General features: G+C 41.0%; 58 protein-coding genes (2 of these 58 cut by a window edge). 6 read left to right on the top strand and 52 right to left on the bottom strand.

Annotation, left to right across the window (positions count from 1 at the left end; genetic code table 11):
• From QM419_RS05605 to QM419_RS05700, 20 genes are all read right to left on the bottom strand, one after another.
• Positions 1-896, bottom strand: the 5' portion of a protein-coding gene (locus tag QM419_RS05605) for a substrate-binding domain-containing protein (RefSeq protein WP_414259547.1). The gene continues 88 nt to the left of window position 1, outside the view; 896 of the gene's 984 nt are visible here — the first part of the coding sequence; its start codon is at positions 894-896; its stop codon lies beyond the left edge, outside the window.
• 185 nt (positions 897-1,081) lie between these two features.
• Positions 1,082-1,477, bottom strand: a complete 396-nt coding sequence (locus QM419_RS05610; protein WP_414278166.1) for a single-stranded DNA-binding protein — start codon at positions 1,475-1,477, stop codon at positions 1,082-1,084.
• A 75-nt stretch (positions 1,478-1,552) separates the two neighbouring features.
• Entirely contained in the window at positions 1,553-2,314 is a 762-nt protein-coding gene (locus QM419_RS05615; protein ID WP_414278167.1) for an SDR family NAD(P)-dependent oxidoreductase, read from the bottom strand.
• A 41-nt stretch (positions 2,315-2,355) separates the two neighbouring features.
• Positions 2,356-2,982 carry a YtpR family tRNA-binding protein gene (gene ytpR, locus QM419_RS05620; RefSeq protein WP_414278168.1) on the bottom strand — a complete coding sequence of 209 codons (627 nt, stop codon included), beginning with the start codon at positions 2,980-2,982 and terminating at the stop codon, positions 2,356-2,358.
• A gap of 9 nt (positions 2,983-2,991) precedes the next feature.
• Positions 2,992-3,309, bottom strand: coding sequence for a thioredoxin family protein (locus QM419_RS05625; RefSeq protein ID WP_414278169.1), 318 nt, complete (start codon positions 3,307-3,309; stop codon positions 2,992-2,994).
• On the bottom strand, positions 3,306-3,596 hold the full coding sequence (locus tag QM419_RS05630) for a DUF4651 domain-containing protein (protein ID WP_024053819.1): 291 nt from the start codon (positions 3,594-3,596) through the stop codon (positions 3,306-3,308). Before QM419_RS05630 ends, QM419_RS05625 begins: the two co-directional genes overlap by 4 nt.
• Positions 3,597-3,671: 75 nt before the next feature.
• On the bottom strand, positions 3,672-3,926 hold the full coding sequence (locus tag QM419_RS05635; RefSeq protein ID WP_414278170.1) for a DUF1912 family protein: 255 nt from the start codon (positions 3,924-3,926) through the stop codon (positions 3,672-3,674).
• 9 nt (positions 3,927-3,935) lie between these two features.
• Entirely contained in the window at positions 3,936-5,270 is a 1,335-nt protein-coding gene (locus QM419_RS05640; RefSeq protein ID WP_414278171.1) for a DUF438 domain-containing protein, read from the bottom strand.
• Positions 5,270-5,503, bottom strand: a complete 234-nt coding sequence (locus tag QM419_RS05645; RefSeq protein ID WP_000368732.1) for a DUF1858 domain-containing protein — start codon at positions 5,501-5,503, stop codon at positions 5,270-5,272. The genes QM419_RS05640 and QM419_RS05645 overlap by 1 nt, the downstream gene beginning before the upstream one ends.
• Positions 5,504-5,605: 102 nt before the next feature.
• The gene (locus QM419_RS05650) at positions 5,606-6,385 is read right to left on the bottom strand and encodes a hypothetical protein (protein WP_414278172.1); all 780 of its coding nucleotides are present in this window, start codon (positions 6,383-6,385) and stop codon (positions 5,606-5,608) included.
• Between the two features lie 146 nt (positions 6,386-6,531).
• Positions 6,532-6,882, bottom strand: a complete 351-nt coding sequence (rbfA, locus tag QM419_RS05655; RefSeq protein WP_414278173.1) for a 30S ribosome-binding factor RbfA — start codon at positions 6,880-6,882, stop codon at positions 6,532-6,534.
• A 249-nt stretch (positions 6,883-7,131) separates the two neighbouring features.
• Entirely contained in the window at positions 7,132-9,873 is a 2,742-nt protein-coding gene (infB, locus tag QM419_RS05660; protein ID WP_414278174.1) for a translation initiation factor IF-2, read from the bottom strand.
• Positions 9,874-9,889: 16 nt separating this feature from the next.
• A complete protein-coding gene (locus tag QM419_RS05665; protein ID WP_178895425.1) occupies positions 9,890-10,189 on the bottom strand; it encodes a YlxQ-related RNA-binding protein in 300 nt (99 codons plus the stop codon).
• Positions 10,182-10,475, bottom strand: coding sequence for an RNase P modulator RnpM (rnpM, locus tag QM419_RS05670; protein ID WP_006144965.1), 294 nt, complete (start codon positions 10,473-10,475; stop codon positions 10,182-10,184). Before rnpM ends, QM419_RS05665 begins: the two co-directional genes overlap by 8 nt.
• 21 nt (positions 10,476-10,496) lie before the next feature.
• Positions 10,497-11,633, bottom strand: a complete 1,137-nt coding sequence (gene nusA, locus QM419_RS05675) for a transcription termination factor NusA (RefSeq protein WP_006144963.1) — start codon at positions 11,631-11,633, stop codon at positions 10,497-10,499.
• A 42-nt stretch (positions 11,634-11,675) separates the two neighbouring features.
• The gene (gene rimP, locus QM419_RS05680) at positions 11,676-12,155 is read right to left on the bottom strand and encodes a ribosome maturation factor RimP (RefSeq protein WP_004251813.1); all 480 of its coding nucleotides are present in this window, start codon (positions 12,153-12,155) and stop codon (positions 11,676-11,678) included.
• Positions 12,156-12,283: 128 nt separating this feature from the next.
• A complete protein-coding gene (trmB, locus tag QM419_RS05685) occupies positions 12,284-12,919 on the bottom strand; it encodes a tRNA (guanosine(46)-N7)-methyltransferase TrmB (protein ID WP_414278175.1) in 636 nt (211 codons plus the stop codon).
• Positions 12,916-13,710, bottom strand: coding sequence for a cell cycle regulator CcrZ (gene ccrZ, locus QM419_RS05690; RefSeq protein ID WP_414278176.1), 795 nt, complete (start codon positions 13,708-13,710; stop codon positions 12,916-12,918). The genes trmB and ccrZ overlap by 4 nt, the downstream gene beginning before the upstream one ends.
• A gap of 47 nt (positions 13,711-13,757) precedes the next feature.
• Positions 13,758-14,807, bottom strand: a complete 1,050-nt coding sequence (locus QM419_RS05695) for an ABC transporter permease (protein ID WP_414278177.1) — start codon at positions 14,805-14,807, stop codon at positions 13,758-13,760.
• The gene (locus QM419_RS05700; RefSeq protein ID WP_414278178.1) at positions 14,804-15,535 is read right to left on the bottom strand and encodes an ABC transporter ATP-binding protein; all 732 of its coding nucleotides are present in this window, start codon (positions 15,533-15,535) and stop codon (positions 14,804-14,806) included. Before QM419_RS05700 ends, QM419_RS05695 begins: the two co-directional genes overlap by 4 nt.
• A 67-nt stretch (positions 15,536-15,602) precedes the next feature.
• Between QM419_RS05700 and QM419_RS05705 the strand changes: the two genes are divergently transcribed.
• The 3 genes from QM419_RS05705 (at position 15,603) to QM419_RS05715 (ending at position 17,035) form a co-directional block, all read left to right on the top strand.
• A complete protein-coding gene (locus tag QM419_RS05705; RefSeq protein ID WP_214262388.1) occupies positions 15,603-16,013 on the top strand; it encodes an HIT family protein in 411 nt (136 codons plus the stop codon).
• A gap of 9 nt (positions 16,014-16,022) precedes the next feature.
• Positions 16,023-16,310: a hypothetical protein gene (locus QM419_RS05710; RefSeq protein WP_414278179.1), complete on the top strand. Its 288-nt coding sequence runs from the start codon at positions 16,023-16,025 to the stop codon at positions 16,308-16,310.
• Between the two features lie 83 nt (positions 16,311-16,393).
• Positions 16,394-17,035 carry a hypothetical protein gene (locus QM419_RS05715; protein WP_414278180.1) on the top strand — a complete coding sequence of 214 codons (642 nt, stop codon included), beginning with the start codon at positions 16,394-16,396 and terminating at the stop codon, positions 17,033-17,035.
• A gap of 77 nt (positions 17,036-17,112) precedes the next feature.
• Here QM419_RS05715 and dnaJ read toward each other — a convergent pair whose 3' ends face one another.
• The 23 genes from dnaJ to QM419_RS05830 all read right to left on the bottom strand — a co-directional run bounded on the left by dnaJ (position 17,113) and on the right by QM419_RS05830 (position 41,813).
• Positions 17,113-18,249 carry a molecular chaperone DnaJ gene (gene dnaJ, locus QM419_RS05720; protein WP_414278181.1) on the bottom strand — a complete coding sequence of 379 codons (1,137 nt, stop codon included), beginning with the start codon at positions 18,247-18,249 and terminating at the stop codon, positions 17,113-17,115.
• A gap of 158 nt (positions 18,250-18,407) precedes the next feature.
• Positions 18,408-19,040, bottom strand: a complete 633-nt coding sequence (locus tag QM419_RS05725) for a DJ-1/PfpI family protein (RefSeq protein ID WP_414278182.1) — start codon at positions 19,038-19,040, stop codon at positions 18,408-18,410.
• A gap of 191 nt (positions 19,041-19,231) precedes the next feature.
• Positions 19,232-21,055 (bottom strand): molecular chaperone DnaK, encoded by a 1,824-nt coding sequence (gene dnaK / locus QM419_RS05730; RefSeq protein ID WP_414278183.1) that lies wholly within the window; start codon positions 21,053-21,055, stop codon positions 19,232-19,234.
• Between the two features lie 255 nt (positions 21,056-21,310).
• Positions 21,311-21,826 (bottom strand): nucleotide exchange factor GrpE, encoded by a 516-nt coding sequence (gene grpE / locus QM419_RS05735; RefSeq protein WP_368909481.1) that lies wholly within the window; start codon positions 21,824-21,826, stop codon positions 21,311-21,313.
• Positions 21,827-21,852: 26 nt separating this feature from the next.
• Entirely contained in the window at positions 21,853-22,887 is a 1,035-nt protein-coding gene (gene hrcA, locus QM419_RS05740; protein ID WP_049508275.1) for a heat-inducible transcriptional repressor HrcA, read from the bottom strand.
• 162 nt (positions 22,888-23,049) lie between these two features.
• Positions 23,050-23,562, bottom strand: a complete 513-nt coding sequence (locus QM419_RS05745) for a DUF2812 domain-containing protein (protein WP_414259562.1) — start codon at positions 23,560-23,562, stop codon at positions 23,050-23,052.
• A gap of 21 nt (positions 23,563-23,583) precedes the next feature.
• Positions 23,584-24,159 carry a DUF2812 domain-containing protein gene (locus QM419_RS05750; protein WP_414259563.1) on the bottom strand — a complete coding sequence of 192 codons (576 nt, stop codon included), beginning with the start codon at positions 24,157-24,159 and terminating at the stop codon, positions 23,584-23,586.
• Positions 24,159-24,479: a PadR family transcriptional regulator gene (locus QM419_RS05755; protein WP_414259564.1), complete on the bottom strand. Its 321-nt coding sequence runs from the start codon at positions 24,477-24,479 to the stop codon at positions 24,159-24,161. Before QM419_RS05755 ends, QM419_RS05750 begins: the two co-directional genes overlap by 1 nt.
• A gap of 119 nt (positions 24,480-24,598) precedes the next feature.
• Entirely contained in the window at positions 24,599-25,945 is a 1,347-nt protein-coding gene (gene glnA / locus QM419_RS05760) for a type I glutamate--ammonia ligase (protein ID WP_414259565.1), read from the bottom strand.
• A gap of 35 nt (positions 25,946-25,980) precedes the next feature.
• Positions 25,981-26,337, bottom strand: a complete 357-nt coding sequence (gene glnR / locus QM419_RS05765) for a transcriptional repressor GlnR (RefSeq protein WP_000659542.1) — start codon at positions 26,335-26,337, stop codon at positions 25,981-25,983.
• A gap of 82 nt (positions 26,338-26,419) precedes the next feature.
• Complete coding sequence (locus QM419_RS05770; RefSeq protein WP_414254317.1) at positions 26,420-26,941, bottom strand: FUSC family protein; 522 nt, start codon at positions 26,939-26,941, stop codon at positions 26,420-26,422.
• Positions 26,942-27,071: 130 nt separating this feature from the next.
• On the bottom strand, positions 27,072-28,052 hold the full coding sequence (gene mraY / locus QM419_RS05775; protein WP_414278184.1) for a phospho-N-acetylmuramoyl-pentapeptide-transferase: 981 nt from the start codon (positions 28,050-28,052) through the stop codon (positions 27,072-27,074).
• Position 28,053: 1 nt separating this feature from the next.
• A complete protein-coding gene (pbp2X, locus tag QM419_RS05780; protein ID WP_414278185.1) occupies positions 28,054-30,309 on the bottom strand; it encodes a penicillin-binding protein PBP2X in 2,256 nt (751 codons plus the stop codon).
• 3 nt (positions 30,310-30,312) lie between these two features.
• The gene (gene ftsL, locus QM419_RS05785) at positions 30,313-30,630 is read right to left on the bottom strand and encodes a cell division protein FtsL (protein WP_000229661.1); all 318 of its coding nucleotides are present in this window, start codon (positions 30,628-30,630) and stop codon (positions 30,313-30,315) included.
• 9 nt (positions 30,631-30,639) lie between these two features.
• The gene (gene rsmH, locus QM419_RS05790; protein ID WP_414278186.1) at positions 30,640-31,590 is read right to left on the bottom strand and encodes a 16S rRNA (cytosine(1402)-N(4))-methyltransferase RsmH; all 951 of its coding nucleotides are present in this window, start codon (positions 31,588-31,590) and stop codon (positions 30,640-30,642) included.
• Positions 31,591-31,658: 68 nt separating this feature from the next.
• A complete protein-coding gene (uvrC, locus tag QM419_RS05795; RefSeq protein ID WP_414278187.1) occupies positions 31,659-33,485 on the bottom strand; it encodes an excinuclease ABC subunit UvrC in 1,827 nt (608 codons plus the stop codon).
• Between the two features lie 68 nt (positions 33,486-33,553).
• Positions 33,554-34,255 carry a matrixin family metalloprotease gene (locus QM419_RS05800; RefSeq protein WP_414278188.1) on the bottom strand — a complete coding sequence of 234 codons (702 nt, stop codon included), beginning with the start codon at positions 34,253-34,255 and terminating at the stop codon, positions 33,554-33,556.
• Positions 34,256-34,361: 106 nt separating this feature from the next.
• A complete protein-coding gene (locus tag QM419_RS05805; RefSeq protein WP_414278189.1) occupies positions 34,362-35,141 on the bottom strand; it encodes an alpha/beta hydrolase in 780 nt (259 codons plus the stop codon).
• 68 nt (positions 35,142-35,209) lie between these two features.
• Positions 35,210-36,871, bottom strand: a complete 1,662-nt coding sequence (locus QM419_RS05810; protein WP_373075032.1) for a ribonuclease J — start codon at positions 36,869-36,871, stop codon at positions 35,210-35,212.
• 324 nt (positions 36,872-37,195) lie between these two features.
• Positions 37,196-37,858, bottom strand: a complete 663-nt coding sequence (locus tag QM419_RS05815; protein WP_414259573.1) for a COG3942 and LysM peptidoglycan-binding domain-containing protein — start codon at positions 37,856-37,858, stop codon at positions 37,196-37,198.
• A 190-nt stretch (positions 37,859-38,048) separates the two neighbouring features.
• Positions 38,049-40,268, bottom strand: coding sequence for a single-stranded-DNA-specific exonuclease RecJ (gene recJ, locus QM419_RS05820; protein ID WP_414278190.1), 2,220 nt, complete (start codon positions 40,266-40,268; stop codon positions 38,049-38,051).
• Positions 40,269-40,465: 197 nt separating this feature from the next.
• Positions 40,466-40,903, bottom strand: a complete 438-nt coding sequence (locus tag QM419_RS05825; protein ID WP_414254308.1) for an Rrf2 family transcriptional regulator — start codon at positions 40,901-40,903, stop codon at positions 40,466-40,468.
• A 70-nt stretch (positions 40,904-40,973) separates the two neighbouring features.
• Complete coding sequence (locus QM419_RS05830; protein WP_414259575.1) at positions 40,974-41,813, bottom strand: metallophosphoesterase family protein; 840 nt, start codon at positions 41,811-41,813, stop codon at positions 40,974-40,976.
• Positions 41,814-41,957: 144 nt separating this feature from the next.
• Between QM419_RS05830 and QM419_RS05835 the strand changes: the two genes are divergently transcribed.
• Entirely contained in the window at positions 41,958-42,410 is a 453-nt protein-coding gene (locus QM419_RS05835; protein ID WP_414254306.1) for a universal stress protein, read from the top strand.
• 29 nt (positions 42,411-42,439) lie between these two features.
• Here QM419_RS05835 and QM419_RS05840 read toward each other — a convergent pair whose 3' ends face one another.
• Positions 42,440-43,831 (bottom strand): Cof-type HAD-IIB family hydrolase, encoded by a 1,392-nt coding sequence (locus QM419_RS05840; RefSeq protein WP_414278191.1) that lies wholly within the window; start codon positions 43,829-43,831, stop codon positions 42,440-42,442.
• Between the two features lie 65 nt (positions 43,832-43,896).
• On the opposite strand from QM419_RS05840, the gene QM419_RS05845 reads away from it, so the two are divergent.
• Positions 43,897-44,859, top strand: a complete 963-nt coding sequence (locus QM419_RS05845) for an asparaginase (protein ID WP_414278192.1) — start codon at positions 43,897-43,899, stop codon at positions 44,857-44,859.
• A gap of 40 nt (positions 44,860-44,899) precedes the next feature.
• Here QM419_RS05845 and ccpA read toward each other — a convergent pair whose 3' ends face one another.
• Entirely contained in the window at positions 44,900-45,907 is a 1,008-nt protein-coding gene (gene ccpA, locus QM419_RS05850; protein ID WP_414278193.1) for a catabolite control protein A, read from the bottom strand.
• 204 nt (positions 45,908-46,111) lie between these two features.
• Between ccpA and QM419_RS05855 the strand changes: the two genes are divergently transcribed.
• A complete protein-coding gene (locus QM419_RS05855; protein ID WP_004251754.1) occupies positions 46,112-46,429 on the top strand; it encodes a DUF960 domain-containing protein in 318 nt (105 codons plus the stop codon).
• A gap of 34 nt (positions 46,430-46,463) precedes the next feature.
• Here QM419_RS05855 and QM419_RS05860 read toward each other — a convergent pair whose 3' ends face one another.
• The 7 genes from QM419_RS05860 to QM419_RS05890 all read right to left on the bottom strand — a co-directional run.
• A complete protein-coding gene (locus QM419_RS05860) occupies positions 46,464-47,747 on the bottom strand; it encodes a DUF308 domain-containing protein (RefSeq protein WP_414259579.1) in 1,284 nt (427 codons plus the stop codon).
• Positions 47,731-48,561, bottom strand: a complete 831-nt coding sequence (gene folK, locus QM419_RS05865) for a 2-amino-4-hydroxy-6-hydroxymethyldihydropteridine diphosphokinase (protein ID WP_414278194.1) — start codon at positions 48,559-48,561, stop codon at positions 47,731-47,733. The genes QM419_RS05860 and folK overlap by 17 nt, the downstream gene beginning before the upstream one ends.
• A gap of 38 nt (positions 48,562-48,599) precedes the next feature.
• Positions 48,600-49,154 carry a GTP cyclohydrolase I FolE gene (folE, locus tag QM419_RS05870; RefSeq protein ID WP_414278195.1) on the bottom strand — a complete coding sequence of 185 codons (555 nt, stop codon included), beginning with the start codon at positions 49,152-49,154 and terminating at the stop codon, positions 48,600-48,602.
• A gap of 3 nt (positions 49,155-49,157) precedes the next feature.
• Entirely contained in the window at positions 49,158-50,456 is a 1,299-nt protein-coding gene (locus tag QM419_RS05875) for a bifunctional folylpolyglutamate synthase/dihydrofolate synthase (protein ID WP_414278196.1), read from the bottom strand.
• Position 50,457: 1 nt separating this feature from the next.
• Positions 50,458-51,402, bottom strand: a complete 945-nt coding sequence (gene folP / locus QM419_RS05880) for a dihydropteroate synthase (protein ID WP_414278197.1) — start codon at positions 51,400-51,402, stop codon at positions 50,458-50,460.
• 150 nt (positions 51,403-51,552) lie between these two features.
• Complete coding sequence (locus QM419_RS05885) at positions 51,553-52,752, bottom strand: phosphoglycerate kinase (RefSeq protein WP_045614609.1); 1,200 nt, start codon at positions 52,750-52,752, stop codon at positions 51,553-51,555.
• A gap of 201 nt (positions 52,753-52,953) precedes the next feature.
• A protein-coding gene (locus QM419_RS05890) for an endo-beta-N-acetylglucosaminidase (RefSeq protein WP_414278198.1) crosses the window boundary here: on the bottom strand, positions 52,954-57,671 show its 3' portion. Its footprint extends 283 nt past the window's final position; only the last 4,718 of its 5,001 coding nucleotides appear in the window; its start codon lies off the right edge, out of view; the stop codon is at positions 52,954-52,956.

Consider the following 57,671-nt stretch of genomic DNA (forward strand, 5'->3'; position numbering starts at 1 on the left):
CCTTCAGAAATATCTTGGATAACTTCCATAACACGGTCTCCCATCTTCAAGGGAGATTGAGCAACGGTTCCCACTACATCATCTGTCGAATGCAACAAGGATTTCATATCTGGTGAGCCATCGATTCCATAAATTGCAATGGACTGGCTATTTCCTTGCTCCTTAATTGCAGCTAAAGCTCCTATAGCCGAGCGGTCATTTAAGGCAACCAAGGTATCAATTTCAACCCCTGATTGTAAAAAATTCTGGACAGCCGGCATGGCGATCTCCGTTTGCCCCTTGGTTTCTAGTTCCGATACAATCTGATAAGAACTGTGCCCCTCTATAGTGTCTTTAAACCCCTGAATCCGCATATCTGCTGAAACAGTCCCCTTATGCTCCAAAAGGAGGACCCGAGCGCTAGAGGAACGTTTCATCAGCTCTTTAGCAATCAATACTCCCGCTTGGTAGTTATCAGATACAATACTTGCATCGGGCTTAAAATTTTTCAGTTGGGTATCGACTGCAATGATTTTAATTCCTTGTTTTCTAGCTTTTTCAAGAGCAGTTAAAATGGACTGACTATCCCCCTTGACCGGATTGATCACAATCACATCAACTTTTTGAGCACAAAAATCATCAATCTGCTGGCTCTGCCTTTCTTCATCCAATTCTGGATCTCGGACGCAAACAAGAGCTCCTCTTTCATCGGAAATTCGACTAATTTCCGAATGAATACTTTTATAGAACTCATTGTTCATGGTCATATAGGTTACACCAATTTTAGTCTGATCCTTGATGCCACTTGTTTGACAACGGCCAAAAATCCAAAAGAGAATACAGACCACTGGAATCATCAGTAATATACGCTTTATCAGCCATTTCAACAATTCTTTTTTCTCTTTATTTCCCTTCAAATTTTATTCCTTTTCTGAAAATTTTGAATATATATTACTTTATTCTACTACTTTTTCAAAAAAAGTGCTTGATTTTATTGTACAAGTACATTTATTTGACCTATCTTAAGAAGTAATTTCCGAACAATATAACTAGAAAAATAGAAAAAGCCGGTCTATTGACGAACCAGCTTTCTTTATTATTACTAGAAGGGAAGTTCCTCCTCTTCCAAAACCAGATCTGCTAAGTCTTGACCTGCATTGTTTTCACGCATAGCACGTTGAGCACGACTTTCCAAAAGTTGGAAGCCTGTGGCGAGAACTTCGGTCACATAGTTGGTCTGACCATTCTTCTCAAACTTACGGGTACGGAGCTCCCCATCTACAGAAATGAGACTGCCTTTAGTCGCGTAGCTAGCCAAGGTTTCAGCCAGTTTGCCCCAGACAACAATATTGATGAAGTCAGCTTCACGTTCCCCATTTTGGTCCTTGAAACGACGGTTAATAGCAATAGTCGCACGAGCCACTGACTTGTCATTGTTGGTTTTGTGCAATTCTGGTGTTGCAACGATTCTTCCAATAAGAACAACTTTATTATACATTTTTCATCCTCCTACTTATCTATTCGAAGGAAAAGAAAAAAAGTTACAACATTTGTAACTTTTTTTAAAATAATATTAATCTCTGTGAATTGTAAACCCAGTAGCTTGTTGATTAGCCATGATTGTCATATCTGTGATTTGTACACGACGTGGTTGACTGGTCACATAAACTACTGCATCAGCGATATCTTGCGCTTGCAAGGCCTCAAGCCCCTGGTAAACAGTCGCAGCCCGTGCTTCATCTCTATGAAAACGTACCTTAGAAAAATCCGTCTCTACAATTCCAGGTTGAATAGTGGTCACCTTGATATCTGTAGCAATGGTGTCAATCCGAATCCCATCTGAAAATGTTTTGACTGCAGCCTTGGTTGCTGAATAGACTGCTGCACCCGCATAGGCATAAATACCTGCGGTTGAACCCATATTAATGATATGGCCTTGATTTGTAGTCACCATGGAAGGCAAGAGGCGACGCGTAACCGCCATTAAGCCCTTGACATTGGTATCCAGCATGGTCAACATATCCAACTCATCATAGTCCTGATATGGAGCTAAACCTAAAGCAAGTCCAGCGTTATTAACTAAAACATCAATCGAACCTACTGCTTCAAGAATATCTGAACAAACCGTTTTAACCATTGTCATATCGGTTACATCTAGCGGAAAGATCCAGACTTTTTGATTTGGAAAGGCTTCTGTGAACTCAGCTTGGAGAGCTTGGAGTCTTTCTGTTCGACGCCCTGTGAGTACAACATTCTCACCTTTCTCTAGATATGCACGCGCAATAGCTTCACCAATACCTGACGTTGCACCTGTAATGACTACATTTTTTGCCATCTTATTTTCCTCAAGCGAACAGCATAGATAACTGTTACGGATTAAGCTGTCCAATGTTTAGCTGGATTGAACGGAGTCCCAACAATTTGGTCGTCTGCCAATTCAATGACACCACGTTTTTGTGGAGCATTTGGTAAGGCAAGTTCACGAGGACTACACATCATCCCAAAACTCTTTTCTCCACGAAGTTCCCCTGGAAAAATGAGATTGCCTTTTGGCATCATGGCTCCAGGAAGAGCTACAATGGTTTTCAAGCCGACACGCGCATTGGGAGCACCCGCAACGATTTGTACTGTTTTATCATTTCCAACAGCAACTTGGCAGATATTCAAGTGATCACTATCTGGATGCGCAACCATTTCTACAATCTCACCAACCACAAATTTTGGTTCCTTGTCATTGATGATTTCTTCCGTAAACCCTTGAGCCTGTAGTTCTTGATTCAAACGAGCCACTTGGTCGTCTGTTAGAAATACTTGGCCACGATTCTCAATCTCAAATAAGCTAGAAACTTCAAAAATATTCCAAGCGACAGTTTCACCAGTTTCTTTTAGAAAAACACGCGCAATATTGCCTTTACGCTCAGCATCTAGCTTGGCGTCACCACTGTTTTTCACGATGACCATAAAGACATCGCCTACATATTCTTTATTATATGTAAAAATCATTCTTTTCTCCTATTTCAAACCTGCTAAAAAGTCATTGATTTGCTCCTTGGTTTTACGGTCACGATTGACAAAACGCCCAATCTCCATGTCCTTATCTAATACAACAAGACTAGGAATTCCGTAAACATCCCAAAGTTTAGCAAGTTCCATGTACTCATCTCGGTCTACTCGTATAAAGGTAAACTCTGGATTTGATTCTTCAATCTCTGGCAAGACAGGATAGATAAAACGACAATCGCCACACCAATCCGCAACAAAAAGGAAGACCTTCTTGCCATCCTGCTCTACTAGATTTGCTAATTCTTCTATATTTTTAGGAGAAATCATAAGACTTCCTCCTCGTAGATGAGATCTTCATCTTCATAGACAAAGGTATAGTGACGACCATCTTCAAAAATGACACCACCAACAAGACGTTCTAGGCTACTTTCGTATACTTGGACATAGAGAGTCCCAATCTCACCCATTTCTGAGAAATAGTCACGCACAATAGCAGTCAACTCTTCCTGTGTTTTCATGAGTTTGTGATCATCGGCTACTTTCTTAGCTCCAAAGGCAAGTGCTCCAAGCCCTGCCACGACTAAACCTGTTTTAATAATATTTTTCGTTTTCATGCTAACATTGTAACACAAAAAGGCTCAAGGAACAATGAAAAAGGGAGTCCTACTCCCCTTTCTAATTTCTAAACATTAATAATTTCTCTCGCCAAACAAACCTTCCGGTAAATCATGGAATCCCTTGCCTGTCTTGAAGTTTTCAAATTTACCTAGTAAGAACTGGTAGGCGTCCAAGCGACTTTCGTAGCGAATCATGGCATTTTTAGCGCGCTCATCTTGATCTTCTTCATAGACCTTTTGACTTTCCTTGTGTGCCATATCGTTAATCATGATTTGGGTATTAACCCAGGCTTCGAATTCCTTCATAAATTCTTGCTCGTAACTCATTTTTTCTCCTTATTCTATTCCTCGATAGTAGTCTGTATCAATCTCACGGTAGGGTTGGATGTCCTGAACATACTCCAAGACTCCTTGAAACTCTCCGTCTTCATCGTGTACCGCAGCATAAGTGATATGGACAAACTTGCCCCGTGACTCCGACTTGAACCACATCTCGTACTTGTCCTTTTTTCCTTCACGAAGACCTTTCATAATGGTTTTTACCTTATCAAGGTACTTGGGTGGGTGACAAAGCTCAACATTACGTCCTACTTGAGACGGTGTCCGCTTGAAAATCATCTCATCCGCTGGTGTATTGTCATTATAATACTGGAAGATATCATCCTTATTGACAAAGGTAATCTCCATAGGCAGATGATTGAGGATAAGATTGGCTTGTTCAACTGAAAGATAGCCATTTCCAAAAGCCTGTTGGCTATTGCGATCCAGCACTACTTCCTTTTTCTTAGGTGTAAAGGTAATAGTAAACTGCCCTTCTGGCGTATCAATCACTTGCTGAACTTGTCCATCTACAGTTTCTGGCTGAGTTGGTTCTTCTACACTTTTTTCCTCAACAAAACTTTGACGTTCTGGAACCCATTTCTCAGACGGACGGATAATGGCATATCCATAGGCGTCACTTTCCTCAGCAATCTGAATCCAGTCATCCTGAGTAAAGGATTCAAGCAGAATCATGAGAAGGATTGATTCTTCCTTAAAAATCATACTTTCAAACTCTGTCGCAAAAGCTTCAAAAGCTTCCTTTACGGTGGAAATTGGTACTTCTGGGAGCGACTTGGTTGTCGCTAAAGCTGTTTGAAAGAGTTCCCTAATCTGATCATCAACTCCCCACATGACTTTGGGAGGTGAATCATGTCCATAACGTTCCATGATAGGAAAAAAGAGCTCTTCCTTGCGCTGGTAGTGGATATCAAATTGCCCAACAAGCCCCATCTGACGTACCAACCCTTTGCGCATCTCAACCAGCATTTCCTCATCGTCCACAGACTCATAAGTCGAGAGCAATCTACGGACCCGAATCAAGGCAGCACGGAGTGCTAGATTTTCATCCTTAAAGACTCGCACAGGGTGACCAGGATGCTCGGCATCCTCAACTTCTACGCCCTTAACAGCATTTTTAAAAAGATTGGCATGCACATCACAGAGTTCCATGACATCTTCAAAGGTTACGCCTGAGTCAGAGTTCATCAACTCGTGCTCCATAAGGGAAATCTCAATAGCAGATACACCTGTAAAGGTTGCATCAAAACGCTCCTGAACGGATTCAGGAGAGGCTCCATTATGCAATTCTAATAAAATATCCCGAAGGACATGAATTCGTTCATCTGCCATTAGTCTAATCCAATCACTTCGTAACCATTTGCTTCCAGTGTGCGTACAATCTTGTCCATAGGAGTTCCTTCGAGCTTAGATCCCTGTTTGAGCGATACTTTGCGACCGACTGTATTGCGCATCAAGGGATTTGCAAGAGGCTTAAAACCGAGTTCTACTAGGATATCTAAAACTTCTGGATGCTTGTCCACCACTTCCGCAACAGGAATTGATACATCGATTATATTGTCCATGAGAACCTCCATGAGTCTATTTCTAATCATTTAACTATTTTTATTATACCACAAGGACTAGGATAAAAAAACTAGCAGTACAAGTCTGCTAGTTTCTTCATATCAGTCAGCTTCGATCACCTCAGCCTCTTTTCGAATAATTGCCATATCATTTTGATATTGCACTTCAGAATAATTCACTAATTTGGATAATTCTTTTTGCAATCTTTCACCCATGGGTTTCATAGTCGCATAGGTTAATCCCCCTGAAATAACCCCACCTAGAATAGGAATCGCTTTTCCCATTCCCTTTGCCAAGCCTCTCCTTGTAAGAGTAACCCCAAAAATTTTCATAACCTTTTTTAAAATAGGGTACCAACCAGCCTTGCCTACGGCTTTCTGAGGCACTGTGGTCATTACATGTTTAGCGACTGTAACACCACCAGAACGAAGCAAGGCACCCGCTCCGTTTACCCCAAGCATGACCCCTAAATAAAGTAATAGTGTGTTTTTAGCTTCTTCACTTAAGTCATTTCTTGATGCCCAAAGATCATTAAATCCATAAATATATCCCAATTCTTGGGCTAATTTCAAGGAAAAAGCATAAAACTGAGCTACATCCGTTGGAATAGTAAGCGCCATTAGAATACCTCCAGGTAGACCTGCTAGAACAGATGTTCCACTTGCTCGTAAAACATTATCCTTTATGCAGGACCTGGCTACCCTATCTAAGGTTTCCTGGGGTAATAATGAAGGAGGACCTTGTTCTAACAATTTGGCAATATCCTTCTTATCTAATTCTTTAGAAAACTTCTCAACTAAAAATTTTTCTCTATTTACTTTCACGACAGGAAGATTTACAACTTGTTGTAAAACTTTTATAGCTATATCTTGTTTAGCCATCTATATCTCCATTTTTCATTCAAGTCCAGCTTTATCATATCATACTCTTAGAGATTAATACATTTTTTTAACCGACTTTTAAGAAGGGCAATTAGTTAATCTATCGTCATGTTTAAAGTAACAAAAAAGAGGGTTTCCCCTCTTTCTTAGTTCTTATCCAGATTGCGTAACATTTCGTCAATCTTGTTTCCATACTCGATGGATTCGTCTTTGACGAAGGTCAAGTCTGGAATTTTATACAATTTCAAATTGTGACCAAGCTCACGTTTGATAGTACCAGTTGCTTTTTCAAGTCCGACTTGAGCTTTCTGATTATCTGAGGCAAGGTTACTCAAAATAGTGTAGTAGACCTTAGCAACAGACAAGTCACCTAGCATCTGAACATCTGTGATGGTCACACCTTGGACACGGGGATCACGGACTTTCTTTTGCAAAATCTCATTGACTTCGCGCTTGATTTCCATGCCCACACGATCCGTACGGAAATGATTTGCCATGCTATTCCTTTCTCTCTATTGAACCAAAAGCTAGGCCAGCAGACCTAGCTTTTTCTAAACTTATTGATTTTCAATTCAAATTGGAACGAAGTTCAATTTGAACTCATCGGCTTCTTTCGCCGTGGTGAAAGTGATTGAGCTGATAATTCAGTTCAATCACTGGGAATTTTTGAGACTCTAGGCTCAAAAATAAGCAATGAAACATCGGTTTGCTTGCGTCCCTCACCACCTAAGAAAGGAGCAAAAATCTTATCTCTTGATTTCTTCCATGACATAGGCCTCAATCACATCATCCATCTTGATATCGTTGTAGCCATCAATCATGAGACCACCTTCACGGCCGTTTGTAACTTCTTTGACGTCATCTTTATAGTGTTTCAAACTTGCAAGTTCACCATCGTAAATAACGACACCGTCACGAATAACACGGACTTTAGAGTCACGGGTAACTTTACCGCTAGTAACCATAAATCCACCGATTGTTCCCACTTTAGACACTTTGAAGGTTTCACGGATAATTGCTTCACCGATAACTTTTTCTTCAAATTCTGGATCAAGCATACCTTTCATGGCTTCTTCCATCTCTTCGATAACCTTGTAGATGATGCTGTGGAGACGGATTTCTACATCGTCTGCTTCTGCTTGTTGACGAGCTTGTGGTGTAGGACGTACGTTGAAACCAATGATAAAGGCATTTGAAGCTTCAGCAAGAGTAACGTCAGATTCGTTGATGGCACCAACTGCTGAGTGGACGATGGTAACTTTTACACCTTCCACATCAATCTTTTGAAGGGAAGCAGCAAGGGCTTCAACTGAACCTTGAACGTCGGCTTTGATGATGACGTTAACAGACTTAAGTTCACCAGCTTTAAGAGTGTCAAAAAGATTTTCTAGGCTGACACGTTGTGTAGCTTGACGTTGCTTCATAAGAGCACGTTTAGCACGTTCTTCACCAGCTGCACGAGCAGATTTTTCATCTTCGTATACAGCAAAGTGATCACCCGCCATAGGTGCTTCATTCAAACCTGTAATAGATACTGGTGTTGATGGTCCTGCAACCTTAACACGACGTCCAAGGTCATTGGTCATGGCACGGACACGTCCGAAAGTATTACCAACAACGATTGGGTCTTGAACGTTCAAAGTACCTTGTTGAACAAGGAGGGTTGCAACCGCACCTTTTCCTTTATCCAAACGGGCTTCGATAACGGTACCGATGGCGCGAACGGTTGGGTCTGCTTTGAGTTCTTGGATTTCAGCCACAAGAAGAACAGTCTCCAAGAGTTCATCGATATTTTGGTTGAATTTAGCTGAGATCTCTACAAACTCAGAATCTCCACCCCAAGCTGTTGACATAACACCGTGTTCAGCCAATTCACCGATAACGCGCTCTGGGTTTGCACCTGGTTTATCAATCTTGTTAATAGCAACGATAATTGGAACATTAGCTGCTTTTGAGTGGTTAATGGCTTCGATAGTCTGAGGCATAACCCCGTCATCTGCCGCTACAACTAGGATAGTAATATCGGTAACAGAAGCACCACGTGCACGCATGGAAGTAAAGGCCGCGTGTCCTGGTGTATCAAGGAAGGTAATCTTCTTACCATTTTCCTCAATCTGATAGGCACCGATATGCTGAGTGATACCCCCAGCTTCTCCTGTCGCAACACGTGAATTACGTAGAGTATCCAAAAGGGTTGTTTTACCATGGTCAACGTGTCCCATGATTGTTACAACTGGTGGACGTTCAACCAACTCATCCTCATTCAGATAATCATCTTCTACGAAGAAACGTTCGATATCGGCATTGTCCACTTCAACCTTTTGTTTAGCTTCAATTCCGTAATCAACCATAAGGAGTTCAATTGTTTCACCATCCAGAGATTGGTTTTGAGTGGCCATAACGCCCATCATAAATAGTTTCTTAACAATCTCAGCTGGTTCACGTTTGATACGTTTTGCGATTTCCGCAACAGTCATACCATCTGTATATTCAAATTCTGTTGGCAATTCATGGAATTTACGCTCTGTAACAGGTTTTGGAGTCTGGTTACGGTTGTTTTGCTTGTTGCCTTTTTTATTTTTCTTATTGTTATTCCAGTTACTATTTCTTTGATTTCTCACTTGATTCTGACTACTTCGATTCTTTTGTTGTTTTCTAGGACCATCTTCTTCACGATCGTAATCATCACGATCTTTGTCTGGTCGGGCTTGTTTTTTACGACGTGTATCCACTACAGGCTCTTTGACTACAGGAGCTACTTCAACCACTTGCTGAGTTTGTTCAGCTAGCTTAGCAGCTTCTTCAAAGATTTCCTCTGGTTCTTTGCGTTTATTAGCTTGAGCCAAGGCTTCTTTGGCAACTTGAGACTGTTTGAAGCGTTCCTCACTTGAGCGTGCGTATTCTGCATTTTGCTCAGCCTTCAGAGCTGCTGCTCGAGCTTTAAAGTCAATACGAGGACCAGCTTGGTTTGGACGATTATCAGTTTGTTGACGATAATCATTGCCACGATTTCCTTGGCCTTGTGGTTTCTTCCCTTGGTCGTTAAAACGGCGATTGTCACGGTTTCCTTGACCAGGTTTCCCACCATTACGGTTATCGTTCTTTTGACGATTACCGTTTTGTTGTTGATCGCGGTTGTTACCCTTATTTTGCTTGCGTCGTTCTGCTTGCTCTTTGGCACGCGCTTCACGTTCCGCCTTAAAGTTTCGACTCTGTGGTCTTGCAGCTACAACTTTTTCTTCCTTTGGAGTTGCTGGCGTTTCAGATTTCTTTTCCACCTTCGCTTCACTTGCTTTTGGTGCTACAGGTTTTGCTTCTGCTTTAGGGGCAGCAGGCTTAAAGCTAGCAACGATTTTTTCAGCAGCATCAGCTTCAACGCTTGACGAGTGGCTCTTCACCTCCAAGCCCAACTCTTTTGCACGCGCTACAACTTCCTTACTTTCTTTTCCAAGTTCTTTTGCGATTTCGTACAATCTTTTCTTAGACAAATCATGTCCTCCTCTTCTATTCCATAAGAGACCTCATTTTCTTTGTAAATCCAGCATCTGTCACAGCTAAAACCTTTCTTGATTTCCCAACTGCTATGCTTAATTCCAGTGTTGAAAACACGGTTACAACTTCTACTTGATAATAGTGACTTTTATCTTGAATCTTCTTGGTCAGGTTGGGGGCAGCATCATGCGCTAGAAATACCAGCTTGGCTTTCTGTTCCTGAATGGCTTTGACAACCATTTCTTCACCCGAGATAATTTTCCCTGCTCGTTGAGCAAGTCCCAAGAGATTACTTACTTTTTGTTTATTCAAGTCCTAACTCTCTTCTTTTCACTTTGTGATCAACATAAGCAATCAACTCGTCATAAAAACTTTCTTCAACTTCCATGTTAAAGCTACGGTTAAAGACTTTTTTCTTTTTAGCCTCTAGGGCTTCTGCATTGTCTAGCTTGATATAAGCGCCACGGCCATTAGCCTTGCCTGTCGGGTCGATAAAGACCTCTCCTTCTTTGTTCTTGACAATACGGAGTAAATCTCGCTTATCAATTACTTCGTTGGAAACAACAGACTTGCGCAAAGGGATTTTTCTTGTTTTCATCTTTCCCTCCTCTTGCAGCTTTTATTCTTCAGTCAATTCGTCTGTGTCAGCGAAATCAACTTGACCTGCTTCTTCCATAGCTTCAAATTCACTTGCAGACTTGATATCGATACGGTATCCAGTCAAGTGAGCCGCCAAGCGAACGTTTTGTCCACGACGACCGATTGCAAGTGATAGTTTGTTATCTGGCACAACGACCAAGGCACGTTTGCTGTCATTTTCATCAAAGATAACTTGGTCAACTTCGGCAGGAGCAATGGCATTGTAGATAAATTCAGCTGGATCTGCTACCCACTCGATAACATCGATATTTTCTTCTACAGGTACCATGCGGTCGCTCTTAGCATCGTAACGAGCTGGGTGGAATTTGCTAGTGATTTTCTTGATGTTTGCACCACCGCGTCCAACGATTGTTCCGATAGCGTCAACGTTAGGATTGTGGCTACGAACCGCAACTTTCGTGCGATCACCTGCTTCACGGGCTACGCTCATGATTTCAACGGTTCCGTCGTAAACTTCTGGAATTTCTTGTTCCATCAAACGTTTGATCATTTCTGGATGGCTACGACTTACAAAGACGTTAACTCCACGAGGGTTGTCTTCCACTTTGTAGACATAAACTTCGATACGATCGTGGGAAGCAAACACTTCTCCAGGAATTTGGTCTTGTTTTGACAATTGAGCTTCGATGCTTCCAAGGTTGACGTAAATGAAGCGGTTGTCAAAACGTTCAACTGTACCTGACATGATTTCTTGTTCATGCTCTTTGTAAGTATTGTAGGTAATGGCACGTGTTTGCTTACGCATTTTCTCCATGATGGTTTGTTTTGCAGATTGGGCTGCTACACGACCAAACTCTCCTGGTGCTTCTTCAAATTTGATTTTATCACCAAGCTCATAGGCTGAATTAATGGCAAGGGCATCTTTTAAACTGATTTCCAAACGGCTATCAAATACTTCATCAACAACTTCACGGACAGTATAGACAGTAAAGTCACCTGTTTTTTCGTTGAAGTCAATAGCTACGCTATCTGATTGACCATAGCGTCTACGGTAAGCAGAACGAAGTGATTCTACCACTGCGTCGATGATATCTTCTTTCTTGATTCCCTTGTCTTCTTCCAAAATGCGGAAGGCCTCTAGCATTTCTTTACTCATGTTCTTTTTACTTTTGAATTCTCAAAAGCTATCCTTTCTTTTCTATAATTTTACTGCTAAACGTGCTTTTGATACCAAGTTATATGGAATTTGGACTGTTTTCTTGCGCGTTTTATCCATATATTCCATAGTCAACTCATCCTCTTCAAAGGACAACAAGGTTCCTTCAAAAACCTTTTGCTTGTCGATGGCTTGATAGAGCCCGACATGGATGTATTTCCCAACCGCTCCAGCGACTGCTTCCTTAGTTTTCAAAGGACGCTCCAATCCTGGACTGGTAATTTCTAGGAAATATTGTTCTGGGAAGGGATCAGGCTTGATGGTATCAAGAACAGGACTGATAATTTCAGTCAAGTCTGCCGTATCATTCAAGGTGATTCCTTCAGGCTTGTCTACAAAAATACTAAGAATCATGTCACTGCCAATCTTTCCGTACTCAATATCTACGAGTTCAAAAGGAGCTTCAATAACAGGTTCTACGACTTCTCTGACTAATTCAACGATCGTTGCGATTGCGTCCACCTCCTCATAAGCAAGAGGCGAAGATGTCTCCCCGCCTCTCTTTCTTATATTCTTGTTATCAAGTATAGCACTTTTTAGTACTAATGTAAAGCATAAGCACTCAAACAGCTTGATTTCAAGCTTTTTTCTTAAAATTCTGCCTCAACTCGATAGATGACTTGACCTTTGCTTGAGAACTTTTGCTCATACTCAGTCATGACATTTCCTTCAAAATCGCTGGCATGTAAATCAAGCCAAACACCATTTAGCTTCATACCATATTGTGAAAAGCTCACTAAACTATATTCAAACAAGCCACGATTATCTGTCTTGAAATGAATTTCACCATGTTCAGGCAAGATTCGCTTAAAGGTATCCAAGAAGCTCTTGTAGGTCAAACGACGTTTCTCATGACGTTTTTTAGGCCATGGATCCGAGAAATTCAAATACAAGCGGTCGATTTCGCCATCTTCAAAATAATTGGTCAATTCTGAACCATCAACCCATAGAAGTTTGATATTTGGAACTCCAACTTCTAGCACCTTGTCCAAGGCATAGCTTAATACAGATTTCTGAATATCAATCCCGATATAGTTGATATCCGGATTTTGTTTGGCCATTCCTGTTACAAAAGCACCTTTGCCGCTACCCACCTCTACATGGATTGGATTGTCATTGCCAAACAAATCTCGCCACTTACCTTTATCCTCTGTGGGATTTAAAACAACGTACTGCGGATTAGCCTCTAGCAGTTCTGTTGCACCTTTACGATTTCTAACTCTCATTTTTTCTTTCCATACTTATCTCGGAAGCTACGCAAAGCATAGATTTCCCGATTTACATTATCCAAATCTTGATTTTCATAGTATTTAGTAATGAGGCTCAAAAATGACAGTTGAGCGTACCAATATAACTTATTCAAAACAGTTTGATTATACTTATAGCCATAATTAGTTAGCCACTCTTGCCATTGATACTCTGGAATATAGTGACAGAGCAGATAGGCCACATCAAACATACGATCAGTCAAGCGAACGGAATCCCAATCTACTAAATAAATCAAGCCACTCTCTGTCTCAAACCAGTTGCTATGACGGACATCCCCATGGACTATAGTTGCATAATCTTCTCTAAAGCCAGGAAGATTTTCACGCAAGTCACCTAGAACCATACGTAGATACTGATTATTTTTCAAAGCATCCGGAGCCTTGTTTACCCATGACTGAAGTAAATCCGAAGGTGTTTCCATTGCATATCCCAAGCGTGTCAACTGGGTCATTAAGGGACGTGAACGATGTAAACGTGTCAAAATATCGATAATTTGTTTACGGTTCATATCTCCTGGCGTCAAAATGTTTCCTGTCAACCACTCCTGAGCGGACATATCACGGCCGTCTGGTAAACGACGGCTCCAGAGCAATTGTGGTGCAATTTGCTCTCTAGCTAAACCAGGTAGGATTGGAGAAGTATTCATTTTTATAAAAACACGTTTTCCATCAGGATAACTTCCCATATAAGCTTTCCCGCTCTTCCCAGATATCGGGGTTAGCGTTAGCTCAATATCACCCAAGTCCATTTTTTTCCTCCGAATAAAGTTTCCTTATTATTCTACTAATTTTTATGCTATTCGTCAACCAATCTTCTCAGTTGATATGGCAAATAAAGATATTGCAATACAAGGCCTGCTCCCACAAGGACTAAAACTAGAATTTTGTCCTTGAAAACAAGCAATCCTAAGAGACTTTCCAAGGCTAGGACAAACATGCCAATCACTCTCAAGATTTCCTTCAAACCTCTCTCTTTTTGCCCCTTTCCTACTGGAAATAGCTGCGTCAGATATTGATAGTCAAAGGCATGATAGAGGGCTAGAAGCTGGAATAACAAAAGGTAATTGAATAAAATTACAATTGCAACTGCAATCCAGGATTGCTCAATAAAGACGAGAGCTGATAAGGATAGGATTAGCAGTCGCAGACTAAGGGCGAATAAATCTCCATTTCTCAGATAGGAGCGAAGATAAAGATTCTGCCAGATTTTCCCCGGTACTTTCTGAACTCCTTTGAGAATAAAGTCCAGATAAGCTCGACGCTTAACACTGTTTGAAATTCCCTTAACCTGGGTAAAGAGGGCAAAAAACCGAAGCAAGAACTGCTTGCGTTTGCTTTCCTGGGCAATGACAAAATCCCAATCAAGTCCATTTGCAAGAATAAATTTGCTGGATTTCCGACGAAAAATCACGTATTTTGCGATTCCCAAGACAAGGAGATAGACTCCAAAAATCGGCAAACCAAGACCCATGGCTAGAAATAAAGGGGCAAAAAGGAGTAAAAAGAGAGTCTGTACACTGACCCAAAAGATGAAAGAGACCAGACTTTGCTTCTGGATGTGTTCTCTCACTTCTTCTTCAGCAACTAAAAGAAATAGTTTGTCAGGTGCTTCTAGATAGGTCGCAATACCACCCCAAAGCAAAAGTAAAATAGATATAATCCCAATCAAAATTAGGATTGGGAAATAATTCTCAGGAAAGTGTTGGAGCAACTGGTTGTACTGGTAGGCCAAAAATCCTAACAACACCAACAAAAATAAGACAAAATGATCATTGAGCACATAACGAAGGTAGCCCAAGCATTCCTTGCGAAATTCCTGCTTTCGTTTTAAAAACAAGTCCTTCATAGCTCCTCCTCTTTGGTCAGAGCCAAATAGATATCATTGAGGCTTGCTTCTGGCATGGCAAAAGCTTCTCGAAGTTGTTGTAGATTTCCTTGAGCCCTCACTTGACCTTTATGGAGAATGACAAAAGAGTCACACATTTTTTCAGCTGAATCAAGGACATGGGTACTCATGAGGATGGACTTTCCTTTTTTCTTTTCCGCTTCTAGAAGTTGAATCAAGTCTGAAATCGCCAAGGGATCAAGACCAAGAAAAGGTTCGTCTACGATAAAGAGACTTGGATCAACGACAAAGGCACAGATAATCATAACCTTTTGTTTCATCCCTTTGGAAAAATGAACCGGAAACCAGTCTAATTTTTGATCCAAACGAAACATTTTTAAAAGGGGCTCTACACGTTCAAAAGCGATACTCTGTTCAACACCATAAGCCATAGCGACTGTCTCAATATGTTCTCTGAGAGTCAATTCCTCGTACAAGCTAGGAGTTTCAGGAATATAGCCAATCTTCTTGCGATAGCTCGTAGCATCCTCACGTAGAGTTAAACCATCAATTTTAATCTCCCCACTGTAGGGTGTCAAGAGGCCAATAATCTCATTGATAGTAGTTGATTTACCTGCACCATTCAAACCAATCAAACCAACCAACTGTCCACTCTCTACTGTAAAAGATACATCCTTCAAGACAGGTACATGAACATAGCCTCCTGTCAGGTTTTTAATTTCTAACATATTTTCTCCGAATCTGGTATAATGTAGCTATATTATATCAAAATTCAATACACTAGAGGTGGTTTTTATGTCAGATTGTATTTTTTGTAAGATTTTAGCAGGAGAAATACCTGCAGCCAAGGTTTATGAGGATGAACAAGTTCTTGCCTTTCTTGATATTTCACAAGTAACCCCTGGTCATACCCTAGTCGTACCCAAAGAACACCATCGCAATCTTTTAGAAATGGATGCGGCGAGCGCTAGTCAACTCTTCGCTAAGGTTCCATTGGTCGCACAAAAAGTCATGACCGCTACTAAAGCCAAGGGTATGAATATCATCGCCAACTGCGAAGAAGTAGCTGGACAAACCGTTTTTCATACCCATGTCCACCTTGTTCCTCGTTATAGTGCAGATGATGACCTAAAAATTGACTTTATCGCACATGAACCTGACTTTGACAAGCTTGCTCAAGTCGCTGAAACTATCAAAAACGCTTAAGGAGTTCCTATGAAACTATCAAATCTACTACTTTTTGCTGGATCTGCAGTCGGATCTTACCTCCTCGTTAAAAATCGTGAAGTTATCACTGAAGAAGTTTTAGATACAACTGATCGCGTTGAAGCAATCAAGAGTGATTTGGATGTTATCCAAAATAGCCTTCAAATTATCAATCAACAAAAAGAAGTCATCAAGGAATACCAAGAAGACCTCACTTACAAATTTAAAGTCTTAGAAAAAGACCTCCAAGCAAGACTTGCTGTGATAAAAGAACTACGAGAAACTGAAGAAAACTAAAAAAGAAAGCATCCAACTTTCCTTATATCCCCTTAAATCCATCTTGGATTACCAGCTCCTAACAGAAAAGGGAGGGACTAAAATTGAAACTGTTTTTAAAAGTCATCTTGATTATTTCTGGTTGCATCTGTCTTCTTGCAACCCTAGCATTTCTACTAGTGGCCAATCTTTTCAAGGCTTCATCAAGTGACATCCGAGAGGGGAATGAAGCTTTAAAACAAATCTTTATCTCTCTTAACATGCCTCCTAAAAAAGTAGAATCAGATGGACACTATGAATTCGAGGGTGGAGGCTTAAATTTTTATGTGACTTTCTCAGATGAGGTCATCAATAGCCACCCTGTCCTGAAAGAAAGTCCAAACCTCACTAAAAACCGACTCAAAGTCTATGTCCTACAGACAGGAGATATTTCTTACTATAAAGTAGGGGATAACTTGTTCAATCACGGTTTATTGCAATTTTTAGAGAAGGAAAGTAGGAATTATTTACAGGAAATCGGAAAGAAACCAAATCCTAATTACTCAATTCTATATTGGAAGGATCAGGAGAGCCTAAAAAAGGGTGTCGCATTCTATGAAAAAGCTTTGACCTTGGTAGATATTCAGGATAATTCGGCGATTAAGCATATTGATACTGTCACCGTGAAACCTGGTAAAGAAGCGGAACTCAAGCAACTCATCCAGAAAATGGATGAAGCTGGCTTGCTCACTCAAAAGTATAAATAGTAGACTAACTGGAAAATGATTTTCTGAAGCTAAATTTTTCAAGACAACACAAAAAGAGCCAATCGGCTCTTTTTGCTTTATTCTCCTTCAAAGGCATCTTTTATATGGTCAAAGAAGCCTTTTTTCTTTGGGTTGACTTTCAAGTCACCTGCAGCTGCGAATTCTTTCAAGGCTGCTTTTTGTCGTTCATTCAAACCTGTCGGAGTCACGACATTAACAGTGACGTATTGGTCACCAACAGCACCACCACGTAGGCTCGGAGCTCCCTTGCCACGTAGGCGGAATCGTTTACCGGTTTGAGTTCCCTCTGGGATCACCAATTCAACATCACCGTGAACGGTTGGGATATCGACAGTATCACCGAGAGTTGCTTGGACGATATTGAGGTTTAACTTGTAGAAAATAGTTGTTCCTTCACGTTCAAATTTGTCGCTCGGCTCAACATTAACAACAACATACAAGTCACCGTATGGTCCGCCGTTAAATCCAGCTTCCCCTTGACCTGCTAGACGAATTTGTTGACCTGTTTCGACACCAGCTGGAATTTTCACATGGACACTGTGGGCTTGTTTTTCATGACCTGTTCCATGACAAGTTGTACATGGATCTTTGATTTCTTTTCCGCGACCATGACAGACATCACAGGTTACTTGGCGACGCATCATACCAAGCGGTGTTTGAGTATCGACGTTGATAACACCAGAACCGTGACAGCGTCCACAAGTAACTGGACTTGTTCCAGGCTTGGCACCTGATCCGTTACAAGTACGACAGCTTGATTCACGATTGTATTTGACTTCTTTTTCAGTACCAAAGATGGCTTCTTCAAAAGTCAAATTGACGCGATACTGGAGATCATCACCTTGACGAGGAGCGTTTGGATTGCGAGAAGAACCGCCTCCTCCGAAAAAACTTGAGAAGATATCTTCAAAACCGCCAAAACCACCTGCACCATCGAAACCACCAAAACCGCCTGCACCACCAAAGCCAGCATTGGCTCCAGCCGCACCATATTGGTCGTAAGCAGCACGTTTTTGTTCGTCACTCAAAGTCTCATAAGCTTCTTGAACTTCCTTGTACTTTTCCTCAGCACCAGGCTCCTTGTTGATATCTGGGTGATATTTTTTAGATAATTTCCGATAGGCTTTCTTGATCTCGTCCTGAGATGCATTCTTTGAAACGCCCAAACGGTCATAAAATTCAGTATTGTTCATAATTCAAGATACAAAGGGCGTTAAACGGACACAGCCAAAATAGGAGTTTTGACGACGGACGCTTGCGTCCTAGAAAAAACTATCTTTTTGGCACCGTCCGTAGCCCGTGTTCAGTTGCGAACACTCTTTGTTCCTTTCTATAATTTTCATGTACATCTTTAGAGGGTGTTTTCTATACTCTGCTTCACTTGATCAAACTCTTGGTCTAATAGAGTAAATATCAAATCCTCTGTTGCATACTCGTTCTTTTCTTTAAAATAGTTGTCCGTATTCTCTGCCAATCCTAAACTTAGAATCACTTTTCTTGCGAACTCTTGATGTGCAAAACCGATAGCCGTAATGATTTGTTTATCTTGCACAAGAACTTTCGGTTGGAAATTTTCACGTGGAAGAAATTCAAAATAGTCAAAGAAGTTTTGCCAAATTCCACCTGTAAATTTCGTATCGTTCAATAGACCTGCTTTCGCCAATAAAAGCGGCGCTGAAGAAATGGCTGATATTAAGATATCTCGCTCACCAAGGTCCCTCAAAAACGAAATCAATTTCTCATTCTGTAGGGCAGGTCCTATGTTGACCATTCCTGGCAAAATCACACAAGAATATTCTTCTATGCGGATTTGATCTAGTGTTTTCGTTGGTTGACAGGGCAAGCCATCCTCAGAGACCACTATCGAATGGTCTGAAGCGACATAATCAATCGTGATATCAAAAGACAAAGCTAAAGTACTCGTTAAAGCGGTTATTTCATAAAGAGAAAAATTAGGATAAATGATACAAAGTACTTTTTTCATACGCAACATCCTCTATTTTACCGAAAAACAGAGGCTGGGTTGCAACCTCTGGATTTCTTACTATCATTTAGTTGTTAAGCTGAATTGAGCACGCCCTAACCTCTTGGTGAAAAAGATAAATCTTCCTAGAAACTAAAGTTTCTGCGTCAGATTTCCTATTTTCACTGTGAGATTTTAACGGGCTTTGCATCTTACTTTTCCGTAAACTCTCCGTCTACGACGTCATCGCCTGCGTTTCCTGTTGCTTGTGCGCCTTCTGCTCCTGCTTGGGCTTGTTGTGCTGCTGCAGCTTGTTCGTAGAGTTTAACAGCAAGCCCTTGAGCTTTTTCGTTCAAGGCTTCAAGTTTTGCTTTCATTTCGTCCAAGTTGTTGTCTTCTTGGGCTTTCTTAAGGTCATCAAGGGCAGCTTGAGCAGCGTCGCGTTCTGCGTCAAAGCCTTTGCCTTCAGTTTCTTTGATTGTCTTTTCAGTCGCAAAGATAGCTTGGTCTACTTCGTTACGAAGATCCACTTCTTCTTTACGTTTCTTATCTGCTTCAGCGTTTGCTTCTGCATCTTTCATCATGCGGTCGATTTCTTCGTCTGTCAAACCTGAGTTTGATTGAATAACGATTGTTTGTTCTTTTTGAGTTCCAAGGTCTTTCGCTTTAACAGATACGATACCGTTCTTGTCGATGTCGAATGTTACTTCGATTTGTGGGATACCACGAGGTGCAGCTGGGATATCAGTCAATTGGAAACGTCCAAGAGTCTTGTTATCTGCCGCCATTGGGCGTTCACCTTGAAGAACGTGGATATCAACGGCTGGTTGGTTGTCTGCTGCAGTTGAGAAGACTTGTGATTTAGATGTTGGAATAGTTGTGTTGCGGTCGATGAGTTTTGTGAAGACTCCACCCATTGTTTCGATACCAAGTGACAATGGTGTTACGTCAAGAAGGACAACGTCTTTGACATCACCAGTGATGACACCGCCTTGGATCGCAGCACCCATAGCAACAACTTCATCAGGGTTCACTGATTTGTTTGGTTCTTTACCAGTTTCAGCCTTAACAGCTTCCACAACGGCAGGGATACGAGTTGAACCACCGACAAGGATCACTTCGTCAATGTCTGACAAGCTCAAACCTGCATCTGAAAGGGCTTGACGAACTGGAGTTTTAGTACGTTCTACGAGGTCACGAGTCAAGTCGTCAAATTTAGCACGAGTCAAAGTCATTTCCAAGTGAAGAGGTCCAGCTTCACCAGCAGTGATAAATGGCAAGCTGATTTGTGTTGAAGTCACACCAGAAAGATCTTTCTTAGCTTTTTCTGCTGCATCTTTCAAACGTTGAAGAGCCATCTTGTCGTTTGACAAGTCGATACCATTTTCTTTCTTGAATTCTGCTACTAAGTAGTCGATGATTTTTTGGTCAAAGTCGTCACCACCGAGTTTGTTATCCCCTGCAGTTGCCAATACATCAAAGACACCATCACCGAGTTCAAGGATAGATACGTCGAATGTACCACCACCAAGGTCGAATACCAAGATTTTTTCTTCTTTGTCAGTCTTGTCCAAACCGTAAGCAAGAGCTGCTGCAGTTGGTTCGTTGACGATACGTTCTACTTCAAGACCAGCGATTTTACCAGCGTCTTTAGTTGCTTGACGTTGTGCATCGTTGAAGTAAGCTGGAACTGTGATAACAGCCTTGGTTACTTTTTCACCAAGGTAGTCTTCCGCGTAACCTTTCAAGTATTGAAGGATCATCGCTGAGATTTCTTGTGGTGTGTATTCTTTACCGTTAGCAGAAACTTTTTCAGAAGTACCCATCTTAGATTTGATAGAGATCACTGTATCTGGGTTTGTTACTGCTTGACGTTTTGCAGCGTCACCAACGATGATTTCACCATTTTTGAAAGAAACTACAGATGGAGTTGTACGGTTTCCTTCTGGGTTTGCGATAATTTTGCTTTCAGTTCCTTCAAGAACTGCTACTGCTGAGTTTGTTGTACCTAAGTCAATACCGATAATTTTAGACATGTGTTTTTCTCCTTAAATTTTATACTCTTTTTTTCTTTTTGATACTCTTCTTAGGTGGCGACGCTGTCAGAGCTTGACTTCGTCAATCTCTTTGACTAAACTTTGAGCCTAAGGTCTCAAAGTTTGCGAAGATACCGCCACGGCGAAGAGTATCGCCTTTGGTTCGCTTCGCTCACTATTGGTAAAGCCGAACCATTTCTTATCTTTCTTTCATAGTTTAGTGTCGTTTCGGACAAGGTTTTTAAGTTCTCTAGCCTAGTTATACACGACTACCATAGCCGGTCTTAGGATGCGGTCATGGAGTTTGTATCCTTTTTGGAAGACTTGTGCGATGGTGTCTGCTGGATGCTCATCATCAGCTGGAACTGTTTGAATAGCCATATGGTAGTTATGGTCAAATTCTCCATCTGCTGGAATTTCTTCAATTCCTTCTTCTTTCAGAGCATGTACCAAACTTTCTTGCACCATCTCCAAGCCCTTTTTCACATCATCCGTCAAACCTTCAACAGCAAGGGCACGTTCTAGGTTATCCAGTGATGGTAAGATTGCTTTTGCCAAATCTTGGCTGCGATAGCGTTGCAAGAGTTGGCGTTCTTCGTTGGCACGTCGCTGAATGTTTTGCATTTCTGCATGAGCACGAAGGTATTTGTTTTCAAACTCTTCGGCACGTTCATTTGCCAAGTCCAATTCAGACTTCTCAGGAGTTGTTTCTTCTACTGATTCAACAACTTCCTCTTCTTTTACTTCTTCATTTTTTATATCTTGGGCCATCTTCGCCTCCTTTAATGATTTCAATCTCAATTCACTTCATAGTGATTGCTGCTGAGATAGCGGTAAAAATCCGTCAACTTCATAGTCAAAACTCGATTGACAACATTAAGTTGGTTGACTAATTGTTGATAATCCAGATTAACCGGACCTATAATCGCAAGAATTCCAAATCCACGATAGGGAATCAGGAACTTACTGCTAATCACTGCTAAGTCAGCAAGACAAGATTCTTGGCTATCCGCAACTCGGACACTTTGCATCTGGTCTCCAATCAAATTCTCTCGAATTTCCAAAGCTACCTTTTGTGGCTGGTCAAAAAATTGATAGGCCGCTAAATTAGCGAAATTCAAAAGATTGACTTTCCCAGAAACCACGATATTTTCATTGAACATTTCTTTGAAGATATGTTCAACGAGGTCCATGACGTTATCCGTTGTTGTAAAGTAACGTTGGATAATCTGCGGAATCTCTGTCCGAATCTTGTAGTGAATATCCAAAACAGTTTGATCCAGGAAACGCTCTTGAATCATGGTCTTGAGGCGATTTAAATCCTCCTGCAAGAAATTTCTCGGAATCAAAAACTGACTGGTAACTGTTCTAGACTCATCAAGCGTAAAAACTGCCAGAGCTGTATGTTGTCCGAGGACAACAATATCAAAAGCTGTCAGCTTCTGCCTACTTGGTTCGACATCCAGTGCTACAACCGTACAACCACTCAAGTCTGACAAGATTTTAGTTGCCTCTTGAAGGATATCTTCAAGCTTGAAGAACTCCTGATCAAATGCTTTTACAATCTCATAAACTTGATTCTCGGCTAAACGGTCGAAAGACAAGGAGTGTTTGACATAGTATTGAAAACCAGCCACACTCGGCATCCGACCACTGGAAGTATGTGCCTTTTCAAGTAAACCTTGCTTTTCTAGAGCTGCCATATCATTTCGAATGGTAGCACTACTAGAGTTGATAGACTCTTGCAAGGCTTTGGATCCAACAGGTTCGTGCGTTTTGGTAAAGATGTCAATAATCAGATTTAAAATATTCTGCTGACGTTCCGTAACCATCTCGTCACTCCTCTCTGATAGATCTTTTTTAGCACTCGACGCATCCAAGTGCTAACTTATGATTCTATTATACACCCTTAGAAAATAATGTCAAGATAAAAACTCAAAAAATTAGCACTCTTTTATCAAGAGTGCTAAAAATCGGTCTAAGGGCCTAGAAAATTATCTTACATTCTCAAGATATTTCTTTTTAAGTCTGTAAAAACTATAGATTAGGTAAGAAATCATAAGGGCATAAAGGGCAAAAATAAGGAAGAAAGACTGAGAGAGATTTTCGCGAAACAAGCTCATACAAATAACTAGACCGCCAGAGATAGAAACTGTAGCTGTACGAAGTCCAGATTTCACACCATCCCATCTAAGACGATTGTCCATGAAAGATTGATCATTTAAATCTACATCACAAGTTGCTTTTCGAAAAACAGAATAAGAACAATTTTCCACAAATTCCCATTCTCTATCCTTAATACTTTGTAAATCTACCTCATTTTTTCTAAGGTAGCTAGTATTCCACACACGGTAAATCACATCATCTGGTCGGCATTGTTCAAAATAGAAAAAACCAAAACGATTCGATTTAAATTTCCAACCTTTCAAATGCATCTCATGCAAATAATCTTCTACCCTATCCAAATCAAAAATGGTAAACATTCGAAATTGTACTTTGCTATTCATTGTCTAACCTCCAAAATCATTTTATTTATCAGATAATTCTTTCCACTTTTGAAACAATCTCCAAAAAATATAAGAAATCTGAATCGCGAAAACTATCAATAAAGTACAGTCTATGATAACAATCAAAAACATTCCCCAACTGAAATAACTTCTTCCACTGAGTAACTTTGAGAAAACCGGTAGTAGCGCTGAAAAGAGAAGCAAAACAGGAAGCATCCGCATTGTTAAAATCTTCTTGACCATTGCTAACTTCCCGGCCGCGTCATTATAAATTTCAAACTCAGCATCCGACTCAACTCCAGAATAAGGTTTTCTAAAATAGGAAAAACTATTAAAGTTTGTAATGTGCTCCCAGCCACAATCTTTAAACAGTTGTAAATAGGAAGCTCTCTCTGACTTTTTCATAGGATAAAAGTCCAACTGATAAACCACCTGCTCCGGTTGGCACTTTTCAAAAGTATACTTAACCGCAACTACTAAGTTAGAATAACTTACTTCCTTAAGTTTCCAGCCCTGAGCATGCATTTCTCCGAGATAGAGAGCCTCTCTATCATAATCCGCAATGGTAGCAATTCTATAAACAACTTTCTTTTCCATCAAAGCTCCTCCTGACTATTTCTGTAGAGTCGTTCAATACGTTTCAACTCAATGTCTAAAACTTTTCGGCCCAAGTCTGTTATCTGATAGATTTTTCGTTTTTCCTCTTCTCGGACAAAGGAAATCAAACCATCCTTTTCCATCTTTGACAGGGTTCCATACATGGTTCCAGGACTAATTGAAACCTGTGAATCTGTCATCTCTTTAACCTTTTGTGTAATACCATAACCATGGTTCTCCTTTTGCAGACAGAATAGAATATAAAAACCCGTTTCAGTCATGGGAAGGTAGACCCGCCTAATCTTATCTGTTAATTCCATTTAACCAGACCTCCTATTTGGTTCGATACATCGCACTTCGTTATATAAAATATATCACAGCTCGATATAAATTGCAAGAAAAAAAGATTGTCCTCACGGACAATCTTTCTGATTTATCATTAGTAAAGATCTAGGTAGTTGTCAATTTCCCATTGTGAAACAAAGGTTGCATAGCTCGCCCACTCGATGCGTTTAGCTTCAAGGAAGCTAGTGTAGATGTGTTCACCTAGAGCTGCTTTAACCACTTCGTCTTCTGTCATAGCTTTCAATGCGTTGTGAAGAGTTGATGGAAGGTCAGTAATGCCAGCCTCTTTACGCTCTTCTGCAGTCATAATGTAGATATTTTCTTCGATTGGAGCTGGTGCTTCGATTTTGTTTTCAATACCGTGCAAACCAACTTCCAAAAGAACAGCCATAGCGATATATGGGTTTGCCATTGGGTCAACTGAGCGCAATTCCAAACGAGTTCCCATTCCACGAGTAGCAGGAACGCGCACCAACGGGGAACGGTTACGACCAGCCCAAGCGATGTAAACAGGCGCTTCATACCCTGGAACCAAACGTTTGTAAGAATTTACTGTCGGGTTCATGATAGCTGTGTAGTTGTAGGCGTGCTTGATCAAACCACCAAGGAAATAATAGGCTGTTTCTGACAATTGCATTCCTTTTGGATCATTTGGATCAAAGAAAGCGTTGTTCCCTTCATCATCAAACAAGGACATATTGCAGTGCATTCCTGAACCAGCGATACCAAATTTAGGTTTAGCCATAAAGGTTGCATACAAACCATGTTTACGCGCAATTGTCTTTACAACGAGTTTAAAGATTTGAATCTTATCACAAGCACGAAGAACTTCATCGTATTTAAAGTCAATCTCATGTTGACCTACGGCCACTTCGTGGTGACTTGCTTCCACTTCAAATCCCATTTTGGTCAAGACGTTAACAATCTCACGACGAGTGTTATCAGCAAGGTCTGTAGGCGCCAAATCAAAGTAACCACCCTTGTCATTTACCTCAAGAGTTGGGTCTCCATTCTCATCAAGCTTAAATAGGAAGAATTCTGGTTCTGGACCAAGGTTGAAAGATTTGAATCCTACTTTTTCCATGTGATGAAGAGCTCGTTTAAGGTTGCTTCGAGGATCTCCAGCAAATGGCTCTCCTTCTGTTGTATAGACATCACAGATCAATCCTGCGACACTACCGTTCTCATCTCCCCAAGGGAAGACAGTCCATGTGTCTAGGTCAGGGTACAAGTACATATCTGATTCATTGATACGAACAAACCCTTCAATAGAAGATCCATCAAACATAGCCTTGTTTGACAAGACCTTGTCTAGTTGTTCATCTGTAGCAGGAATTTCGACGTTTTTCATTGTTCCCAAAATATCTGAAAACATAAGACGGATAAAGGTTACATTTTTTTCCTTAACTTCACGACGAATATCTGCAGCTGTGATTGGCATGGTTTTTCTCCTTATATATGACGACTAGCGGTTGCCTAACCGCGACCAAAAGGTGATTGTTGAGAAGCAAAGCGACTTTGTTGAAGAACCTCATTCCGAAGGGCCCGACGCACCTCAGTTTGACTGACTGGTTTTTTAGCTTTCGCCTCACGTTCGGCATATTTTTTCTTGATAGCAGCAATGTTCAGACCTTCAGAGATATAATCCTTAATCTCAAGCAACCGATCCATATCATTTAAAGAATACATCCGGCGATTTCCTTCGTTGCGATCAGGTTTTATCAACTCCTGATCTTCATAATAACGAATTTGACGCGCCGAGAGATCGGTCAGCTTCATAACACTACCAATGGGGAAAACTGCCATATTGCGACGAAATTCTTTTTCCTTCATGTGCACTTCCTCTTCTTTCTGTCTATTATAGTCTAAAAAAAATCAATCGTCAATTGTTAATGTTATATCTTGTGACATTATTTTATTTTTTCTGTATGAAACTCCGCAAGCGATCAATATCATAATTTACTAGAATTGCTACAAAAACACCCATAAAAGTCTCAAAAACTCGAGCAAAAACGTACAAAACAGTCTCTCCGCTCGGAATTGATAGGGTAATAATCAGCATGGCTGCAACTCCACCAATAACTCCCGCCTTATTGTTCATGGCAACGTTTGTCATAATGGTTAACATGGTACATATCGGAACCACAAGGAGAGTTACCCAAAAGGCTCCATGAAAAAAGTTGTTCAAGAGAAAGAAAATCAGAGCATAAAAACCACCGATACTATTCCCTAAGATACGTGATGTCCCAAAATGGACACTCTTATCAAAGTCTTCTCTCAAACTAAAAACGGCTGTAAGAGCTCCAATCTGAAGTCCCTTCCATCCAAAAAAACCAAAAATCATGAGGACCAAAAAAACAGCGATTCCTGTTTTAAAGGTACGCATCCCTAACTTAAACTTAGATTTATCAAATGTATACTTTTTAAAATAACTCATTATTTCATCTTTCTTTTTTCCATTTTATCATAATTTTACTTTTTTGAGAAAAGGATTCGTCAAATGAAGAAAATAAGAACTAAAAAGAGAAGGGAATAAACCCTTCTCTTTTTCAATTCGATATTCTATTTTAGAATAAATACATAAAAGCCAAGGTTACGAGACTAGCAACCAAGCCAACTCCCCAGAAGAAGAAATCAACCTTCCACTCACTCCAAGGCTGACCTTTACCTGAAAAGCCACCCAATTCAAAATGGTGGTGAACCGGTGTCATACGGAAGATACGTTTTCCTCCAGTCAACTTAAAGTAGGCAACTTGCATCATGACAGATGTTGTTTCAAAAACATATACTATCCCAATCAAAAGCAAGGTCCATTCTTGGTGCAGCGCCATAGAAATAGCGGCCAACATTCCTCCAAGAGCAAGACTTCCGACATCTCCCATGAAAACTTTAGCAGGCTTATGGTTAAAGACAAAGAAACCAAGAAGACCACCAATCATGGCAAGAATCACTAGGAGGATATCCAACTGGTTTTGTACATAAGCAATGACTCCATAGGCAGACAGACTAATCACTACTGAGATACTTGCCAAGCCATCGATTCCGTCAGTCAAGTTAACAGCATTTGAAAAACCAACTAGCCAGAAGAGAGCAAAGAAAATGTAAAGAACGCCTAGGTGCAATGGATACCCAAATACATTTAAGACATCCCCTCCTCTTTCATAAAAGAGATAGAAGATAACTCCTCCTACTAACTGAAGCAAGAACTTTTGTTTAGGATTAAGTCCTTCATTGATTTTACGGAAAACCTTGAGGAAATCATCTAAGAAGCCAACCAAACCATACAAGACAAGGATAAAGAGGATCATTCCGACATTGTTGGTTAGTTGATTAGTCAAAAGTGCAAGAACTAAACTAACTAAAACACTTGTGATGAGAAAGACAATTCCTCCCATTGTTGGCGTCCCAGCTTTTGCTTGGTGTTGTTTCACATCCTCATGCATCTGTTGACCAGTAATCTGTGCTTTACGATAAAAACGGATAAAAGCTGGAATTCCTACCACTGTAAGAACAAAAGTAAGGATCCCAGGAAAGATAGAAACTAGCATTCTAATCTCCTAATGTTATTTTTATTTTCTGTAAATCTTTTAAAGCTGTATTAGAACGAACACTTTGTTTTTTAACAATTTCTCCTGTACCTTCAAATTCAACTTCAAGATTCAACCATTTAGCAAAGGTTTCAACATTTTTCTTAGACCAGCCATATAAGTCAGGCATCTCTTCTACCTTGTCTGAAAGGAGTAAGATTTGCTCATTAGCGTCTAGATTTGTTCCTTCTGCCACTGAACTGTCCTTGATTTTTGTTCCTGAACCGATAACGATTGGTTGAACAAGATTGCGTCTCAGTTCCTCTGCCATATCTCCCGGACTATAGTCCTTGGTCGCTGGCATTGCATAACTAGTTGTTGTCGTAACTTGATCCAGATTTTTAGCTGTAGACTGAAGATTAAGAGATTCTTTCATAGCAGAAGCTCGTTCAAGAATAGGATTAGCAAATTCTCCAAACCAAGGGGTAGAAAAGTGTTCTGGCTGTTGAACTGTTACGTAAAGAATAAAATCAGGATTTTCAGAAGGATGCATGGTTACTACAGAAAAGATATAATTGGTTTTCCCAACTAAATATCCTCCGTTTTGCTCATCGGCAATTTGAGCTGTTCCAGATTTGACAGAAACAGTCTGACCAGGTACAGTAACGATTGGTTTACCGGTAAGTTTATTGTACATTGTACCATAAACAGGATCTGTACCAACCAAAATCATATTTTCTCGAGTCAGACTAGCCGCTTCTTTAGAAACAGGATTCCCTACAACCTCCCTCTGCGATTTACGAACAGTCTGATCATTTGGATCATAGAGGGCACTAATAAACTTCGGCTCTAGCATGACCCCATCATTAGCGATTGCTGTAAAGGCACGAAGCATCTGGGTCTGAGTAACAGAAATCCCTTGACCAAAAGAACTCATGGCAATAGTAACGATATTGTCTTCAGGCAATTGTCCGGCATATTCATCACTCATCCCAAAACGAGTAGGAACACCAAATTTGAAACGACTGAGATAGTCTAACCAAGTGGCATCCCCCATTTTTTGCTGGAGCAAGGTCATACCGACATTACTCGAGTGATCAAAACCTTGTGAGTATGTCATTATACTTCCAGCTGATAAGCCATCATTCACATCCCAGTCCTTAATAGTTGCATCTGCTATTTTTAATTCGCTACTATTAAAGTATTCTCCACCAGGGAAGGTGTTGTTATCTATAGCTGCTGCTAAGGTCATGACCTTCATGGTTGAACCTGGTTCATAGTTACTTTGGTAAAGGATATCACGCCAGACAAAGTCCTCTGTAATCCCTTCTTTGGTATCAGCATCAAAGGTCGGTCTTTGAGTCGTGGCCAGAATTTCTCCTGTCTTGGCACTAACCAAGGTCGCAGTCATATACTTGCCTTTTAGTTTTCCTTGGAAGGCATCCATTTGACTTTCCATAAAGGACTGCAAAGGACTAGATAGGGTCGTATAGACGTCTTTCCCGTTTACGGTCTGTTGGGTGACTTGTTCTGTACCAGGAACAATATTACCTAGACGGTCTTTTTCGTATGTAATAATACCATCTGTCCCTGCCAATAAACTATTTAAGGAACTCTCGACACCAGACGTCCCAATGAGACTCTTTGAACCATCCTCATTTTCGTGCAACTGCGCTAGTCCGATGAAAGATGAAGCAAATTTCCCATTAGGATAGCTTCGATTTGGGCTTGTTGTAAAATCAACTCCCTCAACCTTAGCTGTTTCCAAATCCTTTTTTATGGACATCATATTGGCATAGGTAATACCATTTCCCTTTACACCGAAGGAAACTTGCTTAAGATTAGGTTGAGAAAGTTGTTCCTTGACGTAGGACTCATCCATATCTAGATATTTATGGAAGATTTCTGCAACCTTGCTATACTGAGACTCTTCTACATAGAGAATTTTCCCATTTGCAGATTTATATTCCTTATCGATAATGGCATAAATGTTGTAGGATGTTGCATCCTCAGCGATTGGTGTACCATTACGGTCATAGATAGTTCCTCGTTTTGCAGGAACTGTCCGAGTTGTTTGGTGGACCCTGCTTGCTTCCTTAACTAGGTCAACACCAAATTTTGAGCCTGTACCAATAATTACCGCAAAGTTAACCAAAAAAACAGCAAAGAGAAAGACGGCCAAGAGACTAAGGCTCTTCCCAACTCGTCTGCGGTTTTCAAGGGGAGATTTGCGATTCTTAATGGCAAAGTGTACTATTTTTTCTTTCCAGGTTTTCATATACTACTCCGCCGATCGGATATTTTCATTATTCAGTTGCAGTTCTTGCGAATCCGCAATTCCTGTCAGACGCTCTGAACGGATCAATTCATTGACTTCTTGCTTAGCATCATCCAGCTCTGTCTTCTTTTCTTCAATCTGAGCATTAACAGTCGTTAGTTCACTCTGGACTTGCAAGAGCTTGGTCTGCATATAAACCACACTGATGGCTAAGACAAGGGCTGTAATGGCAATCGAAAGGTAAAAAGCCTTCTCAACACGTGAAAATCTCTTGATACGAGCTTGCAGTAATTGGCTCGTCGTTTCTCTTTTTTCTACCATTTTATCCCCTTACTTATGAATTTTTCGAGCTACTCGTAGCTTGGCTGAGTGAGAACGATTATTGGCCTCCAACTCCTCCTTGCTTGGTAAAATCGGTTTGCGAGAGACTAATTCCATCTTGGGCTTAAGATCATCTGGGATGAAAGGCAAGCCTTTTGGCACTTCCACTGTTGAAGCTTCCTTGAACAATTGCTTGGTCAAGCGATCTTCCAGCGAATGAAAGGTAATGACTGAGATTCTTCCATCCACTGCTAGTAATTCCATAGCTTGTTGGATGGACTCATCTGCAGCCCCAAGTTCATCATTGACCTCAATACGGATGGCTTGGAAAATTTGCTTAGCCGGATGACCTTTTTTCTTGAGTTCCTTGGCAGGCTTAGCAGACTTGATAATCTCGGCCAATTCTGTCGTTGTCTCAATCGGCTTCAACTCACGCGCCTGTTCAATCTTCCGAGCGATCTGTTTGGAGAATTTGTCTTCTCCATATTTGAAAAAGATTCTTACCAAGTCATGATAGTCATAATGGTTCACTACCTCATAAGCTGTCAAACTAGCCTCTTGGTTCATCCGCATGTCCAGTGGCGCATCCTTCTTATAAGAAAAACCTCGCTCACGCTGATCCAATTGCGGGCTCGAAACTCCCAAATCATAACAAATGCCATCAATTTCTTCTACACCTGCTTCCTGCAAACGTGCCTGCAAATGACGGAAGTTGTCCTTGATGAAGGTGACCATTCCTTTTTCGATATAAGGAGCCAGACGTTCTTGGGCATTGTCAATGGCATTCTGGTCCTGGTCAAAGGCATAGAGATGCCCCTTTTCACTTAATTTACTTAATAAATACTCGCTATGGCCTGCTCCTCCCAAGGTCGCATCAACGTAAATACCATCAGGTTTTACATCTAGCATATCAATGGTCTCATGGAGCATGACCGTTACATGATGAAATTCTTTTGTCATATCTTATCTATTTTACCACAAATCCGACTAGCTTGCACTCACTAAAGCTAAAACATTCCACTGTTGCTTTATTCCTTATACTCGACAGGCTTCTCAGCTACTTGAGCTAGCCCTGAGTCTACTTCTGGATTCAGGTGATGATGAACTGCCTCTGCCACTGCTCTTGGTATACCAACAGCGACAATCTCATCCACACTGGCTTCCTTGATTTTTGTCAGAGATTTGAAATATTTCATCAAATTCTGCTTGCGTTTTGGACCCAAACCTTCAATTCCATCCAATTGAGAGGAGAAGGAATTTTTAGAACGTAGTTGTCGGTGGAAGGTAATGGCAAAACGGTGGACTTCATCCTGAATGCGTTGCAGGAGGAAAAATTCTTGAGAATTGCGAGACAACTCTACCACCTCAAGTGGGTCTCCAAAAAGCAATTCATGGGTTTGGTGCTTGTCATTCTTTTGCAGGCCTGCGATCGGAATATCTAACCCCAACTCTTCTTGAATGACCTGTTTAGCGATATTGACCTGACCTTGTCCCCCATCAATGACAATCAAATCTGGCGGTGTCAAACCGTCACGTTGGACGCGTCCATAGCGTCTGCGAATAACCTCTCGCATACTTGCATAGTCATCTGGTCCGACCACAGTCTTGATTTTATACTTACGGTAATCCTTCTTGCTCGGTTTTCCGTTGACAAAAACAACCATAGCAGAGACAGGACTAGTCCCCATAATATTAGAGTTATCAAAAGACTCGATACGGACTGGGGTTGGAATTTGTAAGAGTCGTCCCAAGTTTTCAATGGCTCCTTGAGTCTTCTCAACTGATTTTTCTAGCAGGTTAAATTTCTGCTCTAGACTGACACGAGCATTTTTGATAGCTAGATTGACCAGTTGCTTCTTCTCCCCACGTTGAGGCTTGAGAACCTTGGTATCCACCAAAGCCTTGATAGCTTCTTCGTCAATATCTTGAGGAATCAGAATTTCATTGGGGACCAAGTGAGATTTTTCTTGATAAAACTGTCCCACATAGGTCAAGAAATCCTCGTCTGGATCGTTGTAGTATGGAAAGAGATTGACGTCGCGTTCAATTAGTTTACCTTGACGGACAAAGAAAACCTGAACGCACATCCAACCTTTTTCTACATAGTAGCCAAATACATCACGATTTTGAAGATCTTTTGCCATGACTCGTTGCTTAGTTCGAAGGGTGCCAATGGCCTGAATCAAATCACGGTATTCCGCTGCACGTTCAAACTCCATACTTTGGGCTGCCACTGCCATTTTACCCTTGAGATCATCGATGATTTTGTCATCCTGTCCTTTTAGGAAGTCAGAAACCTCCTGAGCCATAGACTTGAAATAGGCCTCATCTTTCTGACAGATGGTGTGGGCCATACATTGCCCGATGTGGTAGTAAAAACAGACTTTAGAGGGCGAGTTGGTACACTTGCGAAAAGGGAAAATCCGATCCAATAGCCGTTTGATTTCATTGGCTGCCCCCACATCCGGATAGGGACCAAAGTAGAGTCCTCCGTCCTTCTTGACCTGACGGGTGATAATCAAGCGAGGATAGCGCTCATTTGTGATTTTGATAAAAGGATAGGACTTATCATCCTTGAGCATAATATTGTACTTAGGCTTGTTTTCCTTGATTAGGTTGATCTCCAAAAGAAGGGCTTCAATATTGGACTCCGTAACGATAAACTCAAAATCTACAATCTCAGATACCAGGGCTTCTGTCTTGGTATCATGACTTCCACGGAAATAGGACCGTACACGATTACGCAAATTTTTAGCCTTCCCCACATAGATGATAGTGCCATTCTTGTCTTTGTGGATGTAACACCCTGGGCTAGTTGGCAAGAGCCCCAGTTTTGATTTGATCAAGTTATTCATAGTTCCATTATAGCAAAAACTCCTTACCATTGCTGACATCAAGAAGTCCTATTTGAGCTTGAAAAGACTTATTCTCCAGATCCGTAAAGTTCCTGAACTGCTTGAACATCTTGAGCCTGAATACCATAGTATGACCCCGCTGGCTGCATGACCGAAACTTCATTGGTATGTTCCAAACCAATGGCATGCCCTAGCTCATGCTCTGCCGTATGCAAAATGCGGTCATCCGTATAACCATAATTTGGATTAGATAGATAGTAATGATTTAAACGAACGGTTACTGAAGTGAATTGTTTGGTTAGGAGATTTGTTTGACTCTCTGCCTCGCCAGCAACAGCTGTCGAACCATCGTTCATTTCGGTAGCGAAAATATTGGCTTGATCCGGCTCTGTTACAAGCATAAAGTTAAAAGCGCCGGTCTGATTCCAGTTGGAAATAGCATCAGCATAAGCTTTTTGGAAGCTAACATCCATTTGAGGATCGATATAAATCGTTGCTTCTGCCTTTGGCCATTTTGCTCCTGAATCTTGGTGATGATCTGTCTGAGATAAACCTTGCAATTTGCCAGTTTCTTGCCATTGTTGCCAACCTGCTTGGCCGACTTGAACCACTTTGCTAACTTGATTTAAAGTAGCAGGTAAATCACCTGTCACATACCAGAGAATCCCAAAAGTGATGAAAATTAAGAGGATAAGTGTCCATACAAGGCGCCAAAAAATGCGCAAAATCCCTAATAAAAATCGACATAACGCACGAATAATCCAGCCCATAATTGCCCACCTTTCTAAAAAAATAAGAACCCATCTTTAAGCCATGGATTCCCATTCTAAAGATAGGTTCTCTATTTTACTGAAGAAAACTGAAAGAAAGCTAAAATTAAGACAAGCGTTCTTCCAAAACGAAATCAATTGGTAAAGTAGCCAAAAAACGTTCCAATTGCTTTTCCCAATAATACCACTCATGGGTTCCTGCACTATGATTATAGGTCACATCGAAACCAAGTTTCTTCAGATTTTTAACTGCCAGATTATTGGCAGAATAGAGATAATCTTGTTCCCCACACCAAACCCAGAGCTTGGTTTTCTTATCAGACTTTTTAGCGAGTGTTTCAAGTGAGTAAGGACTATTCACCCAATCATTTACTTTGCCAAAAACACCTCTCCAGTAGGAACGCGTCCCTAAATCCTGGCTTTCTGGAGAAAACTCTTCGAAACTGAGAGCACCAGAAAAACTAGCTGCATGTGAGAAACGGTTGGTTGATAGGGCCAATTTGAAGGAACCGTAGCCTCCCATTGATAAACCAGCAATGAAGGTTTTTTCTCGCTTACTTGTCATATTAGGGAAGAAGCGTTTGAGCACCTTAGGCAATTCTTCTGCTATAGCTGTATAGTAGTTATAGCCATACTGAGTATCTGTATACCAGCCGTTACTTGTATTAGGCATGACAACAATCAGATTGGTGCCTCGTAGCAAGCGTTCTACATTGGTCCGCTTGAGCCAACTATTGTGGTTTCCAGACATCCCGTGAAGTAGGTAGAGAACTGGGATATCCGTAGAGTCTGGCTCTGTTACCCGAGACGCATCCGGATAGAGTACATTTACTCCCCACTCCATATCTAAAACTTCTGAGTAATACTCAATCTTCATTACTGCCATAACTTGCTCCTTATACACTTAAGATAAGAAAAAGCCGAAACTCGACTTTCTCTACTGTTATTTAATCCTTATTTTGCTTCCATGACTACTGGGAGGATGGCTGGACGACGCTTGGTTTGGTCAAAAAGGAATTTGGCCAAATTATCACGGACCTTCCCTTTAAGATCAGCCCAGTCAAAGTCCTCACCTTGGAGATAATCTTCAACAGTTTGGTTCACTAACTCTGTACTTTCACGCAAGATATCACGACTCTTCTTGAGATAGACAAATCCACGCGTATGTACTCGCGCTTTAGCGATGATTTTTTTCTCACGACGGTTAACAGTGATAGCTACGATAAAGATACCATCTTCTGACAAGACCTTGCGGTCACGAAGAACAACGTTCCCAACATCCCCAATGGCATTACCATCAATCAAGACATCTCCTGCAGCAACGGCACCAGATGGAACAAAGTCTCCATGTTCATAAGACATGGTTGTCCCTTTTTTAGGGATAAAGATACGCTCTGGTAGCATACCAACCGCCATAGCAGCCTTGGCATGAGCATCCAACTCACGGTATTCTCCCTGGATTGGGAAGAGATACTGAGGTTGCAAAAGATTGATCATCAATTGAAGATCACGCGCATTCCCATGCCCTGAAACACGCAAGCTTTGAGTAATCGGCTTAACGACACCACCTGCTTGGTAAACCATATTTTCTACACGTGCCATCACAGCTTCTTTGGCGATTGACGGCGTTGTAACGATATAAACTAAGTCTCCATCCTTGATTTCAACATAGCGGTGACGACCGATAGACATCTTGCGTAGACCATTGATCGGTTCACCCATACGTCCAGTTTCAAGGATAATTAATTCATGATCCTCAAATCGAGACATATCTTTAGGTTTAATCAAGAGACTTTCGTTAGCCAGTGACAATTTTTTCAAGCGAATGGCTGTACGAACGATATTTTCAATATCAAATCCAGTCAAAACAACGCGACGACCTGTATCTGCGGCAGCGTCAAAAACCTGTTGAATACGAGAAAGGTTACTTGCAACAGCCGCTACAATGATTCGTCCATCCCAATCAGAAATGGTTTGAGTAATTTCATCACCTACTTCACTTTCGCTGGCCACTTGAATATTACTGTCTGCATTTGCTGAGTCACTTAGAAGAGCTAAGACTCCTTCGCGACCGATCTCTGCTAAACGACCAAAGTCAGTGGCGTAAGATTCACTAGCTGTTTGGTCGAATTTAAAGTCACCTGTATAAACGATACTGCCTTCAGATGTTTTCAAGACGACACCCAGACTTTCTGGGATAGAGTGAGTCGTGCGGAAGAAGGAAACTTCAGTACCACCAAAGTCGATTTCTGTATTTTCATCAATAACATGGAAATCATCGAATTTTTTAGCGCTATCATTTCCCTTAACAAAAAGCTTAGCAAGTTCGATGGTCAACTCTGAACCAAAAACAGGAACTTTCACTTCTGACAAGAGGTAAGGAAGTGCTCCAATCGCATCCGCATGTCCGTGCGTTAAAAAGACTCCTGCAATACGGTCGCTGTTTTCAAATAGATATTCCATATTTGGAATAACGACATCGACACCCAACTGCTCATTTTCAGGATATTTCAAACCTGCATCTAAAACGAAGATAGAGTCGTTAATTTCTGCGATGTACATGTTTTTACCATTTTCACGAACACCGCCCAAAGTTGTTAATTTAATATTGGTCATTTTCCCTCCGAAGTATTACTATAACGTGTTTATAGAGTCTTCACAACTCTCTTTTTTTTAAAGTCCAATATACTTTTATCCGAATCTTTTCCTCTCATTATACCATTTTTTTACTAATTATCAAAATGAAGATAGGATTTCAACTAGAGAACATTCACTCTAATAGCCACAACGGCTTCCTTTGTTCTTTTTTAAGCTTCGTCTAAGATCATTAAACGATTAAATCGAATGAAACTCCAAAATTTATAGCTGACCAAAATCCTAAAAACCCAGGCCGGAGTACATAAAAAAAGATTTAGAAATTCTAAATCTTTTTAAGTATTCTTAGTTTGGATAAATGTATCTTACAGTACCTCTTGATGCAGTCGGATTAAACCATCCACGATAGTTTCCGATTGGTTGAGTTCCACTGCCATCATAGTTACATTCCAATACTTGGATAGAAGTTTCACTTTGAACATCTGTCACATAAGCAACATGTCCATATTCACCACCGTCCCACACGGCGATTGCTCCTACTACAGGTACATTTCCTGTCTTAAAGCCTTGTGCACTAGCGTAGATTGCCCAAGTATTGGCATTTCCCCACCAGTTACTAGCCCAAGGTGCCAATTCTTTTACGCCCCATGTACACTGACCAATAGGATATGAGTTCCCGTAGTTTGTAGGAGTATTTACGACAACATCCTCAACTGCTACCGCATTCGCAGTACTAGGTGCTTCATAAGCCGGAGCATTGTATGAATAGCTAACTTGAGTTGGACCACTCACTTCTAGCACATCACCTGGGTGGATGGTATCAAAAATGCTTTTCCCATTATTAGCTGCCAACTCATAAGGATCCATACCACTTGCAGCAGCAATACCAAAAAATGAATCACCATCTTGAACAACGTAAGAGTCTGCGCTAACAGTCTGAGCACCAACTGTAGCCAAAATAGCTGTAGATGTTAAACCAAGAGTCAGTTTGGCAACTGTTTTTTTCATAACAATTTTCTCCTAAAATTTTATTGATTATTTTTAATTTTTTGTTGACAAAAGAATCATACCTGATTTACATGTCAATTGTTTTAGATTTATGTTGTAGTCATGTTACAAATCTGTATACTTTTACTACATAAAGTTAAAAAGCACTTACAAAAAGAGACTGAAATAGTTTACTTCAGCCTCTTTATATTTATTTTTTCATCAAGAAATCATAGATTTCCTGTACTGTACCTAGGGCCATCATTTCTTGGTCTTTAACAGTTTGCTTGAGATTTTGATAAATCTGACTTTCAGCAATATCCCGTTTAGTCGCATCTTTATTAACCCTCATCACACCATTTTCAATGGTGACAAAACTAAGCTCTTCAAAAATTTGAATCATCTTGACGAGTAAAATCTGTTCAATTTTAAGATAAGCTGATAGGTCTTTTAATTTATAACGGATATCGAATTCTGGAAACTGGTAAATCGTCTTATAAAGCTTAGCAAATTGGTCTCTTGTCCCATAACCTGTCAAATAGTAGGGTTTATCAATATCGTTTTTAAAGTAAATAGCTGAGAAATCATGTTGCTGGAAGATGTCTTTAAGAATAGTGATGTCTTCTGGAAGATTTTTGACCGCAACCGCTAGACTTTTAGAGATATCAGGTAATTCTCCTGAAAAATCAAGTACGGGTACTCCTTCTGGTAGAGCTACAGTCTTCCCACGAATATTAAAGAGTTGAACACCGTCTACACGAGCATCTACCATCATCAACTGGAGGGTTGTTTGGCCATTCCATTGGTTAACGGAAAGGGTAACTGCCAATTCCAGTTGTTTGGTCTGCGCAAATTCTGTCGCTTTCGACCCTTGACCAAAAGCAACCACTTCAAAGTTCGCATTCCCTTTGGATATTTTCAATTTCAGATGACTATCTGCCGCCCCCATAGAACGAGCATTTTCAACTTGAAAATCTCGAATGTAAAAGACAGGCTTTTGATTGTCCATTCCAAAAGGAGCTAACCGTTCGAAACTTTTAACTGTATCTAAACTCAGATTTTCCAAATCTAGTTCTTCGTCTAGATATAATCTACTCTTACCTATGGCAGCTATCCCTTTATCTTTTACATAGGTTTCTAAAATTTCTGACAAGGCATCTAACTGTTCAACTTCGAGCGTCATACCTGCAGCACCTGCATGGCCACCAAAAGCGAGAAAGATAGAACGATGCGGATCCAAGGCTTCAAAAATATCGACAGCTTCAATACTCCGCGCACTTCCCTTAGCACGACCGTCTTCAATATTCAGAACAATAACTGTCTGCCCTAATTCTTCCAACAAGCGACCAGCTACAATCCCAAGCACTCCTGGGTTCCAGCCTTCCTTGGCCAAAACTTGAACGCTTTTGTTAGGATCAACCAAACTCTTAGCTTCTTCATAGATAGCCTGAACGATTTCCTTGCGTTCTTCATTTTTTTCTTGAATCATGAGGGCAATTTCATGCACCTCTTCATCATCAAAGCCAGTCAGTAAATCAATCGCTGGATTGGGATCATCCAAGCGCCCCAAGGCATTCAAACGTGGCGCCAACTGAAAACCAACTGTTTCTTCTGTAAGGTCACTACTAGCAATTCCTGCAATTTCAAAGAGTTCTTGGAGGCCTAGTCTTTGGGTATTTCGCAAAACTTCTAGACCATATTGAACCATGATACGATTTTCATCCGTCAAGCTGACCATATCCGCAATCGTTCCAATGGCAACCAAGTCAAGCAACTCAACCTGCACTTCCTCCAAGAGGGCACAAGCTAGTTTGAAAGCAACGCCACAACCTGCTAAATGTTTAAAAGGATAATTTGCTTTTGGGTGCTCAGGATGGACGATTGCATAAGCATCTGGTAAAACCTCTGGCATGGAGTGGTGGTCTGTCACAATGACGTCCACGCCCATAGACTGAGCCAAGTCAATAGCCTCATGCCCGGCAACACCATTGTCCACCGTCACAATCAGAGACACTCCCTGCTGCTCGATAAAATATTTGTAGACACTAGCATTTGGTCCGTAACCATCTGTAAAGCGATTAGGGAGATAGACCAGACACTCTGCACCTAATTGTTCCAAACTCTCCTTGACAATCGAAGCCGAAGTCATCCCATCCGCATCATAGTCTCCATAGACCAGAATCAATTCCCCTCGCTCAATGGCCTGGCGAATACGATCAACTGCCTTATCCATATCATGTAAGAGATAAGGATCATGTAAATCTTCCAAAGAAGGTTCTAAAAATTTCTTCAGGCTGCTTTCATCCCTGATTCCTCGTTGATACAACAAACAAGCGACTTCAGAACTCAAGCCTGCACTCTTGGCTATTTTTGTAAAATCCGCATCCTCAACCTGCGGAGAAAATTGCCAATTATAAGTAGGAATTATCACTCAAACATCCACTCTTTCTTACGATTCTATTCATTTATTATAACACGATTTTTAGTTTTTCTCCTGCTAATCTGACCACATCCCTTGCTAATTTTTTAGGTCACTTCAGCTAACGCTTAGCAGGCTTCGTAAAGCAAAAAACACCTAGACTACTAAACTTTTCAGTTCAGAAATTCAGGTATTCCTTATTTTAACATTTATTCTTGAATTCTTGCTTCTGCATCTGACACTAGTTGGGCTAGACTAGTTTGACCCAACTCCTGCTCCATTGCCATCTGAATCTTATCGAGTTTTTGATCTAAAACCACATGAATATTGGCTCCAACTGGACAATTTGGATTTGGATTGTCATGAAAACTAAAGAGTTGACCAGTCTTTCCGAGGCATTCAACAGCTTGATAAACATCTAAGAGACTGATATCTTCGAGTTTTTTGATGATTTCTGCCCCTCCAGTCCCACGCGCAACAGAAATCAAGTTCGCTTTTTTCAGTTGGGACAAGGTTTTACGGATAATAACAGGATTGACTCCTACGCTGCTAGCTAGAAAATCACTGGTTACTTTATTTTCCTTGCCTTCAAGGGCAATGATAACTAGCATATGGGTTGCGATGGTAAATCGACTTGAAATTTGCATGCAGTCCTCCTTTTTCGTTAACTAAGCTCATTCTTCTCTTATATTTATTATAGCTTCTATAGTTGTAATGTCAAGAGTTACGACTAAGCCAATCATCCAATTCTGCATCATGCCCTTGATTTTGTGCAATTTCATGTAGCAAGTCCTGATTGTGAGTATGGTGAATTCCATTGACTATGCTTTCATAGTAAATTTTATAGTAGGGCAACTGTAACTCTCTAGCCAGCTGCAATTCTGCTTCAACATCATAATCAACACGACGAAAGTCGATATCTCTCAATCCTTTGTCATCAAATTCCAAAATCATATACTGGGCTCGCAAGTCCTCGCGCAGACTTGCTGACAAGAAGAATGGTTGCCCAATCGAACCTGGATTCAAAATGAGTTGTCCACCACTCCCATAACGTAGAAATTGCTGGTGGATATGTCCATAGATGGCAATATCGCAGTCAGGATTGGTCACCAAACGGTCAAAATCCTCCTGCTTCCCAAGATGAATAAGTTCTCTTCCCCAATTTTTATCTGGTAAATGATGGCTTATCCCTACCTTCAGATTTCCAAACTGGCGGTGGCTGTACATAGGAAAATCCTGAAGGGCTTCAATCTCATCCAGACTAATTTCCTCCATGATATACTGACATTGACGCAAAAGATAGCGATGACTAGGTCTTCTAGTATCTAATTTGTGGTGAGCAGCCCGCCATAAACTTTCTTCCCAATTCCCCAAAACCCGAACCGTTATTGGCAAACCTTCCAATCGTTGGAGAATGTTTTTTCGTCCAGTCCCTGGCATGAGAATATCCCCCAAGAGCCAATATTCTTCTACTCCTACCTTCTCAGCATCTACAAGGACAGCTTCCAACGCTCCTGTATTTCCATGAATATCTGAAAGTACTGCAATTTTTGTCATATCAATCCCTCTTGTTTTCTCACATTTAATTATAGCACTCTTAAAAGCAAAGTCAAAAGCGTTTTCCTTCCTATCATTTTTTACTTTACTTTTTTAGTGAAAAGGATTACAATGAGGGTGATAAGAAATGAGGAGGTTTTTGCTATGACTCAACGTTACGAAAACATCATGGTAGCAGTCGACGGTTCTAAAGAAGCTGATTTGGCTTTTGTTAAGGGAGTTCAGTCAGCAGTGCGTAACCAGGCTAAACTAACCATCGCCCATGTCATTGACACTCGTGCTCTTCAAAGCATTTCAACATTTGATGCTGAAGTTTATGAAGAGTTACAAGTTGAAGCCCAAGACTTGATGGCAGAATATGAAAAGCGTGCAAGAGACGCTGGTCTTACAGATGTTCAAGTTGTCATCGAAATGGGAAATCCTAAAACACTTTTGGCTAAAACAATCCCGGACCAAGAACATGTTGATTTGATTTTAGTTGGCGCAACAGGGCTTAACGCCTTCGAACGTTTGCTTGTTGGATCTTCATCAGAATATATCCTACGCCATACAAGCGTTGACCTTCTCGTCGTTCGAGACAAGGATAAAACTTTATAAACCAAAAATAAAAGGAGCAGATGCTCCTTTTATTTTTGGTTTTCTCTTTCCTTATGACGTTCATAAGCCTTGATTTGGCGCTCTATTTCCTTTTTGATTGCAGGCTCTGGAGCGTACTTTTCTTTCCAGTTATCTGGTTTCAAGATTTTGTGGGTTACTGGATCAAAATGAGCCTTACCATCTGGGAAGATTTTACCCATGTTTGCTTGATGGACAATCTCAAAGATTCTCTCTGGGTCTACCCCCATTAAAACGAAACTTCCATAAGTAAAGTAGAGAGTGTCAATCAAAGCATCCACTTGACCAACGAGGGTTTTCTCAGCTGGTGTTGACTGAGATACTTTTTCAGCAGCTATATCAAGTGCTTGGTGTAAATCCTGCACAGCTTGTTGGAATTCCTCTTCAGAATTGCTTGCAGCACGGACAAATTCGACTAACTCTTCGATCTTAAAGCCAGCACGGTGGGTCGCCCCTTCTAAATCCCAAGCTATAGGTTCTTCTTGAGTTCGCTCATCCATCATACGATGGAAGGTCTTAACTTTGTTGAAATGATAGTCACGACTGACAAAGACTTTTTCAGAAGCCAAAACTCCAAAATATTCTAAAGCCTTGTGAATCCCATCATTTTGGTTGCTGGCAGTGATATGCTTGGCAACTTCTTTCACACTGCTACTACCATTTCCCATGGCAACAGACATCCCAACGCCCGCCAACATTTCCAAGTCATTATCTGAGTCACCAAAGGCCATGACTTGATTGAGATCAAAACCGTATTCTTTTCCGACACGGCGAATTCCCTCTAACTTGGAATTCCCTTGATTGATAATATCGGCCGCGAAAGGATTACTTCTGGTGAACTTCAGATTGTTTAATTCTTCAGCAGCATGGTTTGTCTCCTCAGGCGTCATCAACATAAGCACCTGATAGATCGGTTGATTGATTAAGTCCAACAAATCATCTTCCTTCTGAGGAAGGGCCTTACTGACCATACGATTAAAGGAATGACTAACAGTACGAGTCAAAAATTTAGGTACAAAACGACTGACGAGTTGTGAAAGAGGACTGAGTCCAAAGGACATAATCCGAGAACCGACAACGTCTTGTCGCGTTCCCATGGCAATCTCTTTTCGATTTTTCTTAGCATAAGAGATGATTTGTCTGAGACTTCTCTTATCAATAGGGCTAGCAAAAAGAACACGATCTTTGTTAAAGATATATTGGCCATTGTAGGTCACTGCAAAATCCAGATCCAAATCATCCATCAAATCCTTAACAAAAAAAGGTCCTCGCCCTGTTGCTACCCCAACAAGCACCCCTTGTTCTTTCACAATCTTGATAGCTTCCTTTGTGGACTTCAAAACACTCTTACGGTCATTTACAAGCGTTCCATCGATATCAAAAAAAACTGCTTTGACTTCCATCCTATCTCATTCCTTTCTTTTATGATACAATGATTATACCACATTTCAGAAAAAGTGAGTGAATCATGACTAAGAAAATCCTTGTTTTACATACTGGTGGCACTATCTCCATGCAGGCAGATGAATCTGGAGCTGTAAGGACTAGTGCTGATAACCCTATGAATCATATCTCTAATCCTCTAGAAGGTGTCGAAGTCCACTCCTTGGATTTTTTAAATTTACCTAGCCCACACATCAAGCCCAAGCATATGTTGGCCCTCTACAAAAAAATTAAACAAGAGGCATCGTCCTATGATGGTGTTGTGATTACACATGGGACAGATACCCTAGAAGAAACGGCTTATTTCCTCGATACCATGGAAGTCCCTCATATGCCTATCGTCCTGACAGGCGCTATGAGAAGCTCCAATGAACTGGGAAGCGATGGCGTCTACAACTATCTCAGCGCCTTACGCGTAGCGAGTGATGACAAGGCTGCAGATAAGGGTGTATTGGTCGTGATGAATGACGAAATTCACGCCGCCAAATATGTCACAAAAACGCATACTACTAACGTTAGTACCTTTCAAACACCAACTCATGGACCACTCGGGCTCATTATGAAGCAGGAAATTCTCTACTTCAAAACGGCTGAACCTCGTGTTCGTTTTGACCTTGATCACATTCAGGGATTGGTTCCTATCGTACCTGTTTATGCAGGTATGACTGAGGAGCTTCTCAATCTACTTCCTGTCGATCAGCTAGATGGACTGATTATCCAGGCTTTTGGAGCTGGGAATGTTCCTAAAGAAACTGCCCAAAAACTGAAATCTCTCAGTCAAGCAGGACTTCCTATTGCACTAGTCTCACGTTGTTTCAATGGGATTGCAGAACCTGTTTACGCCTACGAAGGCGGTGGTATTTGTCTGCAAAATGATGGTGTTTATTTTGTAAAAGAATTAAATGCTCAGAAAGCACGTCTTAAACTCCTCATTGCAGTTAATGCAGGACTTAAAGGTGACGAGCTCCGAGCATATATGGAAGGATAAGAAAAACCCAGGAAATCAGTTAGATTCCTGGGGATTTTTATTACTTTTTGCGAGTTGATTTGCGTTCTGTCAAACCGTGAGGGAGAAGAACTTCACGTTCCTCCAATTCTTCCTTATGCATAATCTTCGTCAACATACGCATACTGATCGCACCAAGGTCATACAAGGGTTGTGCGATAGTTGTCAGATTTGGTCGAGTAAAGCGTGCGATTTGAGAATCATCACTTGTAATGATTTCAAAGTCTTCTGGTACTGAAACTCCATGGTCAGCTAAGCCATTCAAGAGACCAGCCGCCAATTCATCACCCGTCACAATAGCTGCTGTTGCTTTAGAAGAAATCAAGCGTTCTGCCAAGGCATAACCATCGTCATAGCGATATTTTGATTCGAATACAAGACCTTCACTATAGTTGACTCCAGCTTCTTTCAAAGCTTCCTTATATCCAACCAAGCGAACCTTACCATTGATATCATCAACTAAGGGACCACTCACAAAAGCAATCTTTTTGTTACGTTTCAACAAATGGCGAACAGCATCCGCAGTAGCATTCTTATAGTCAATATTGACACTTGGAAGCTGGTGTTCTACATCCACTGTTCCTGCAAGAACCACAGGAGTGCGTGAACGTGAAAACTCTGAACGAATCTTCTCTGTCAAATGATAGCCCATAAAAATAATACCATCGACTTGTTTAGAAAAGAGTGTGTTGACTACTGCTACTTCTTTTTCATCATCCTCATCGCTATTAGCAAGGACGATGTTGTATTTGTACATTTCGGCAATATCATCAATCCCTTTTGCCAGAGCAGCGAAATAAGTATTTGTGATATCTGGAATGACAACACCAACAGTTGTTGTTCGTTTGCTTGCCAAGCCACGAGCTACTGCATTGGGACGATAGTCTAGGCGTTCAATAACCTCTAGAACTTTCTTACGAGTGTTCTCTTTGACATTCTTATTACCATTGACTACACGACTGACTGTTGCCATTGAAACTCCTGCTTCTCGGGCAACGTCATAAATTGTTACTGTATCATCTGTGTTCATACCGTTTCCTTTCTAATGTTGAAAATTTTGTTTTCATGTTTACACCACTACTAGTTTACCATTTATTGTAAGCATTTTCAAGGAATATATAAAGTTTCTTTGAAAAAATTTTACTGTAAATCATATTTTTGTAAATCAGTTTACTTTTCTTGATTTTTAGGCCAGTTTGCAGTATGATAATAAAAAATTAAGTAGGAGGTATCAATGGCTTTTACGGATTCACATAGACGTTGTGCCAGCTTTGGTGTGGTAACCAATCTCCCAGACGATGTCATCGACTCAATCTGGTATATTATCGATCATTTTTTAAAGCATGTATTTGAACTAGAAGATGAGTTAGAATTTCAACTTTTAAACAGTAACGGTTCCATCACCTTCCGTTTTTCAAGCGAGCATCTACCTACAACGATTGACTTCGATTTTAATCATCCCTTTGACCCATTGTATCCACCGAAAGTACTTGTTATGGATATGGACGGCAAGGAAACTATCCTCCTCCCTGAAGAAAATGACCTATTTTAAAAACTCTAGCCTTCTGACTAGAGTTTTATTTTTATTAATAAACAGAACGACTGACTACGATGCCACTCGGTTTTTTAAATTCTAAATCAAGATAGTCCTGATAAGTCCCAGGAACGATAAAACCTTGTGGACTTAGAATATCCGTTCCAGCTTTCCCAACGATAGAATCTGCTAGTAGGACACAATTGGTACTAAGGACAAAATAGGTTTTATATTTCGATGATTTAAACTTATAGAGGCTGGCATCAGCCTCGTGTTTCAGCTGATAAGAGTAGGTATGTTTGACCTCTCCTTCCCTTCTTTTCAGCAGTTGTGAACTTGGCTCCCAAGGTATCAAGAGGCTTTCTATCTCTCTCAATCGTTCTTCGATGGCTTTTTTCTGTTGTTCAGACAGGCTTAAACCATAGGCGAATAGAGTTTTCTGGCTTTCTCTCTTACAAAGTTCAATATATTTTTCACGATTAGCCTTAAATAATACTCCGTCACCGATTGTCCCAAACAAGCGCTCTGAGTGAGGGTCATAAGAACCGTAGGAAATAACCTGACCTTGGTAGCAAATATCTACATGGCCCATGGCCAAGAAGAAGGATGATTCTGAAGTATGGATGAAAATTTCTAAGTCAACAGATTTTTCATTTTTTCTCTCCAAATGCACTTCGTTTTCTTCTACCTGATGAGTAGATAACCTTTCATTCCATCGTCGTAAGGTACTGATGGGAATCAAGGCTGTCATAAATATAGGCAGGGTCATTCTCATTCTACGCTTGAGCTTAGGATTGCTTCTCCCTTTTTCAAAAAAGAATCCATCCCTGACACTGCTTGCCCCCAACATGATCAAGTAAAAACCAAGTAAGAGCAATTCAAAATTTGTCGCATCATGAAAAGGGGAAATACTATAGAGACCAAATCCCATCATCCACAAAGCATCAAATAAATAATTAATCCTCGGATGAATATGATTTTTCCGGTATAGCAACCAGGTAATCAGACTGATTAGACCTGTAAAAAGCTGATAACTTCCAATGATAACAACCAAGAGATAGAGAGCTATCCCTTGCAAGATGACTGAGTCAAATAGAATGACTGCAAGAAAGAGCTTGGCTAGAGTTACAAATATATTTTCTCTACGGGACTTTTCTTGAAACCATCGCGTCAATAGTTGCCAAACTGCCGACAAGAAAAAGTAGGCCATCAGGAGTTGGTAACCCAGTATTGGAACTACCTGCCCAAAACAAACCAAGAGAAGGCCTAAGACAATAGCTACAAGACCTTCCCCTATACTTTTCCATTTACTATAAGTTTCAGAAACCTTGGCCATTTTCTTTCTCCAATTGACGATATAAGTGACGTATCGGTTGCCCTAGGACTGGATGGATAAAATGAGGTGCTATTTCTTGAAGTGACTCTAGGACAAAGAGGCGCTCAGCGATATAAGGATGAGGTAAGATGAGGTCATCTGTATAGATAACTTGATCCTCTACAAAGAGCAAGTCCAAGTCAATCAAGCGAGGTCCCCAATGCACTTCTCTAACCCGACCCATCTCTGATTCAATACTTAACAAAGTATTTAACAAGATTGGCGCCGGCAACCAAGTTTCCACCTCAATGACCTGATTAGCAAAACTATCTTGCTCGACTCCGCCCCATGGCTCAGTTGTAATCACACTGGACTCTTTGAGAATACGAATATCTCTAGCTCGAATTTTTTCAATTGCTTGCTTGAGATTAGCCGTCTTATCCCCCATATTGCTACCTAGAGCAATAAAAGCTCTTTGTTTACGACGGTGAATAGTTACTGAACAGGTGTCTAGCGGTAGATGAATAGGCGCCCATGGTTTTTTTAGTTCCAGTTTAATTTCTTGAACGATTGGATAGGTTTCAAAAGTGCGCTCTACTAGTTTGTAGGCAACTGTTTCAATCAAGTCCTCAGTGGTCTCCTGAAACCAAGTCGTCCATTGCTGACAAAGTTCTCCATAATGGATAGAAGACTCCAAGTCCAACTCCGTCGCAGCCTTGGTCATATCATAGGATAAGCTAGCTGAAATGACAAACTTTTGCCCTAATTCCTTCTCACTAGGGAAAAGACCATGATAGGCAAAAATATCCAGATCCTTAATGCGCAATTGATCCATAACTAGTCCTTTCTAGAAAAAATCGTTCGAATCGATTTTTATAACCCCATGAGACGGTATGCTTGATCTCGAAGATCTTTGTCTGTCTCAAATACTCCACGAGCTACTGTTGTCAAGGTTGCAGTTCCTGGTTTTCGAACACCACGCATGCTCATACACATATGCTCTGCTTCAATAACAACGAAAGCACCTTTGGCACCAAGATAGTCCATCAAAGCATCAGCTACTTCGATATTCAAGCGTTCTTGAATTTGTGGCTTTTTAGCATAAACTTCAACTGTACGCGCAAGCTTCGACAAACCTGCCACGCGTCCATCTGGAATGTAGGCGATATGAGCTTTCCCATAAAATGGCAAGAAGTGGTGTTCACACATGGTATGGAAAAAAATATCCTTTTCCACTACCATATTGTTATCGATAATTTCAAAGGATTTTGACAAGTGCTCCTCTGCAGTTTGACCAAGTCCTGAAAAAATCTCTTGATACATGCGGGCTACACGAGCTGGTGTCTCCTGCAATCCCTCGCGGTTGATATCTTCACCGACTGCTTCGATAATCATTTTTACAGCCGTCTCAATCTTTTGTGTATCCATTCTCTAGTTTTTCCTCTCCATTAGATAGGCTCGCACCTGGCTCAAGAAATACAAGGAGCCCGTTACTATCCTAACTGTTTTTTTCTCTTCAATATCTATCATACTTTGGTCTAGAAATGCCTGCCAACTTTGGTAATTTAGATTTCTAGAATGAGCTTCCTGTTTTAGCACCTCTTCGTCTGTCGCTCGACCATCATCAAAATGTGTTAGTGTAAGATTAGTATCTGGTAAGGCCTCTAATAAATCTAACATATCCTCTAAAGCCTTGGTTTTTATACATGTAAAGAGTATTTCCTTGTGATAGTCAGTAAATCGTTCTTCTAGGGTAGCTAATAAAGCTTTGATTGCATGGGGGTTGTGTGCCCCATCTAAAATCATCAAAGGACTTCTAGAAACAACTTCAAAGCGTCCAGGCCAATTTGTTTCTTTTAAGGCTTGAGCCACTAAATCTTTTTCTGGCAATTCTAGCCCAGTCTCTCGACAAAAGGTATCTAATAAGGCTAAAGCCATCCCAGCATTCTCTACCTGGTGCAAACCCAGCAATCCTGTTTGAAAACGACCTTGTCTAACCAAACTTGAATAGTCAAAGACTTCTCCCGTCCCCACACTCTCTTGATGACTGACTTGATAATCTTCCCCATAAACAAGCCTAGGAGCCTCTTTCGCTTTCGCGATTTGGTTGATAACTGCTAAGGCTTCTGGGACAATATTCCCTGTCACCAGGGGAACTTCTTGTTTGATAATCCCAGCCTTCTGCTCTGCGATGGCTTCCAAGCTATCCCCTAGTAAAGCTACGTGATCCAGGCCAATGGTCGTAATACCTGTTAATATAGGCTGACAAACATTGGTACTATCCAAAAGTCCACCCATACCTACTTCCATAATAGCGACATCAACTTCCTCAGAAGCAAAATAATCATAGGCTATAGCAGTAATAATCTCAAACTCTGTCGTCCCCTGCAAATCATGAGCATGCTCCCCATCAAGTAGTGAGCGATAGTTTACCATCAAGGCCTCTAATCTTGCTTCTGGGATAGATTCTCCGTTAATAGCAATCTGATCGGTATAATGAATCAGATAGGGAGAGCTAAAGACACCAACTCTTAGTCCCATCTTTTCCAACATATTCTTCAAAAAAGCTATGGTAGATCCCTTACCATTGGTTCCACCGATATGGATAACCTTGAGTTTCAGATGGGGATTGCCGCGTAAAGCTAGTAGCTTCATCATTCTTTCCAAACCAAAATGAGGTTGGTCTGTCCGATAGTGGGCTATCCACTGATTCGTTTCGTTCTTATTCATCTTACTTATATTGTTTCAAATCTAAATTTTCCGCATCATCTGCCAGACGGATAGCAGACGCAATTTCGACCGCCATCTTGTGGCTAGCTACATCGTGCACGCGTACCACTTCCACACCTTGTCTAGCGGCGATACTGGTCACATGAGCTGAAGCAGTATCACGATTGCGGAAACCAGCTTCAGTTTCTGGATTTACTTCAAAACCATTTTCTTCCAGAATATTGATGACAAAGCGCTTGCGAGAGACTCCTAAAAAAATAGGGTAGCTCATCTCGTGTAATTTATCAAGGTCACGTAGAAGGATGAGATTTTCCTTTTTGGTCAAGCCAAATCCGATCCCTGGATCCAGCATGATCTTGTCTTTCGATATTCCTGCCTTCTTCGCTCTTGCAAGTGCACGGTCAAAGAAAGCTGCCATCAATTCTTCTACTGGAAGTTGTTCAAATTCAGCCAAGTCTTCCTTTGTGAAAGTCTCTCCAAATCCAAAATGAGGGAAGATGAGCGAACTAGGGTGCTGAGGGCGTGCCATGACTGGATTAAACATGATGACTACCTGAGCTCCAGTTTTGGCAACCACTTCCGCCATCTTCTCATCCCCCATAAGACCTGTAATGTCATTGACTATATGGGTCCCAGCCTTTAGAGCTGCTTCTGCAACTTGACTTTTCCAAGTGTCGACCGAAATCAGAACATCACTTTCTTGACGGATAGCTTTAATCACTGGAACGACACGTTGGATTTCCTCTTCTATCTCAACATAGCTACTTCCAGGCCGAGTAGATTCACCACCGATATCTAAGATAGTAGCACCTTCAGCTATCAATTTTCGAGCTTGTTTTAAAGCCTTTTCTACAGCAAAAAATTGGCCCCCATCAGAGAAAGAATCTGGGGTGACATTGATAATACCGCAAATAGCTGTTTTTGTCTGATTGTCTCTTTTTTCCACGATTATCACTCAAATTTCATTTAGATTGGTATTCCTCTATTTTACTGTTTTTTTTGGATTCTGTCCAATTATCCCTCAGTAACTAAATATCTCTTGAACTATATAAGGGCGCAAAAAAAGGAGAACCTGAGTCCTCCTTTTTAGGTTTTCTTATTTTTCAGTCAAAGCTGCAAGACCTGGAAGTTCTTTACCTTCGAGGAGTTCCATTGAAGCACCACCACCAGTAGAGATCCATGAGAATTTGTCTGCACGTCCAAGGTTGATCGCTGCAGCAGCTGAGTCACCACCACCGATGATTGATTTAACGCCTGGTTGTTTCACGATAGCGTCCATCACACCGATTGTACCAGCTTGGAAGTCAGGGTTTTCAAATACACCCATTGGTCCGTTCCATACAACTGTTTTCGCACCAGTCAATTCTTGGTCGAATTTAGCGATTGATTTAGGACCGATATCAAGACCAAGGAATCCTGGGTCTACTGCTTCACCTTCAGTATCTTTCACTTCAGTGTAGTCAGCAAATGCGTTCGCTTCTTTTGAGTCAACTGGCAAGATCAATTTACCGTTTGATTTTTCAAGAAGAGATTTAGCAACATCCAATTTGTCTTCTTCTACAAGTGAGTTACCGATTTCGATACCTTGTGCTTTGTAGAATGTGTAAGTCATACCACCACCGATAAGAACTTTATCAGCTTTTTCAAGCAAGTTTTCGATAACACCGATCTTGTCAGATACTTTAGATCCACCAAGGATAGCTACGAATGGACGTTCTGGAGCTTCAACTGCTTCTTTGATGTAAGCAATTTCGTTTTCAAGAAGGAAACCAGCAACAGCTTTTTCAACGTTTGCTGAGATACCAACGTTAGATGCGTGTGCACGGTGAGCTGTACCAAATGCATCGTTTACGAAGATACCATCTCCAAGTGATGCCCAGTATTTACCAAGTTCAGGATCGTTTTTAGATTCTTTCTTGCCGTCAACATCTTCGTAACGAGTGTTTTCAACCAAGAGAACTTGTCCATCTTCAAGAGCGTTAACAGCTGCTTCCAATTCAGCACCACGAGTAACACCTGGGATAAATTTAACTTCTTGACCCAATTTAGCAGCCAAGTCAGCAGCTACAGGAGCAAGTGATTTACCTTCTTTATCTGCTTCTTCTTTTACACGTCCAAGGTGAGAGAAGAGGATTGCACGTCCACCTTGTTCAAGGATGTACTTGATAGTTGGAAGAGCTGCAGTGATACGGTTGTCGTTAGTAATCACGCCATCTTTTACAGGTACGTTGAAGTCAACACGAACGAGAACTTTTTTCCCTTTCAAGTCAACGTCTTTAACAGTCAATTTTGCCATTAGATATGACTCCTTCTTTTTTTTTACGTGTTAATTATATCACAAAATCAATAAAAGAGATAGCAAAACCTTAAACTTTTCCCTGAACCATTTCTCATTGGTAAATATAGAGAATCCCTCAAGCAACGATAGGTACTTCTCGTTTTTCACCTCAGCAAATCTTTTTACTGTATGAAGTAAATGTTAGATACACTATCTAACTTAATCTTCTTTTTTCTTTTGGGCAAGTAATCCGAAACCACCCAGAACTCCAACCAATCCAAGGGCAAGGAGATTCGCATCTACTTCTTCACCTGTATTCGGAAGTTGTTTTCCTTCAGGTTTCTCAGCTTGTGCTTCTGCTTTTGCTGGTTCTTGCTTCGCTGCTTGTGCTACTGGAGCAGGGACAAGAGGTTTGTCAGCTTGGGCATCAACTTTTGGCCCAATCTCAACAATCTCAGTTACAGTTTCTTTGACTACTTCTGTCCCCTTAAGACTGCGGTTGCCTTCTGTGTCAACTTCTACAAGATTTCTACGAAGCCCTTCAACTCCGACCTGAACAATTCTACGTTCTCCTGCTTGAAGGCTAGGATTTACTCGTTCTTCATGTCCATATGCAATCTTTTCTTCTTCAATCACCAATGCTGGATTGCTAATTGTCAAATCTTTGACTCCATCTAGTGGCTGAACACGGCTTTCTACCTTCGTACCAACTTCAGTAATCTCAGTCACTGCTTCCTTGACTACCTCTGCCTTAAGAAGAGTACGGTTACCTTCTGTGTCTACTTCAATCAGACGACGAGTTTGACCTTCTACACCTGCCTGAACGATACGACGTTCTCCTGCTTGAAGACTAGGATTTACTCGTTCTTCATGGCCGTATGCAACCTTTTCTTCCTCAACCACTAATGTTGGATTGCTGATAGTCAAATCTTTGACTCCGTCTAGCGGTTGAACACGGCTTTCTACCTTGGTACCAACTTCAGTGATTTCTGCAACTGCTTCCTTGACTACTTCTGTCTCAAGAAGAGTGCGGTTGCCTTTGGCATCAACTTCAATCAGACGACGAGTCTGACCTTCTACACCTGCCTGAACAATACGACGTTCTCCCACCAAGAGGTCTCCTGACGGACGTTCTTGGCGTTCGAAGGCTTGAGTTTCTGTTTCAATCACTAACTCAGGTAGAGTTTCAACTGTTGGAGCAGTTTCATCTTCTAAACTACCTACATGATGGCTTTCTTCTGCAGGAGTTAGTTTCTTGTTCAGCTTTTCTTTCATGTCCGCAAAGGCTTCTGGAGTTGGCGTTTGTGAAGATAATAAAACCTCAGCTTGCGCAATCAACTCAGATTGAGGATCTTTTTCAAGGACGGATTCGAGCAAGCTTTCCAACTCTTCTCTAGCAGTTTGATAACGTTGATTTCCATTCAAGTCTGCACCAGCTTGTTTCAAGTCATTCAAAGCTTGGCTGACTGCTTCTTGACTAGCATCATGGTTTTCTAAAATCGCTTTTGCTGCATCAATCTTCTCAACAAGAGCTGCTTGTTTTGCTGCATCCGCAAATGTATAAGCTACTGTTTCTTTGCGACCTTGAGCAGATGTGATTTCTTGTTTCAGATATTCGTCATTAACAGCTGCTTTAGGTGATACTAGAACATCAAATTCGACAGTTTGTCCTTGATAGTGCAACTGAAGTTTTTGACGGCCTGTTTTTTGAGAATCATAGCCTGTAATTTCGACTCCTTGGTCTGTAAAGTTATGTTCAGTCTCAGATTCATCATCATACAAGACCTTGAAGCGTCCCTCTGATAAGTCAAGAGTATCGCCTACAAAGTAATCAATTTTCGGTTGCTTGCTAATATACAAGGCTGCGACTTCTTTTGGACCAGCTTCTTCACCAGTCACTTGAACCTTGAAGCTTCCTGCAACTGGAAGACCAAGATAGGTTACCGTTAAGTCTTGTTCGCCATGGTGGTGAGCATCATAGCCGTTAACAACTACACCTGCATGACTGAGGTTGATGACTTCGTCTGCTTCTTCACCCTCGTATTTGACACGAAGAAGACCACCTTTGAGATTCAATTCCTCACCATCTTGGTAAGTTGTCTTTTTAGGTGCTACTTCTAGACTGACAGCCTTAATCTTTCTCTCATCCTGAGGAATCGTTACAGCAAGGGTATTACTGATTTCTTTCCCTGGCAATTGTGTTCGGTAGTAAAGAAGGCTTGGACGTTTTTCAAAGCTCAATGGATCTGTTGCTAGATCCCCTCCAACTACTGTGTTTAAACTAGCGATAGGAGTTTGTGAATCTGCCTTGTCATAGACTGTAATTGTTGCTCCAGCAGGAACTTCTGAGAATCCAAGTTGAATCTTATTGTCCGTTAGAACACGCGCTGCAACTTTAGCCATTGGGATGTTTTGGCTCTCCGTATCAAGAGTTTCATACATCTTCCAGTTGTAGATACGAATGGCTTTCCATGGTGTTCCATTGTCAGATGTAATAACGTGCAAACGCCAGTCTTGCGCCGTAATTGGGCTATCAAGGGTAATGTCTGAAACGTGAGCTCTATTACCACGAACAGCCTTGGCTAGTTTCCATTCTCCAGCTTCATCCTTATAGTAGAGGTCAAAGTCCTTCGTATTCATCAAACCATCGTTGACAGATTCTCCACCAGCACCGGCATGGTCCATGACCCATCTAACGACACGGCGTGGTTGTGTCAAATGGATATCAACGCTACCACTCAACTGAGCAGAAGACCATTTGTCAGATAGACTAGTGATTGTCCCAGTCAACATACCTTCGATACCTTCGCCGCCTTCTGTGTCTGGGAAGGTACTTCCGATAACAGTAGCTCCTGGAACGATGTTTTCTGCAAGTGGTCTTGGAAGGCTTGTATCTTGGACAGTCATGCCCCAGTCAAAGTTTGTGGTTGCAACTTCAGAGCGAAGGCCATTCTTACCAACTGCAACAACCTTCAACTCTTGATTGGTTCCAGTCGCACTAGCTGAACGGCTAACTTTTGGTAGGTAGATAGTAGTGGCAGATGAGCCTGTCAATAGGCGCCAAGCATCGCCATCCTTCTCATAAACTTCATAGAAGTCAGCATCTTTATTTCCAGTAAATTGGACAATGGCTTCCGCTTCTTGAGCATTTTTCAGAGATTGTTTAGCTACTTTAAGAGCTGTTGGTGCTTGAGGAGCCTCTTGATTATCTGTAACAGTCAACTCACCCAAGTTAAATTGATAACCCTTAAGGGCAGCAGTATTTTCAAAAGTGAGCTTGATGCCGTAAATAGTCTGACCTGCTAAGGCACTCAAATCAAATTCATCTTTTGTCCAATCGTCAGATAGAGTCAGCTCTTTACGAGCATTCTCGCCACCATAGGTATAGTTTTTCTGAGTTGCAAACTCTACATAGACCTTGCTTCCCTTACCACCTTTATGAGCAACACGAAGTTTTGTTTTATCTGTTACTTCCAGTTTTGTAGAGTAAAGGCGAACATCTTGGTTGGTATTTTCAGCTAAATCACCCGCAAATTTGAGTGAATTCCCTCCATTGTAGGCATCTTCAAAGTCATAATCAGCTTGAAGTTTAGCACCTGATGAAGTTTGCCACCAGCGCCATGTAGGCAAGATACCTGATACAGAACGATAGTTCCATTCCGAATCCTTAGAAACTTTACCGTCTACAAACCATTTTTTACCATGTCCTGTGTTAAAGGATGTTGTAAAGGTACGTCCCACTGCTGGTGTGCGGTCAGCTACGAGGTTAGCAATTCCGTACCAGTCCTTGTCATCTGGTTTTTGACCAGTTGGATCTCCTTGGTAGCCTGTGAAGAAGATATTTTCATTCTTGTGATAGTCTTCTCCTGTCTTTCCAAGACTCGTGATAGTATCAGGTGCAAAGAGTCCAAGTGACAAGCGAAGTTTGCCATTTTCATCAAAAAGGGCATCCCATTTTACTTTTGTCTTGTAAGAACCACCTTGTTGCAATTCCAAACCTGCAAAAACATCGTACTGACTACGACCTAGCCATTGTGCCATCGTTACAGAGTAATCATTTTTCTCTTTAGTCCAGTTAAAGTTGGCAAAGAAGTGATCAGCTGGTACTTTGTCTCCTTCTTTTTCCATGAATTGATAGTTGTACTCACCAAGTCCATCCTCATGGTAACGGCCGTATTCATAAGTCATGGCATCGTACCAAGAATACTTGACTGGATGATTAACTTGAGCTGCATATTCCTTGGTATAAAGCATGAAATCACGCATTTTCTTACCAAGAGGCGTTACGATATCACCTGTAGTTTCTTGGTTGATAAAATATCCATCAAATCCATAATATTTAGCTAAATCAACTAGCTTGCGAGCGATAGGGAAAGTACCGTCTTCATCTTGTTGAAGGGCTGCAGCAAATTTTTCTTGGTCTGCAATACTATTAGACCAGTTGAAGAAGAGTGTACCCAATACAGGGACACCATTACGGTGACCAGCATCAATCACGTCCGGAGTTGGAACGAGCCCTTCCCAGAAGACCATTGAATTCAAGTATTGCCAGTAGTCAAAAGCATAGGCTTTAAATTCTTCACCACCTACAGATGCATGGTCTTTAGCCTTAGAGTTGGTATTGGCAAGAGCTTCAACCTTGGCGTCCTTATTGGCTTTTTCGTTGACTACATGCCCACGGTAACGTTTGGCTAGTTCTACTGAAGAACGGTTAATAGCGTCGTCTTCACGGGCACCCGGTTCCCATTTCAACAAATCTTCCCAAGTATCAAACTTAATTTCTTTTGGTCGAAGACTTTTTTCTTCTTTCTTAGGAACATCTGAGACAGTTGCTTTCTCTTCAGCCTTATTTTCTGTAGCTACAGGTGCCTCTTCAGCCTTAGGCTCTTCAGCAACCGGACTAGCTACTTCCTTATCAGCTGCAGTCAATTGGTCCA

Origin of the sequence: Streptococcus infantis (genome assembly GCF_047464715.1) — a bacterium.
In the GTDB taxonomy this organism is placed as follows: Bacteria; Bacillota; Bacilli; order Lactobacillales; family Streptococcaceae; genus Streptococcus; species Streptococcus infantis_S.

What these genes read in the sequence shown, in the direction of transcription:
- QM419_RS05610 (WP_414278166.1), bottom strand. Translation starts at nt 1,477, where the DNA reads ATGTATAATAAAGTTGTTCTTATTGGAAGAATCGTTGCAACACCAGAA.
- QM419_RS05615 (WP_414278167.1), bottom strand. Translation starts at nt 2,314, where the DNA reads ATGGCAAAAAATGTAGTCATTACAGGTGCAACGTCAGGTATTGGTGAA.
- ytpR (WP_414278168.1), bottom strand. Translation starts at nt 2,982, where the DNA reads ATGATTTTTACATATAATAAAGAATATGTAGGCGATGTCTTTATGGTC.
- QM419_RS05625 (WP_414278169.1), bottom strand. Translation starts at nt 3,309, where the DNA reads ATGATTTCTCCTAAAAATATAGAAGAATTAGCAAATCTAGTAGAGCAG.
- QM419_RS05630 (WP_024053819.1), bottom strand. Translation starts at nt 3,596, where the DNA reads ATGAAAACGAAAAATATTATTAAAACAGGTTTAGTCGTGGCAGGGCTT.
- QM419_RS05635 (WP_414278170.1), bottom strand. Translation starts at nt 3,926, where the DNA reads ATGAGTTACGAGCAAGAATTTATGAAGGAATTCGAAGCCTGGGTTAAT.
- QM419_RS05640 (WP_414278171.1), bottom strand. Translation starts at nt 5,270, where the DNA reads ATGGCAGATGAACGAATTCATGTCCTTCGGGATATTTTATTAGAATTG.
- QM419_RS05645 (WP_000368732.1), bottom strand. Translation starts at nt 5,503, where the DNA reads ATGGACAATATAATCGATGTATCAATTCCTGTTGCGGAAGTGGTGGAC.
- QM419_RS05650 (WP_414278172.1), bottom strand. Translation starts at nt 6,385, where the DNA reads ATGGCTAAACAAGATATAGCTATAAAAGTTTTACAACAAGTTGTAAAT.
- rbfA (WP_414278173.1), bottom strand. Translation starts at nt 6,882, where the DNA reads ATGGCAAATCATTTCCGTACGGATCGTGTGGGCATGGAAATCAAGCGC.
- rnpM (WP_006144965.1), bottom strand. Translation starts at nt 10,475, where the DNA reads ATGAAAACAAGAAAAATCCCTTTGCGCAAGTCTGTTGTTTCCAACGAA.
- nusA (WP_006144963.1), bottom strand. Translation starts at nt 11,633, where the DNA reads ATGAGTAAAGAAATGCTAGAGGCCTTCCGCATTTTGGAAGAAGACAAG.
- trmB (WP_414278175.1), bottom strand. Translation starts at nt 12,919, where the DNA reads ATGAGAGTTAGAAATCGTAAAGGTGCAACAGAACTGCTAGAGGCTAAT.
- ccrZ (WP_414278176.1), bottom strand. Translation starts at nt 13,710, where the DNA reads ATGGACTTGGGTGATATTGAGCTAACGCTAACCCCGATATCTGGGAAG.
- QM419_RS05695 (WP_414278177.1), bottom strand. Translation starts at nt 14,807, where the DNA reads ATGAAGGACTTGTTTTTAAAACGAAAGCAGGAATTTCGCAAGGAATGC.
- QM419_RS05700 (WP_414278178.1), bottom strand. Translation starts at nt 15,535, where the DNA reads ATGTTAGAAATTAAAAACCTGACAGGAGGCTATGTTCATGTACCTGTC.
- QM419_RS05705 (WP_214262388.1), top strand. Translation starts at nt 15,603, where the DNA reads ATGTCAGATTGTATTTTTTGTAAGATTTTAGCAGGAGAAATACCTGCA.
- QM419_RS05710 (WP_414278179.1), top strand. Translation starts at nt 16,023, where the DNA reads ATGAAACTATCAAATCTACTACTTTTTGCTGGATCTGCAGTCGGATCT.
- dnaJ (WP_414278181.1), bottom strand. Translation starts at nt 18,249, where the DNA reads ATGAACAATACTGAATTTTATGACCGTTTGGGCGTTTCAAAGAATGCA.
- QM419_RS05725 (WP_414278182.1), bottom strand. Translation starts at nt 19,040, where the DNA reads ATGAAAAAAGTACTTTGTATCATTTATCCTAATTTTTCTCTTTATGAA.
- dnaK (WP_414278183.1), bottom strand. Translation starts at nt 21,055, where the DNA reads ATGTCTAAAATTATCGGTATTGACTTAGGTACAACAAACTCAGCAGTA.
- grpE (WP_368909481.1), bottom strand. Translation starts at nt 21,826, where the DNA reads ATGGCCCAAGATATAAAAAATGAAGAAGTAAAAGAAGAGGAAGTTGTT.
- hrcA (WP_049508275.1), bottom strand. Translation starts at nt 22,887, where the DNA reads ATGGTTACGGAACGTCAGCAGAATATTTTAAATCTGATTATTGACATC.
- QM419_RS05745 (WP_414259562.1), bottom strand. Translation starts at nt 23,562, where the DNA reads ATGAATAGCAAAGTACAATTTCGAATGTTTACCATTTTTGATTTGGAT.
- QM419_RS05750 (WP_414259563.1), bottom strand. Translation starts at nt 24,159, where the DNA reads ATGGAAAAGAAAGTTGTTTATAGAATTGCTACCATTGCGGATTATGAT.
- QM419_RS05755 (WP_414259564.1), bottom strand. Translation starts at nt 24,479, where the DNA reads ATGGAATTAACAGATAAGATTAGGCGGGTCTACCTTCCCATGACTGAA.
- glnA (WP_414259565.1), bottom strand. Translation starts at nt 25,945, where the DNA reads ATGCCAATCACAGCTGCAGATATTCGTCGTGAAGTTAAGGAAAAAAAT.
- glnR (WP_000659542.1), bottom strand. Translation starts at nt 26,337, where the DNA reads ATGAAGGAAAAAGAATTTCGTCGCAATATGGCAGTTTTCCCCATTGGT.
- QM419_RS05770 (WP_414254317.1), bottom strand. Translation starts at nt 26,941, where the DNA reads ATGAGTTATTTTAAAAAGTATACATTTGATAAATCTAAGTTTAAGTTA.
- mraY (WP_414278184.1), bottom strand. Translation starts at nt 28,052, where the DNA reads ATGCTAGTTTCTATCTTTCCTGGGATCCTTACTTTTGTTCTTACAGTG.
- pbp2X (WP_414278185.1), bottom strand. Translation starts at nt 30,309, where the DNA reads ATGAAAACCTGGAAAGAAAAAATAGTACACTTTGCCATTAAGAATCGC.
- ftsL (WP_000229661.1), bottom strand. Translation starts at nt 30,630, where the DNA reads ATGGTAGAAAAAAGAGAAACGACGAGCCAATTACTGCAAGCTCGTATC.
- rsmH (WP_414278186.1), bottom strand. Translation starts at nt 31,590, where the DNA reads ATGACAAAAGAATTTCATCATGTAACGGTCATGCTCCATGAGACCATT.
- uvrC (WP_414278187.1), bottom strand. Translation starts at nt 33,485, where the DNA reads ATGAATAACTTGATCAAATCAAAACTGGGGCTCTTGCCAACTAGCCCA.
- QM419_RS05800 (WP_414278188.1), bottom strand. Translation starts at nt 34,255, where the DNA reads ATGGGCTGGATTATTCGTGCGTTATGTCGATTTTTATTAGGGATTTTG.
- QM419_RS05805 (WP_414278189.1), bottom strand. Translation starts at nt 35,141, where the DNA reads ATGGCAGTAATGAAGATTGAGTATTACTCAGAAGTTTTAGATATGGAG.
- QM419_RS05810 (WP_373075032.1), bottom strand. Translation starts at nt 36,871, where the DNA reads ATGACCAATATTAAATTAACAACTTTGGGCGGTGTTCGTGAAAATGGT.
- QM419_RS05815 (WP_414259573.1), bottom strand. Translation starts at nt 37,858, where the DNA reads ATGAAAAAAACAGTTGCCAAACTGACTCTTGGTTTAACATCTACAGCT.
- QM419_RS05825 (WP_414254308.1), bottom strand. Translation starts at nt 40,903, where the DNA reads ATGCAAATTTCAAGTCGATTTACCATCGCAACCCATATGCTAGTTATC.
- QM419_RS05830 (WP_414259575.1), bottom strand. Translation starts at nt 41,813, where the DNA reads ATGACAAAAATTGCAGTACTTTCAGATATTCATGGAAATACAGGAGCG.
- QM419_RS05835 (WP_414254306.1), top strand. Translation starts at nt 41,958, where the DNA reads ATGACTCAACGTTACGAAAACATCATGGTAGCAGTCGACGGTTCTAAA.
- QM419_RS05840 (WP_414278191.1), bottom strand. Translation starts at nt 43,831, where the DNA reads ATGGAAGTCAAAGCAGTTTTTTTTGATATCGATGGAACGCTTGTAAAT.
- QM419_RS05845 (WP_414278192.1), top strand. Translation starts at nt 43,897, where the DNA reads ATGACTAAGAAAATCCTTGTTTTACATACTGGTGGCACTATCTCCATG.
- ccpA (WP_414278193.1), bottom strand. Translation starts at nt 45,907, where the DNA reads ATGAACACAGATGATACAGTAACAATTTATGACGTTGCCCGAGAAGCA.
- QM419_RS05855 (WP_004251754.1), top strand. Translation starts at nt 46,112, where the DNA reads ATGGCTTTTACGGATTCACATAGACGTTGTGCCAGCTTTGGTGTGGTA.
- QM419_RS05860 (WP_414259579.1), bottom strand. Translation starts at nt 47,747, where the DNA reads ATGGCCAAGGTTTCTGAAACTTATAGTAAATGGAAAAGTATAGGGGAA.
- folK (WP_414278194.1), bottom strand. Translation starts at nt 48,561, where the DNA reads ATGGATCAATTGCGCATTAAGGATCTGGATATTTTTGCCTATCATGGT.
- folE (WP_414278195.1), bottom strand. Translation starts at nt 49,154, where the DNA reads ATGGATACACAAAAGATTGAGACGGCTGTAAAAATGATTATCGAAGCA.
- QM419_RS05875 (WP_414278196.1), bottom strand. Translation starts at nt 50,456, where the DNA reads ATGAATAAGAACGAAACGAATCAGTGGATAGCCCACTATCGGACAGAC.
- QM419_RS05885 (WP_045614609.1), bottom strand. Translation starts at nt 52,752, where the DNA reads ATGGCAAAATTGACTGTTAAAGACGTTGACTTGAAAGGGAAAAAAGTT.